This is a genomic window from Roseateles agri, from assembly GCF_034043675.1.
Lineage (GTDB): Bacteria > Pseudomonadota > Gammaproteobacteria > Burkholderiales > Burkholderiaceae_C > KK5.
On sequence record NZ_JAXCLA010000001.1, the window covers coordinates 337,771 to 390,336 of the forward strand.

The window sequence follows — 52,566 nt, forward strand, 5'->3', positions numbered from 1 at the left end:
GCTTCCCCGAGCACAGCCCCTTCGAGCAACGGATGCAGGAGGCCGAGCTGGCCTACCTGCTCGAATCGGATGCCGGCCGGCGCGTGATTGCGGAGAACTACGTCGGGCTGCCGGTCTAGAAGCCGATCAAGTCGGCGAAGTCCTGCACCCGCTCGCGCGGCATCCGGGCCTGATTCACCGGCGCGTCCGTATCGCCGTAGCCCATCGACATGCCGAAGGCCGTAAGCTGCTCCGGCGGCATCTGCAGGTGCGCGGCGATCAGCTCGTGGAAGGGCGCGAAGGCGACCTGCGGGCAGGTGTCCAGGCCGCGGGCCTTGGCGGCGATCATCACGTTCTGCGCGAACAGGCCGAGGTCGATCCAGCTGTGCGGCTTCAGCCGGCGGTCGATGCTGAAGATCAGGCCCACCGGCGCGCCGAAGAAGGAGAAGTTGCGCTCGGTCTGCCGGGCGCGCGCCGCGGCATCGGTCCGGTCGATGCCAGCCGCGCCGTAGTAGCGCGCGCCGAAGTCCATCAGCCGCGCCTGGAAGACTTCCGGCAGCGGCTGCGGGAAGTGCGCGGGCGGCAGACCAGCATCGGCGCGAAAGGCAGCGACCAGCGCCTCGCCCAGCTCATCCTTGGCCGCGCCGGCCAGCACGTGGACGCCCCAGGGCTGGATGTTGGCGCCGCTCGGCGCGCAGGCGGCGTCGCCCAGGATCTCCTCCACCAGTTCGCGCGGTACCTGGCCCGGCCTGAACGCCCTCACCGAGCGGCGCGATCGCATCACCTGAGAAACAGCTTGCGCATGCATCACGGCCTCACCCCTGCGGCGCTTCGTTGTACGAGATGCGGCCCGAGGGCAGGAAGAACAGCGCGATGACACCGCCGCCCTTCGCCTCGGGGTAGTGCTTGCTGCCCGGCGCCGGCGCGGTCCAGCCGCCGAAGCACCAGCCGTTGGGGCCGTTCAGCGCCGCACCGGGCGTTACCGGCACGACCATGTTGAACTCGCCGTAGGGATGGCCGTGGTACTGGCCGCGGAAGCGCTGGTCGGCGTGGCCCTGGTCGACGCCGTTGCTGTCCATGTAGACGGCCGTGATGCTGAAGTGCAGCGTGTGCGCCGAGGGCTCGGCCAGGCGGCTGCGGCGGTAGTGCGGGCCTTCGATCTCCACATTGGCCGCCCAGCCCTCTTCCACGCCGCGGCGCACCAGCCGAGCGAGCGTCTCGTAGAGCTCGCTGCCGGGCCCGTACTTGTCGTTGAGCCAGCGTTCCACCTCGGTGCCGGTGGTCATGTCCTTCACTTCGTCGAGGAAGGGGATGCAGCGCTCGATCAGCGCTTCGCGTTCATGGATCAGGGTGTCGGTCGCCATTTCGGGTCTCCAGTGAAGGGATGGAGCCGATGATGAGCAAAAGGTGAATTGAATGGAACTGATCGTTTTGCAACTGCAAAATGCATGAGATTCAAGTTCGAGGAAACGCCATGAGCATCGGCCGTACCGACCTGAACCTGCTGAAGGTGTTCGAGGCCGTCTACGAGGAGCGCAACCTGCTACTGGCAGGCAAGCGGCTGAACCTCACGCAATCGGCCGTCAGCCATGCGCTGCGCCGGCTGCGCGAGCTGGTGGGCGACGAGCTTTTCATGCGCACCGGCAAGGGCATGGTGCCGACCGGCCGCGCCACGGCGATGGCGCCGATGCTGCGTGATTCGCTGCGCCGCATCGAGGACGCGCTGGGCGTGGAGCCCTTCGCGCCCGAGCAGTCCGAGCGGCGCTTCGTCATCGCGGCGAACGACCACGTCACCGCGGTGATCATCGCGCCGCTGTCGCGCGAGCTGCAGCAGCTCGCGCCGCGCGTGGACCTGGTCATCCGCCCCTCCACGCGGCTGGACCTGGCCGAACAGATCGACCTGGGCCGCATCGACCTGGCGCTGGGCATCTTCTCGCAGGTGCCGCCGCGCCTGAACTCGCGCACGCTGCTGACGCAGGGCGAGGCCATCCTGATGCGCAAGGGCCATCCCGCCTCGCGGCGCAAGCTGGTGCTGGACGACCTGATCAAGTACCCGCTCGTCACCCTCTCGGTCGGCGGCCAGGAGGAAGGCGCGGTGGACGGCTTCATCATGGAACGCGGCCTGGCCCGCCAGTCGGAGATGTTCGACCGCAACGCGCTGGAGGAGGCGCTGCGCGGCGCCCCCACGCCGCCGCGCCTGCGCATGACCGTGCCGCACTCGCTGGCCATCCCCACGCTGCTGCGTGACACGCAGATGCTCTCCATCGTGCCGGCCTCGCTGGCCGTGGCGCTGACAGCCGGCGGCGAGCTGGTGCGCCGCCAGCCGCCGTACGCGGCCGGCACATCGGTAATGCGCGCCGTCTGGCACGGGCGCGACGAGCACGAGCCCGGCCATCTGTGGCTGCGCGAGCGGGTGGCCGCCGCGGCCCGGCTCGCCGAAGCGGCGCTCGCCTAGCCTCGCCTGGAAATGCTGGAAAATCCAACCCTCTCAGACACCGCTCAAATAACAAGTCAGCACCATGACCGACGCCGCCAACAGCAAGCCCGCCATCCCCGACCACCTCTCGGTCGACCCGCGCAGCCCCTTCCACGACGCCGAGGTGTTCCAGCACGACATCGGCATCCGCTTCAACGACAAGGAGCGCTTCGACGTCGAGGAGTACTGCATCAGCGAAGGCTGGATCAAGGTGCCTGCCGGCAAGACGCGCGACCGCAAGGGCAACATCCTGACGATCAAGCTGAAGGGCCGCGTGGAGGCCTTCTACAAGTGAAGACCAGCATCATCTTCGGTTGCATCCTGGCCAGCAGCGCCATCGGCGCCTGGACGGCCGACAGCAAGGTGAAGAACGTGTTCCTGCTGGTCTCGGCCGGGCTGTCGATCTACGGCCTGGCGCGCATCTTCGGCTGACGACGATGTCGATCCGGGCGGCGCCCGTTCGTCGTGGCTGACAACCCACCCGAGGAGATGCCGCCATGGCGAAGATGAAGCTCTACTACCACCCGTTCTCGTCGTACAGCCAGAAGGCGCTGATTGCGCTGTACGAGACGGGCACCGACTTCGAGCCGCTGAACGTGGACGGGCCGCCCGACAACCCGGTGATGCAGGAGCTCGGCCGCATCTGGCCGATGAGGCGCTTCCCGGTGCTGGTGGACGGTGAGCGCACGGTGCTGGAAGCCAGCTGCATCGTCGAGTACATCGCCCCGCACATGATCCCCGCCGACCCGCAGGCCGCGCTGGAAGTGCGGATGCTGGACCGCTTCTTCGACAACTACGTTTCGACGCCGCAGCAGAAACTGGTCTTCGACTCGATCCGCCCGAGCGAGGCCGACCGCGATGCCTACGGCTGCGCCGAGGCGCGCCGGATGCTGGAGACGTCCTACGCCTGGCTGGAACAGAAGCTGGCCGACGGCCGCGAATGGGCCACCGGCACGGCCTTCACGATGGCCGACTGCGCCGCCGCCCCCTTCCTGTTCTACGCCGACTGGACGCACCGCATCGACGCCGCGCAGTTCCCGAAGGTGCTGGCCTACCGCGCCCGCCTGCTCGCGCGGCCCTCATTCGCCCGCGCGGTGGACGAGGCGCGCAAGTACCGTCACTACTTCCCGCTCGGCGCGCCGGACCGGGATTGAGCGCCTCGATGCAGGTTTGGCTGGGGCCGTTTACAGTCGGCCGCTCCAGTCATTCCTCCATGAAGGGAACACGATGAACAAGACGCTCCTCTCTGCTTCGGCGCTGGCTCTGGCACTCGCCTTCTCGCCACTGGCCACCGCTCCCGCGCTGGCCGCCGCACCGATGGCCAAGACCCAGGCGCCGGGCTTCTACCGCATCATGCTCGGCGGCTTCGAAGTCACCGCGCTGAACGACGGCTTCTTCGACCTGCCGGTGGACAAGTTGCTGAAGCAGCCCGCCGAGAAGACAGATGCGGCGCTGGCCAAGTACTTCCAGAAGGTGCCGGTCGAGACCTCGGTGAACGCCTTCCTGATCAACACCGGCAGCAAGCTCGTGCTGGTGGACACCGGCACCGGCGGCAAGGCCGCCGCCTCGGCCGGCGTGCTGCTGGCCAACCTCGCGGCCGCCGGCTACAAGCCCGAGCAGATCGACGAGATCTGCATCACGCACAACCACGGCGACCACCTGGGCGGCCTGACGACCAAGGACGGCACCGCCGTGTTCCCGAACGCCACCGTGCACCTCGGCAAGGCGGATGCCGATGCCGACAGCGCCAAGGCCACGCTGGCTCCTTACGTGGCCGCGAAGAAGGTCGCGCCGATCGAGGCCGACGGCGAGGTCGTGCCGGGCATCCGCTCCTGGGCCACGCACGGCCACACGGCCGGCCACACGAGCTACGTGGTCGAGAGCCAGGGCCAGAAGCTGATCATCACCGGCGACCTGATCCACGTGGCCGCCGTGCAGATGGACGACCCGAGCGTGACGATCAGCTTCGACGCCGACTCCAGCGCCGCCGCCGCGCAGCGCGACAAGGTCTTCAAGGCCGCCGCGGCCGACGGCACGATCATCGCCGCCGCCCACCTGCAGTTCCCCGGCATGGGTCGCCTGCGAGCCAATGGCTCGGGCTGGACCTACGTGCCGGTGAACTACACGCGGATGCGCTGATCGTCAGCGCAGCGCCAGGTCCAGCAGCCGCAACGCCTCGTCGATCTCCGCCTCGCTGATCGTCAGCGCCGGCATCAGGCGCAGCAGGTTCGGCCGTGGCGCATTCAGCAGCAGGCCCGTGGGTTCGAGCCCGCGGGCGGCTTCGACGACCTGCGCGGCGCGGTCGTCCGGCAGCACCAGCGCGCGCAGCAAGCCGACACCGCGCTCGCCGATGAGGCCGTGCTCGCGCACCAGCGACTGCATGCCCTCGGCCAGCCGCTGCGCGCGCTGCCGGACGGTGGCGAGGAAGCCGTCGCGGCAGACCTCGTTCACCACCGCGAGCCCCACGGCCGCCATCAGCGGATTGCCGCAGTAGGTGCCGCCCTGGTCGCCGGGCTCGAAGCAGTTGAAGCGCTCCTTGCACAGCAGGGCGGCCAGCGGGACGCCGCCGCCGATGCCCTTGGCCAGGGTCATCACGTCGGGCTCCACGTCGTACAGCTCGTGGGCGAAAGCGTGGCCGCAGCGGCCAATGCCGGTCTGCACCTCATCGGCGATCAGCAGCACTTGCCGCTCGGTCGTCAGCGCGCTCAGCTCGCGCACGAAGCCCGGGTCGGCGATGTTCACCCCCGCCTCGCCCTGCACCAGCTCGATCATCACGGCCGCCGTGTCTGGCCCGATCGCGCGCTCCACCGAACCGATGTCGTTGAGCCTGGCTTTCTTCGAGAAGCCGGCCGGCATCGGCGGATAGATCTCGCTCCAGCCTGGCTTGCCCGAAGCGCTCATCATCGCCATCGTCCGGCCATGGAAGCTGTGTTCGAAGCTGACGACCTCGTGCGCGCCGCCGCGCCTCTTGCTGCCCCAGCGCCGCGCCAGCTTCACCGCGCCTTCATTGGCCTCGGCGCCGGAGCTGCAGAGGAACACGCGGTCGAAGCAGCTCAGCTCGGTGAGCCGCGCGGCCAGGTCGAGCATCGGGCGGTTGTAGTACGCCGGGCCCGGGTTCAGCAGGCGCGCGGCCTGCGCCTGCAGCGCCTCGGCGATCAGCGCCGGGCTGTGGCCCAGGCTGTTGACGGCCCAGCCCTGGACCAGGTCCAGGTAGCGCTTGCCGTCTTCGTCGACCAGCCATGAGCCCTGCCCTTCGACGAACACCGGGTCGGGCCGGCTCGTGATCGTGATGAGGTTCCGGTCCGCGTTCATGCCGCCTCCGTCCAGTCGAATTCCATCTGCCGCGCGGTGCGCAGCGCCAGCTCGCGGCCATGCAGCCGCGCTACCAGATGCAGGCTCATGTCGATGCCCGCGGAGATGCCGGCTGAGGTGACGATGCGGCCGCTGTCCACCCAGCGCACGCCTTCGCGGACGCGCAGGCCAGGGCGGAGCGCCCGCAGCGCCTCGATGTCCTCCCAGTGCGTCGTCGCCTCCAGGCCGTCCAGCAAGCCGGCCTCCGCCAGCAGCAGCGCGCCGGTGCAGACGGAGGCGAGGATGCGCGCGGACTTCGCCTGCGCGGCGATCCACGCCAGCAGCTCGGCATGGCCCAGCTCGGCGTCGACCACGCCGCCCGGCACGATCGCGCAGTCCAGCGGCGGGTGCTCGCGCAGCGAGCAGTCCGGCGTCACGCGCAGGCCGGCCCGCGCACGGACCGGCGCCGTGCCGTCGCCGAGCGCGAACACGCGGAACAGCGGCGGCGCATCGGCCGGCTGGCTGCGCCCGTGCACGCGCGCTGCGGTGGTGAAGACCTCGTACGGCCCGGCCATGTCCAGCAGCTCCATCTCGTCGAAAACCACGATGCCCACGTTCATCGGCGATGCCTCCTGTTGAAGAGCTTCGCACTTTGCAGCGACTGGTCCGAGGCCGCCATGACGCAGTTCCCACCTTTTCTGCCACACGCATCGCCCGCCCGTTCGGCCAGAATGGCGCATGGCCTGCCGCATCAACTTCGTCCTGTTCCCCGGCTTCCAGCAGCTCGACCTGGCCGGACCGATGGCCGTGTTCGAGGTCGCGCGGCTGGCGCAGCCGGCCAGCTACCGCTGGCGCCTGGTGGCGAGCCAGCCGCGCAGCGCGCGCAGCTCCGCGGGCGTCGACTGGCCGGTGCAGGCGCTGCCGCGGCAACTCGGTGCGGACGATCTCGTGATGGTGATCGGCGGCGATGGCGTGGACGCCGCCTGCCGCGATGCGCGGCTGGTCGCCTGGCTGGCGCGCGCCAGCCGCTCAGGCGCGCGGATCGCCAGCATCTGCAGCGGCAGCCTGGTGCTCGCGGCGGCAGGCCTGCTGGATCACCGGACGGCGACGACGCACTGGTCGCGCAGCCGCCAGTTCGCGAGCGATTTCCCTGCCGTGCAGCTGCAGCCGGACCGCATCTACGTGCGCGAGCCCGCGGCCCGGCGCGGCGCCAGCCGCCTGCCCGAGCTCTGGACCAGCGCGGGCATGACGGCGGGCATCGACCTGTGCCTGGCCCTGGTCGCACGCGACTGCGGCGAAGAGGTGGCGGGCGAGGCGGCGCGCCAGCTGGTGGTTGAGCGCCGCCGGCCGGGCGGGCAGTCGCAGTTCTCACCGCTGCTCGACATGCAGCGGCCGGAGGGCCGCTTCGGCGCGCTGCTCGATCAGGTCCGGCGTGATCTGGCCAGGGACCATCGCGTGGACGAGCTGGCGGCGCTCGCCTGCATGAGCCCGCGTCACTTCGCGCGTTGCTTCCGCGAGGAGACCGGCGTCACGCCGGCTCACGCGATCGAGCGGCTGCGCGTGGAGGCGGCGCGTGGCGCGCTGGAGGGCGGCCAGCCCTCGGTGCAGCGCATCGCCGAGGACTGCGGCTTCGGCAGCACCGAGCGGATGCGCCGCTCGTTCCAGCGCCTGCTGGGAAGGCCGCCGGCGGCCTTCCGGAAGGCGCGCGCCTAGAAGTGCTCGATCGCCCGCGCCGCGCCGAACAGCGCCGGGCTCTGCTTGGCCAGGATCACCAGGGCCGGCATCGCCGCCAGGTAGTCCTTGAAGCGGCCCTTGTTCTCCATCCGCTCGCGGAACGGCGAGGCATCGAAGCGTGCGCCCAGGCGCGGCACGATGCCGCCGCCGATGTAGACGCCGCCGTGCGCGCCCAGCGTCAGCGCCAGGTTGCCGGCCGCGGTGCCGAGGAAGGCGCAGAACAGGTCGATGGTCTCGCTGCAGCGGGGCTCGTCGCGCTCCAGCGCGCCGGCGGTGATCGCAGCGGCTTCCAGCGGCGTGGGTGTCGCCACGCCATCGAGCTGCTGCAGCGCGAGGTGGATGTCCACCAGGCCCTGGCCGCAGCAGGCGCGCTCGGCCGACATGTGGCCGTAGCGGGCGCCGATGATGTCCAGCACGGCCTGCTCGCGCGGCGTGCAGCCGGCCAGGGTGATGTGGCCGCCCTCGCCTTCCAGCGGCACCCAGCCGCCGTGTCCGTTGGGCAGAAGGCCCGAAACGCCCAGGCCCGTGCCGGCGCCGATCAGCGCGATCGGCGCATGCGGCCGCGCCGCGCCGCCGCCGACCTGGCGCAGTTCCTCCGCCTTCAGGTCCGGCAGCGCCAGCGCCAGCGCGGTGAAATCGTTCAGCATGCGCAGCAGCTCGAAGCCGAAATTCGCCTTCAGCGCCGAGATCGAGAAGCTCCAGTGGTGGTTGGTCATCTTGACCTGGTCGCCGACGATCGGATTGGCGATCGCGATCGCGCAGGCCGGCGGCGCGCTGCGGCCGATGCGCTGCAGGTAGGCTGCGATGGCGTCGGCGATCGAGGCGTAGTCGGCGCAGGGCAGGATCTGCACATCGGTGATCGCCGCGCCGCGGCTGGCTTGCCAGGCGAAGCGGGCGTTGGTGCCGCCGACGTCGGCGAGGAGGCGCGCGGCGCCGCTGTTGCTGCTGGAGTTCGTGCTCATGGCGCGCATTCTGCTGCAAGCGATTCGCGCCGGGTTACATCGGCGGATCAATCGCGCCGCACTGAATCTCCTACTCGCCGGCCCGCCACAGCACCAGCAAGGCCGCCATTCCCGCCATCAGCACCAGCGCCGTCAGCCACAAGGTGCCGGCGTAGCTGCCGCTGGCGTGCACCATGTAGCCGGCCAGCGCCGGCGCGCTGATCTGCGCCAGGCCGTAGCCCAGGGTCAGCCGCGCCATCGCCTTGCCGGGGTTGGCCGGGGAGCGGCGGCCCACTAGCGCCAGGGTCAGGCTGACGATGCCGATCGAGGTGGCGCCATAGATCAGGGCCCCGGCCAGCGCGGCGGCCAGCCCGCCCGACAGCACCTGCAGCAGCACGCCGATGATCTGCAGCCCGAAGGCCAGCAGCAGGGTCGGCAGGCCGCCCAGCCGGCGCGCGACACGGTCCCACAGGAACACCGCGGGCGTGGCCGCCAGCCCGACCAGCAGCCAGCTCAGCGGCCCCTGGCCGGCCAGCAGCGGCTGGCGCTCGACGATGGCGGCGATGAAGGTGCCGTCGATCACGAAGCCCCAACCGGCGCAGAAGTAGCTGAACATCATCAGCACCATCCAGCGGCGGCTCGGGGCGGAGGCCGATGCGGCAGGCGCTGCCGGATCCGCGACAGGCAGCGGCGGTGGCACCGGCGGCCGCCAGGCCCAGGCCGGCGCCAGGAACAGCAGCAGGCCGAGGAAGGCGAAGCCCTGCCACTGCCGGGCCCAGTCCAACCCCAGCCGCGTCATGCCCATCGCGCCCAGCGCCGAGACGACAATGCCCAGGCCGATGCCGGAGAAATACTTGCCCAGCTCGGGCGGCCGGCCGTGGCGCATCAGCCAGTTCAGCACCAGGCCGGATCCCAGCAGCATGCCGGCCGCACCGCACAGCCCGCCCAGGTAGCGCGACAGCGCCCAGGCCGCCGGCCACACGCCCATGCCCATCAGCATCGTCACCAGCAGGCTCAGCCAGATGCCGATGCCGTAGAGGCGATGCCGCAGCGCCGGCCCGTCGAGCCAGGACGCCAGCAGCGCGCCGCTCATGTAGCCGGCGTAGTTGACCGCGGCCATCCAGCCGCCTGCCGTGTCGCTGAGGCCGGCCTGCTGCTGCATCAGCGGCAGCAGCGGCGTGTAGGCGAAGCGGCCGAGGCCCAGCGTCAGCACCAGGGCGCAGACGCCGCCGGTGATGACCTGCCAGGGCTGCAGGGGTCGGGTCTCAGTCTGGGCGCTTGCAATCATCCCGCGAGCGTACGCGAAGGGCTTGTCATTTGCTGGCGCGCACCCAACTACGCCCGATGAACACCGCCCTGATCACCATGCTCGTCGTCGCTGCCCTGTCCACGGCGATCGTGGCGGGGCTGATGTCGCAGCCGATGCGCGCACGGCGCCGGCGTGCCCGCATCGCCGCCCAGCCCTTCCCGCAGGCCTGGCGCCGCATCCTGCGCCGCCGCGTGCCGCAGGCGGCGCGCTTGCCGGCCGACCTGCAGCTGCGGCTGAAATCGCTGATCCAGGTCTTCCTGGCCGAGAAGCCCATCATCGGCTGCGCCGGCCTGGAGGTCACCGACGAGATGCGCGTCACCATCGCCGCCCAGGCTTGCCTGCCGCTGCTGGGCGCGGCGCGCGGTTTCTACCCGGAGCTGAAGCAGGTGCTGGTGTACCCCGGCGCCTTCGTCGTCGACCGCCCCGCGCCGGGCCCCGGCGGCGTGCAGATGGACCAGCGCCGCGCGCTGGCCGGCGAGAGCTGGGTGCAGGGCCAGGTCTTGCTGTCCTGGCACGACGTCGTCGCCGGCGCCGCCGACCCGGACGACGGCCACAACGTCGTCATCCACGAGTTCGCCCACCAGCTCGACCAGGCCAAGGGCTTCGCCAACGGCGCGCCGCCGCTGAAGGACAAGGCCAGCTATCGCGCCTGGTCGCTGGTGATGCAGCGCGAGTACGACGCGCTGCGCCAGCGCGCTGCCATCGGCGAGCCAGGCCTGCTGGACCCCTACGGCGCCACCGACCCGGCGGAGTTCTTCGCCGTCGCCAGCGAGGTGTTCTTCGAGCGCGGCGCCGAGATGGCCTGGCAGCACCCGGCCCTGTACGAGCAGCTGAAGCGCTACTACCGCGTCGACCCGGTCAGTTGGACTTGACGGGCGCCGGGCCGCTGGCCGGCGCGGAGCTGGAAATGGGCGCGAGCTTCGGTTCGCTTGCCGTCACTTCGTTCGTGACCGGGCGGATGGCCTTGTAGGCCGAGCGCTCCACCGATTCGACCAGCTTGCCGATCAGCGCCGCGCCCGACATCTGGCTGCCGACGTCCAGCGCCGTGGAGTCCGGGTCGGCGTACTTGGTGTTGTCGAAATGGCGCTCGCGCTTGAGCAGCGCCATCGACTTGGCGTCGTAGGTCAGGCGCTCAAAGTACATATAGGACGCCACATAGGTGGCGGAATGCGCCGTCTCGCCCGTGCGCGGATTGACGGTCTTGTAGTCGCCCTCGGTCTCGGTCGAGATGACGGCGTTGGCGGCCGAGCCGTCGGCAATGCCGTCCATGTCGAACTCCTGCGGCGCGTTCGGCTGCAGATAGATGCCGATGCCGCTGAGCTTGGTGCCGACGCCCTGCATCTCCGCGTCGCTGTAGGCCGGCACGATCACCTCGATGCGGTCCCAGCCCTGCCGCTCCGGCAGGCTGCGCAGATGCTCGGTCAGCGACGCGAGCACGATGTCCTGGCGCTCGCGTCCGCGCGCCTTCGCCATCTTGGCGGCCACGTCGGCAGGCATGTCCCACTGCAGCAGCACGTGCTGGGCGGCGGGGTCTTCGTCCGTCAGCGCTTTGTCGAGTCCGCGCAGCACCGCGTAGTTGAGCGCCTGGTTGGACACCTGCACCGTCTCGCGCTTGTAGGGCTCGGCACGGCTGCTGGAGAGCTTGAGCTGGCGCACGTACTCGACGCGGTCCCCGACCGCGGCGAGCAGGGCCACGGTTTGCGGCGTCGTCGGCGGCGCGTCCGGCGCGGCGGCAGCGGCGAGCGGCAAGGTCAGGGCAAGAAGGGCAAGCGATCTCATCGGCGCGCGTCGGCAAGTGTGGAGGTGCGCGGATGCTAGGGGCGGTATGTGTGGCGCTTGTGAAGCGGCCGGCGCGAAGCGATCGCGCGAGCCGAGCCTGTCGGATCTGTACGACGCCACCGTCAACGGGGCTCCTCGCCAGAGATGGCAAGGCAGTCAAAGCCCGATGGGCAATGCCCTACAACGGTCGCTCGGAGTTGCGTTGGCCGTCGGTGCGGTCGACCGGCAGCGGGCCAAACAGCACTCTGAATTCGGCACCCGTGCCGCTGGAGTTGTCCTGATAACCCAGGCTCCAGCCGTGCGCGGTCGCGATCTGTCGGCAGATGGAGAGGCCCAGCCCGGCCCCCTGATAGGGCGCACGCCCGCCGCGCCAGAAGCGGGTGAACAGGCGTGGCACGTCCTGCTCGGCCACGCCGGGGCCTTCGTCGCTGACCGACAGGCAGGTTTGTGAGAGGCGGATCGTGATAACACCGCCCGCCGGCGAATGATGGATGGCGTTCTCGACCAGGTTCTTCACCAGCGTCAACAAGGCCCCTCGATCGGCCTCGATCGGTGAGGGGGCAGCGCCCTGCGCGAGCGAGAGATAGACGTTCTGGCTTTCAGCCGAACGTGCCAGGTAAGCCATGGCCTCTTCGACGACTTCTCGAACGCTCAAGAGTTCGAACTGGAAATTCTGGATCTCGCTGACCTCGGCAAGCTGGAGCAGTTGCTGGACGTGGATCGCCATCAGGTCGATGTCTTTCAACAGCAAGTCGCCGTTGATGACGTTGCCCAGTTCGATCTCTGCGCGCATCAGAGTCAGCGGCGTCTTCAGCTCGTGGGCGGCCGCGGCCAGGAAGTCCTGCTGCACGCGGTAGCCCTGTTCCAGCCGCCCCAGCGCGCTGTTGAAGGCCTCGACCAGGGGCGCCACCTCGCTCGGCAGGTTGCGGCTTTCCACCCGCTGGGTGAGATTGCCGGGCCGGATCGCGGCCGCCGCCTCGGAGGCCTCCTCCAACGGTTGCAAGGCTCGCCGTCCTGTCCACCAGGCGATCGTCGAGAAGATCAGGATGGCGAGCAGGCTGGTGAAGACGGCCGTGCCATAGAAGAGCGCACCGCCATGCGTGCGGATGCCGATGGCCAGCCGTTCGCTGCGCGCGTTTCGAACCAGATAGCGGCCACCACCGCGCTCGACGATGGATGTCATCACCTGCAGCGCGACCGCACCGTTGGCGATGCGGGTTACGCCCCGCGAACCCTCGACCGGCATCCTGCGCAGCACCTCCAGCGCCGAGCCCTCCGGGGAAGCAAAGACCTCTCGCCCAGCGCTGTCCAGCACCTGGTAGGCAATGTCCTTGGTCAGCGCGTCCAGCGCGCTCCTTGCATCGGCCGAGCTGTCGATGGCGATCAGGCGTCCGCCGGCATCGAAGCGCATCGCCTGTTCCAGGTGGTCCTCCTGCTTGCTGGCGCCTTCCCAGGAAAAGGGCTCGGTCTGCACCCTGAGCAAAACCACCACGGCAGCGCCCAGCAGCAGCATCAGACCGAGCAGCGCACCGATCGACGCCAGCAGCAACCGGCCCAGCAGGCTGCGCGGCAGCCTAAGGAATCTGTCGAAGGGCAAAGCCATGGCCTCGGATGTTCACGATCTGGAGTTCACTGCCGATGCCCTGCAACTTGCGCCGCAGCCGGTGCAGGGCAACGTCGAGCGCGTTGGGCGTCACCGGTTCGCCGATGCCCCAGGCCGCGTCTTCGAGCTTGGAGCGCTTGAGTGTCTGGCCGCCGGCACGTACCAGCGCGACCATGATCTGCAGCTCGGAGGTGGCCAGCGTGATCGACTCGTCGGCCCAGGTCATGCAGCCCGCCTCCGGCCGCACCTGCAGGCCGGCGAACTCGGGGTCGAGGCTCTGCAGGTTCTGGGTGCGCCGCGTGAGCGCCCTGACGCGAGCCACCATCTCCTGCATCGCAAAGGGCTTGGAAAGGTAGTCGTCGGCGCCCGCTTCCAGGCCGTCCACGCGATCGTGGATCGAATCGCGCGCCGTCAACAGCAGGCAGGGAATCGTGCTGCCGGACCGGCGCAGGCGTCGCACGAGATCGATGCCGTCGCCGTCGGGCAGGCCCCGGTCGATGACGGCCGTGGCGTACTTCTTCTGCACGATGGAAGCGAACGCCGACTCGATCCGCGAGAACACATCGACCTCGATGCCCGCAGTGGTCAAGGCCTGCGCGATCAGCGCGGCCAGGCGGTCGTGGTCCTCGACCAGCGCGATCCTGTTCATCGCCGCATCATCGCCCCGCCCGTTCAGAAGCGATGCACATAGCCCAGGAGAAAGACCGGCGTCGTCTTCCTGTCGACGAGCGAACTGTCCGTGATGCCCTTGCCTAGCGACTTGACGCCCACGTCGGCGAAGATGGAATTCGCCGTGTCGATCATGAAGCCCGCGCGCAAGCCCGCCTCGAGGTTGACCGTCGAGCGCCCCGTGTAGGCCGTGCGATTCGCCGTGGCTTCGTCTGCCGTCACGCCGTAGTAGTAGTCCACGTACTTCTTGTCAACGAACTCCGCAGCGAGGTGGGGCGTGAGCAGGAAGGAGCCGGCGCGGAAATCGTGCTCGGCACCAAGCTTGAGCTGCAGACCCTTGCTCTTGCCAAGCGCGTCCGCCGCGAGATCGAGCGAGATCCTGCCGAGATCGCCCTTCCAGCGCACGGACGGGCCCAGCCAGAGGCTGCCCTGGCGGGAGTCCATGCCGTTCAGGATCGGTGCATCGCTGGCCTTGTAACCATCGCCCAGGGCGTACTTGAGACGCAGCGCGAAACTGAACGGGCCGGTCGAGCCGAGCTTCAGGTCCGCGCCCAGGCCGGCGATCCGGACGTAGTCGTTCTCATAGGACACGTTGGGGAACGCCACCGTCTTGTTGTCGGCGCCCGCATAGGGTCGCGCCATGCTCGCGACGCCAATGCCGACGCGCCATGGCGTGGCGTCGGAGCCTGGCTCTTCGGCGGATGAAACGTTTGGCAGTAGCAGGGCCAGCAGCGAAGCCGAAAGTACGGCCTGCAATCGACGGGTGTTGAGCAAGAGAACTCCTGAGGGCGGGGGTTGATTCCGGCCGCTATCGTCAGGGAAAGTCTCTTACCGAATCCTTTCCGACCCGCGGCCCTGCTTGCGCCTCGTGCAGCGGAGCAGTCAGCCGCGTTAGCCCTCACTCACCCCTCGGTGTAGTCGGAAGCGGTCAGCCCCTCAACGATGCCATGTCGATGGAGAAGCGGTATTTGACGTCCCCGCGCAGCAGGCGCTCGTAGGCGGTATTGATCTCCGACGCCTTGATCACCTCGACATCGGCGGTGATGTTGTGCTGGCCGCAGAAGTCCAGCATCTCCTGCGTCTGGTCAATGCCGCCGATGGCGGACCCCGAGAAGGACTTGTTGCCGAAGATCAGCGCGAACGCTGCCACGGGCAAGGGCTTCTCCGGCGCCCCGACCAAGGTCAGGTTGCCGTCGAGCTTCAGCAGGTTGAGGTAGGCGTTGATGTCGTGCTCGGCGGACACGCAGTCAAGAATCATGTCGAACGATCCGGCGTGAGCCGCCATCTCGTCGGCGTTCTTCGAGATCACGACCTCGTCGGCGCCCAGGCGCAAGGCATCGTCGCGCTTTCCCGGCGAGGTGCTGAAGACGACGACGTGCGCGCCCATCGCGTGAGCCAGCTTGACGCCCATGTGTCCCAGGCCTCCGAGGCCAACGATGCCCACTTTCTTGCCCGGGCCGACGCCACGCCGCTTGAGCGGCGAATAGGTGGTGATGCCGGCGCAAAGCAGCGGCGCGGCTCCCGCGAGGTCCAGGTTCGGCGGAATGCGCAGCACCATGCCCTCTTCGACGACGATGCGCTCGGAGTAGCCGCCGTAGGTCACCGGCGCGGTACCGTGCTTGTCGGGGCTGTTGTAGGTGAAGGTGACGTTCGAGCAGAACTGCTCCATGCCGCCCTTGCATGCGGGGCAGCTGTGGTCAGAACCCACCAGACAGCCAACGCCCACCGTGTCGCCCAGCTTGAAGCGCGTCACGCCGGGTCCCACGGCGCTGACGCGCCCGATGATCTCGTGGCCGGGAACGCAGGGATACACCGTCGGCATGAACTCCGACCACTCGTCGCGCACCTGGTGCAGGTCGGAGTGGCAGACGCCGCAGAACAGGATGTCGATCTGCACGTCGCGATCGGTCACGTCGCGACGCGGGATCGTGGTGCTGGACATCGGGGAGGATTTGCTGATGGCCGCGAGGGCCTTTGCGTCGAACATCGGGGCGCTCCTAAAAGGTCAGCCCCCATTGTTTTCAGGCGATCGGCGACCGGGTAGCCCGATCCTGTTCGATCATTGCCCGATCCTCCTGCGACGGCAAGGAATGAGCATCCGCCCGCGCAGCGCGCGCTATTCTTTCTTCTCGACGACACACGAGCTCATGGCGATGACCCCGCACAGCGACCAGTTCATCCAAGACATCGCACGCTGGACCGAGGGGCGAGAGCAGTTCGACGCACCGATCGACGGGTTGCACCTGTTTCGCCAGGAGCAGCTGTCCGAACATATGGTCTGCATGGTGGAGCCGAGCATCGGGCTGGTCGTCCAGGGCGCCAAAGCCGTCGAGCTGGGTGACCGGACGTTCCGATACGACCCGCAGCATCTGCTGGTCACGTCGCTCGACGTTCCGGCGCGCATGCAGGTGCTGCAGGCCAGCAGGCAGCGCCCCTACCTGGGGCTGGCTTTGAAGCTGGACCTGCGCGTTCTCGGTGAACTGATGCTTCAGTGCAAGCCCTCTCCGGTCGAACCGGTCGCGGGCGCAGGAATCTCCGTCACCCCGGTGACCAGGCCGCTGACCGACGCGCTGCAGCGGCTCGTGTCGCTGCTGGATGAGCCGGACGCACGCGACGTGCTCGCGCCGCTGGCCTTGCGAGAAGTCTATTTCCGGATCTTGACCGGCGGGCAGGGCGCCCGATTGCGTCAGATCGTCTCGACCGGCAGCCAGGGCTTTCGCATCGCGCGCGCCATCGACTGGCTCAAGGATCACTTCAGACAGCCCATGCAGGTGGAGCAGTTGGCCGATCTCGCAAAAATGAGCCCGTCGGCCTTCCATCATCACTTCAAGCAGCTCACCGCGATGAGCCCGCTCCAGTACCAGAAGCGGCTGCGTCTGCACGAAGCGCGCAGGCTGATGCTGTCGGAGGATCAGGATGCCGCCGCGGCCGCCTTCCAGGTCGGCTACGAAAGCCCGACGCAGTTCAGTCGGGAGTACGCCAGGCTGTTCGGAGCCCCGCCGCGACGCGACGTCGAGCGCCTGCGCGTCCCAGCGCCAGCGCCCCGACCACTCAGGGCAACACCTTCACCCTGATGTTCCGGAAGTGCGTCTCGCTGCCCGGGTCATGCCCCTGCAGCGCGAAGGTGCCGCTGGACAGGTAGCGCTTCTCCAGGCCCTCCTGGCGGACCAGCGGGGACTCCTCGGTGTAGTCGGCCGTCTTCTCGTTGTTGACGAAGGTGGTGACGTGCTTGCCTTCGACGCGCACGGTCATCGTGAACCACTGCTGGTCGGGGGACACGACCTTCATGTAGTCCTGCACGCCCCACAGGCCGCCGGTGCGGCTGGGGTCGCTGTGGGAGTTGTTGACTTGCACCTCGTAGCCCCGCTCGGGCCAGCCGGCTTCCTGCCACTGGGTGTGGAAGTAGACGCCGGAGTTGGCGTGCGGAAAGGTCATGACCTCGACCTTCAGCTCGAAGTTCTTGAAGTCGTGCTGCTGCACCGGGCCGGTGTAGTACAGGTGCGAGCGCGGGCCGTGGACGACGATGGCGCCGTCCTTCACGCTGAAGGTGCCAGGCTTGTCGCTGGCGCGCCAGTTGTCCAGGCTCTTGCCGTCGAACAGCAGTTGCCAGCCGGCGGCGGATTCCTCGGCCGTGAGGGTGTTGGCCGCGTCAGCGGCGTGAGCCGCGGTGGCGAACGAAGCAACGACAAGGGCGGCAGCGGCCGCAAGGGAAGCGATGCGCATCAGGCAACTCCAACGATTTGCAGGACTTTGAGGGGTGGGCCGTCGAAGGTGACGGAGGGGGTGTTGCCGACGAAGCCGACGTCCTTCATGCCTTCCGGCGTCGTGTAGAAACCACCGGCGGTGAGGTCGCGGAAGCGCTGGAAGAACTTGGCGGCCGCGGCGAATTCGGGCTTGGCCGTCTCGGTCCAGCAGATGTCGTCGGCGATCTGCGATTGCTGGGCTACATCGAGCTGGTCGAAGCGCTTGCCGCCGAAGCGCTTCGCGCTCTCGGCCTCCAGCCAGGCCAGGCCGTCGATGATGACGGGCCGGTCCTGGGCCTGGTCGGGGTACGGCGCGCTGACCCATTCGTCGATGAAGCGGTGCACCTGCAATTGCGCGGCGCTGGGCGACTGCGCGTCGGCCGGGATGATCAGGCCGCACAGCGCCTGGGCGGTGCGGTTCTGCGCGGCATTGAAGGTCAGCGGCCACAGCTCGCCGCTCTTGTAGCTCTGGGTGAGCTTGGGGTCGGTACCGTAGCCGGTGGGCTTGGCGCCCTTGCGCGTGGCGGGCGTGGCGCCGGCCGACACCGGCACGCCCAGCGCCGCGCTGGCGGCCAGCATCCATTGCAGGGTGGTTCTGCGGTCCATGCTCAGAGCTCCTTGCGGCGGAAGCGGTCGACGATGTGGTCGGCCTGGCGCCAGGCCAGCGCCATGATGGTCAGCGTGGGGTTCTTGTCGGCGTTCGACGCGAAGGGTGCGCCGTCGGACAGGAACAGGTTGGGCACGTCCCAGGTCTGGCCCCAGCGGTTGGTGACGGAGGTGTTCGCGTCCGCGCCCATGATGGCGCCGCCCACCTCGTGGATGATGGAACCGCCCGGGGCGATGGCCTTCCTGCCGTCCAGCTCCGGCCCGCCGTCCAGCACCTTTCCGCCCATGGCTCCGACGATGTCGGCGAAGGTCTTCTGCATGTGGGCGGCCTGGCGGGTCTCGTGCTCGGCCCACTGCCAGTGGAAGCGCAGCACGGGGATGCCGAAGCGGTCCTGCGTCGTCGGGTCGATCTCGCAGAACGAGTCGTCGTTGGGGATCATCTCGCCGCGACCGGAGAGGTAGACGAAGGAGCCGAAGGTGCGGCGCACATCCTGCTTGAACTTCGCCCCGTAGCTGCCTTGAGTGAATCCCTCCAGGCCCGCGCCGGTGCCGGCAGTGGGCATGCGGCGGCCGGTGCCCAGCTCAATGTGATAGCCGCGCGGGAAGCCCAGGCCTTTCTCGGCCCAGCCCGCGCCCTGCTTGCCGTACAGCCACCAGGGTGCGTACATGTGCGAGCCGCCAGCGCCGTCCTCATTGTGCGGCGGCAGGTTTTCCAGCAGCGGCACCTGGCCGGACAGGTCGCTGCCCACGGTGTCCATCACGTACTTGCCAACCTTGCCGCTGCTGTTGGCCAGGCCCTGCGGATACGCGCTGGTCCGGCTGTTCAGCAGGATGCGCACCGACTCGCAGGCGCTGGCGGACAGCACCACCGCACGGCCCTTGACCTCGATGTGCTTGCCGGTCTTGCGGTCGACGAAGCGCACGCCGCTGGCCTTGCCGTCCTTCGTCGTCACTTCGTAGACCATCGCGTCGCAGAGCACGTCGAGATTGCCGCTGGCCAGCGCCGGCGGCAGGTGCACGGCGGGGCTCTGGTAGGTCGCGCCGATCGCGCAGCCGCGCGAACAGGGCGTGGCCCAGAAGCAGGCGGCCCGATCGCGCATGGCCTGCGCGACCAGCGCCTGCGCGCGCGCGTTGCCGGGATGCAGCAGCGCGGGGATCCGCTTGTCGTCGAGCTTGGCCGTCAACACCGCACGGTGGATGGGCACCACCGGGATGCCCAGCTTGCCGGCGCGCTGTGCGATGAGGCGCTCGCCCACGCGCGCGGCGGGTGCGGGCAGCAGGCAGCCGTCGGGCGAGTCGGGCGTGTTCTCCAGGCCCTCGTTGCTGCCATAGATGCCCACCAGCATCTCGACCTTGTCGTAGTACGGCGCCAGATCGTCGTAGCCGATGGGCCAGTCGAAGCCCAGGCCGTCGCGGCTGTGCGGCTTGAAGTCGTAGGGGCCGTTGCGCAGCGAGATGCGGCCCCAGTGGTTGGTGCGGCCGCCCAGCATGCGGGCGCGCCACCAGTCGAAGCGCTGCTCCTCATTGGTGGACGCCTGCGTGTACGGCTCACCCGGCACCTGCCAGCCGCCGTCCACCGTCGCGTCGTAGAAGCCGAAGGGCTTGTCCGGCGTGCTGGTGCCGCGCAGCGGGGCATCGTGCGAGGCCTGGAACATCGGCGTCTCGGTGCGGAAATCGTAGTGCCGGCCGGCTTCCAGCATCAGCACCTTCACGCCTTCCAGCGCCAGCGTGTAGGCCGTCTGGCCGCCACCGGCACCGGAGCCGACGACGATCACGTCATAGTCACGCGCCAGCTCGCGCGTCGTCACAAATCCCATGAGCCCTCCTCAACGAGGCGGGCAGTGTAGCCAGCGCGGGAGGGGCAGTCGTTGGTAACGGCGGGCCTGAAAACCCTCAGCCGTGCGATGCGTGGCGGCTCGTCGCTCGGTGCGCCAGCACGATGATCAGCGGCAGCAGCAGCTCCGGGATCAGGTAGCCAAGCCACAGAGCCGCCGGCTCGGGAAGACCGACCTGGCTGATCGACACGAGCCGCCCGGTGCCCGCCAGCAACACACCCAGCGCGAGCAGGTACACCAGCGTTCCCTGCTGGCGGATGGTCCGGGCGGCCCAGAAGCTGATGAAGCCGGTGGAGAGGTAGACGCCCGCCATGAAGCGATGGACGTTGTCCAGCCGGGGCGAGACCTGCGGCTCACCCAGGTACATCTGCAGCGAGCCGCCGAGCACCGAAATCGCAGCGATCAGGAACAGGCAGACTTGCACGACACGCTGGCTGAGCAGCATCGGGGAAGCGGTGGGCATGGGGATGTCTCCTTTGGAGCGGCCTGATGATGGATCTCATCAGTTGTCCGCGGGCCGGAGTATTGACCCGATGTCTGAGCGGGAACAGCCCCATCTTGTGGAACCGTCAGCCGGCCAGCACCACCCTCACCCTCAGTCCCCGCCCGCCATCGGGCCGATCCTCCAAGGTCACGCGGGCACCGCAGGCGCGTGCCGCCTCGCGCACGATGGCGAGGCCCAGGCCCGTGCCTTCGGTACCCGGCGCGGCGCGGAAGAAGCGCTCGAACACCTGCTCGCGCAGCGCCGCGGCGATGCCGGGGCCGTTGTCGTCGACGGTCAGCTGAACTTCGCCGTTATCGAGCTTCGCCAGGCCCACGGTGACGCGGCCGCCTTCGTCGGTGTAGCGCAGCGCGTTGTCGACGAGGTTGGCGACCAGCGCGTCGAGCAGCGCGGGCTGGGCGCGGACGACGAGCGGGCCGTCCGGCGCCTCCAGCCCCAGGTCGATGTTGCGCCGGTCGGCCAGCGCCGCCAGTTGCTCCAGCACGTGCAGCGCCAGCGCTGCCAGGTCGACCGGCTCCGGCGCCACCGCGGCATCGGGCTGCTCGGCCTGGGCGAGCAGCAGCAGCTTGTTGGTCACGGCCACCAGGCGGCGGTTGCTGGCCTGCATCTCGCGCCACATCGCATCCATGTCGGCGCGGCGGCTGGTCCAGTCCTCGTCCTTGCGGTGCGCGCGCGTGTAGCGCGCGAACTCGATCTGGCTGGCCTGCATCGCCAGCGGTGTGCGGAGCTGATGCGCGGCATCGGCGATGAAGCGGCGCTGCGCTTCGGAGTGAGCCCGCAGTTGCTCGGTGAAGGCGTTGAGCGTGTCGGCCACCGGGCGCAGCTCGCGGTGCAGGCCGTCCGTGTCGATCGCCATGTCCAGGTGCAGCGGATCCTTGCGGCGCAGCTGGCGCGACAGACGCATCAGCGGCCGCAGCTCCAGGGTCAGCGCCAGGGTGGCGATGGCGCCGGCCAGCAGCAGCGCGACCAGCAGGTAGACGACGCTGGGCCACCAGAGCTTGAGCCGCATCGCATCGTGGCTGCCGGTGGTCTTGCCGACGGCGATGTCCACCATCTGCGCGCTGCCCAGCTCGTACATCGAGCGCTGGGTGAACACGACGCGCAGCGGTCGGCCCTGGAACTCGGTGTCGTACCACTGCGGCTCGCCGCTGGCGGTCGACTTGGGCGGGCGCGGAAAGTCGGCTGAGCCGGCCAGCAGCCGGCCGTCCTCGTGCGCGCTGACGCTGAGGAAGACCTGGTCGCGCTCGGGCGAAGCGAACAGGCTCAGCGCCGAGGGCGGCACCGTGGCGGCGATGTTGTCGCCCTCCCAGATCAGCCGGTCGGACAGCACCTGGGCGGAGGACAGCAGGTCGTGGTCCTGCACGTAGTCCGCCAGGGCGGTGGCATTGCGCCAGCTGAGCGCCGCGCAGATGCCGACGAACAGCGACATCGGCAGCAGCAGCCAGAGCAGCAGCCGCCAGCGGAGGCTAGGCTTCGTCGTCTTCACGGGTTCTCAGCAGGAAGCCGACGCCGCGCAGCGTGATGATGGTCGCCTGGCTGGCCTCCAGCTTCTTGCGCAGGCGGTGCAGGTAGAGGTCGACCGCGTCGGCGCTGGCCTCTTCGTCGAGGCTGAAGATGGCGTCCTGCAGGGCCTGGCGGGACACGGTGCGGCCGGCCTTCAGCATCAGCGCCTCCAGCAGCGAGCGCTCGCGCGGCGGCAGGGGCAAGTCCTGACCCCTCAAGCCGAACTGGCGCGTGCGCAGGTCGTAGGCGAGGTCGCCGCATACCAGCGTGTTGGCCTTGCCGGGCATCTGGCGCCGCACCATCGCCTGGATGCGTGCCACCAGCTCGCGGATCTCGACCGGCTTGACGAGGTAATCATCCGCGCCGATCTCCAGGCATTGCACCTTCTGATCCAGCGAGGCGCTGGCCGTCAGCACCAGCACCGGCACCGCGTCGCCGCGCTCGCGCAGCCGGCGCAGCACGCCCTTGCCGCTGAGCGCGCCGGGCAGGTTCAGGTCCAGCAGCACCACGTCGTAGGCATGGCCGCGCAGCAGCGCATCGGCCGCCTCACCGTCGGCCACCGGGTCGACGACGAAGCCCTGCTCGCGCAGCAGTTGCGCGAGCCAGCGGGAGAGTTCGGGGCTGTCCTCGATCAGCAGGACTTTCATAGGGATAACCAGTAGATTCTGCGATGCCTGGCGAAAGCCGTTCGAAAGGCGGCGCTCCGTAAGCTGGGCGAGCCTACAACAACATGGAGACACGCTCGATGCGCTTCCCTGCCTATTTCCCTGGCTCATCACGCACGCTGTTCGCTGCCGCCGCGCTCGCCCTGTGCGCTGCCTCCTCTCAGGCCGCCGAGCCGATCATCATCATGGTCGGCGGCATCAACAAGATCATCTACCTGCCCGCCAAGCTGACCGAGGCGCTGGGCTACTTCAAGGAAGAAGGCCTCAACGTCGAGTTGCAGTCGCAGCCGGCTGGCGTGGACGCCGAGAACCAACTGATCGCCGGTGCGGTGCAGGGCGTGGTCGGCTTCTACGACCACACGATCGACCTGCAGAGCAAGGGCAAGGAGATCGAGGCGATCGCAGTGTTCTGCAAGGTGCCGGGCGAGGCCGAGATCGTCTCCACCAAGGCCGCGGCTGCCGGTTTCAAGAGCTTCGCCGATGCCAAGGGCAAGAACTACACGCTGGGCGTGACCGGCCTGGGCTCGTCCACCGACTTCCTGACCCGCTACCTCGCCGAGCGCTCGGGCGTGCCGAGCAAGGACTACACCTTGCTGCCGGTGGGTGCCGGTAACACCTTCATCGCCGCGATCAAGCAGGACCGCATCCAGGCCGGCATGACCACCGAGCCGACGATCTCCGAGGTGCTCAAGAGCGGCGACGGCAAGGTGATGGTGGACCTGCGCAACGAAAAGGACACGATCGCAGCGCTGGGCGGCATCTACCCGGCCGCCAGTCTCTACGTTCAGAACGCGTGGGCCGATGCCCACAAGGCCGAGGCCACCAAGCTGGCCCGCGCCTTCGCCCGCACGATGAAGTGGATCAGCACGCACAGCGCCGCCGAGATCGCCGACAAGATGCCCAAGGACTACTACGGCAACGACAAGGCGCTGTACGTGCAGGCGCTGCAGGCCTCGCTGCCGATGTACACGAACGACGGCCGCATGCCCGCGGGCGGCCCGGAGTCGGTGCTGAAGGTGCTGGCCGCCACCAAGCCGCTGATCAAGGGCAAGAACATCGACTTGTCGAAGACCTACACGAACGCCTTCATCCCGGGAGACATCAAGTGAGCGAGGTCGCCAACAAACCAGCCATCGAATTCGACGACGTCTCCCTGCGCTTCATCTCGCAGGACGGCAACGCCACCGTGGCGCTGCGCAATTTCAGCATGGCCGCGGCCAAGGGCGAATTCATCGCCATCGTCGGCCCCACCGGCTGCGGCAAGAGCACGACGCTGAACATGATCACGGGCCTGCTAAAGCCCACCGTCGGCCAGGTCAGGGTGATGGGCGGCACGGTCGCCGGCATCGACCCGCGCATCGGCTTTGTGTTCCAGGCGGACGCGGTCTTCCCCTGGCGCAGCGTGCTGGACAACGTGGCCGCCGGCCCGATGTTCCGCGGCATGGCCAAGGCGCAGGCGCACGAGCTGGCGCGCGACTGGATCGCCCGCGTGGGCCTGGGCAAGTTCGGCCAGCACTACCCGCACCAGCTCTCCGGCGGCATGCGCAAGCGCGTCGCGCTGGCCCAGACCTTCATCAACAAGCCCGAGATCCTGCTGATGGACGAGCCCTTCTCGGCGCTCGACATGCAGACCCGCACCTTGATGCAGGACGAGCTGCTGAGCCTGTGGGGCCAGAGCGGCGGCTCGGTCGTGTTCGTCACGCACGACATCGAGGAAGCGATCGCGCTGGCGGACCGCGTCTTCGTGCTGTCGGCCCGCCCCGCGCGGCTCAAGCAGGTCTACCAGATCGACCTGCCGCGCCCGCGCGTGATGGCCGAGGTCCGCTACGACCCGCGCTTCATCGAGCTCTCCAAGCAGATCTGGAACGACCTGCGCGACGAAGCCGTTCTGCACTGAACACAACGGAGACAACAACATGACCGACATGGCATTGCCCGCCGTCCTCAGCGACGAAGCGCTGGCGAAAGAATCCGAGGCGGCGCAGGCGAAGATCCGCGGCCGCCGCTACATGATCATCGGCCTGCGCTTCGCGGTGCTGATCATTGCGCTGGGCCTGTGGGAGCTGGCCGCGAACAAGAAGTGGATCGATCCCTTCTTCTACGCCCAGCCCTCCACCATCTGGGCGCAGATCGTCGACTGGGTGCAGAACGGCACCTCGCAGGGCTCGCTGTGGCGCCAGGTGGAGGTGACGCTGGAAGAGACGGTGATCGGCTTCCTGATCGGCTCGGTGGCCGGCGTGTTCTGCGGCATCGTGCTGGGCCGCAACAAGCTGCTGTCCGACGTGTTCAGCCTCTACATCCAGATCGCCAACTCGATCCCGCGCGTGGTGCTGGGCTCGGTCTTCGTGATCGCACTGGGCCTGGGCATGGCGTCGAAGGTGGCACTGGCCGTCGTGATGGTGTTCTTCGTCGTCTTCAACAACGCCTTCCAGGGCGTGCGCGAGGCCGACAAGTACCTGATCGCCAACGCGCAGATCCTCGGCGCCTCGCCGCGCCAGCTGACCACGGCCGTAGTCATCCCGTCGGCGATGTCCTGGATCCTGGCCAGCCTGCACGTGAGCTTCGGCTTCGCGCTGGTGGGCGCGGTGGTGGGCGAGTTCCTCGGCGCCAAGGAAGGCATCGGCCTGCTGATCGCCACGGCGCAGGGTGCGTTCAACGCGGCCGGCGTGTTCGCCGCGATGATCGTGCTCGCCATCGTCGCGCTGGGCGCGGACTTTTTGCTGACGCGACTGGAGAAGCGGCTGCTGAAGTGGCGGCCGGCGAGCTTCTGATCAGAAGCCGAAATTAGAAACCCAGTGACGCCAGCAGGTCGTCCACGTCGTCCTGCTGCAGCGCCTTATCAGGCGTCTGCACGCCTTCCAGCGATTGGTCCTGTTCCACGGCCGCTTCGGCGGCCATCGTCGCGGCCATCGCGTTGGGCAGGCCAGCCAGCACTTCGACCAGCGGCTGCTCGCTGCGCTCCAGCAGCTTGACGACCTTGTTGATCACCTGGCCCGACAGGTCCTGGAAGCCCTGGGCCATCATCAGCTCGGTGTGCAGCGACCGCTCGCGTTCCGCGAAGCCGGCGGCGGTGGCCGCATAGGCGGCACACAGCTTCAGCATCGAGCGGGCGCGCTCCAGCGTCAGCTCCTGCGACAGTGCCTGGCGGCCCAGCATCTCGGACAGGTCGGCGCCCTGGCGGCGCACCTGCTCGGCATCGTCCTGCGCCCGCTCGACCAACTCGAGCACCGTGGTCGCGGCCTGCTCGGTCATCTTGCGGACGTAGGCCAGGCGCTCGCAGGCGTCGGGCAATTCGTGCACAAGCTGCTGCAGGACGGCGGGCGCAGCGGCGCCCTCAAGATGGGATGGCGAGGCGGACATGGGTGTTGCTCCGGCGGCGCGAGGGTCGCCTGGGTTCTTTGCAGGCATCTTATTGGCGTCCGCGAGGGGCCGCGAGCCTGCGCCGCGGCGAAAGGCCAGCTATTTCACAGCGAGGTCAAATTTCGCTCAACCAGCCTGGATTGCCGTGCGGACCTCGGTCAATATCCCGGCGGCCGTATGTTCGACGCGGTTGCGGCCGCCCTCCTTGGCCCGGTACATCGCGGCATCGGCCGCGGCGACGAGGCTCTCGCGCGTGTCGGCGCCACCGACCCGGCCGCCGCGCACGCCGACGCTGATCGTCACGGCGATGTGGTGCGCGCCCCAAGGCGCGGGCGTGCGCTCCACGTCCCCGCGTAGCGCCTCGGCCAGCACCAGCGCGCCCTCCAGCCCGGTGTCAGGCAGCACGACGAGGAACTCCTCGCCGCCGAAGCGCCCAACCAAGTCCTGCGCCCGCAAGCGCTCCCGCAGCGCCTGCGCCACCGAGCGCAGCACGGCATCGCCGGCCGGGTGGCCGTAGTCGTCGTTGACGCGCTTGAAGTGGTCGATGTCGATCAGCAGCACGCTCAGCAGCGCGCCATGCCTCTGCGCGCGCGCCACCGCGTGCGCGAGGTCTTCGCTGATCGCGCGGCGGTTGGCCAGGCCGGTCAGCATGTCCTTCATCGCCATCTCGTAGTTCAGCCGCTCGGCCCGCTCCATCGTCATGTAGACGAAGCCCAGCGCGATGCTCAGCACCGCGCACATCGCCAGCACGAACACCAGCGCCAGCCAGCGCGCGCCGCCGGCCGCCGTGCCAACGCCGATCAGGCCCGAGTACACCGCATAGGCGCGCAGCAGCAGCACGCCGGTCATGCCGCTGTAGGTGCTGAACAGGATGATGCGGCCGCGGCCCTCGATCGGGTAGCGGCGGTCGTACAGAGCGCTCAGCAGCAGGACCATCTGCCCCGCGCACAGTATGTTGATCGAGACCGAGCTGGCTTCCTCGCTGGGCATCAGCGGGCTCAGCAGCACGAACACCAGCACGATCGGCAGCGTCACCTGCCAGCGCCCGACCGGGCCGCGTTGGAAGCGCCGGATGGCCACCAGCATCAGCGAGAGCGAGCCTGAGTACGCGAGGTTGCCAGCGGCCACGGCGACGATCTCGGGCAACAGTTGCCGCAGCGAGAACAGGACGTTGCTGGACGCATAGGCCACCAGCGACAGCGCCAGCGGCCACAGTTCGTGCCCGCGCGGTTGTCCCCAGGCCATCAGGCAGATCCAGAAGCTCATCAGCAGCGTGACGGCAGTCACGACAACGAAGAGGGTGGGAACGTCCAGGGTCATGGTCAGCGCCGCCCGGCCACCCGAAGGCGCTGACGCCCCCCCTCGGGGGACAGCGAACGAAGTGAGCGTGGGGGCCGCATGCCCCATTTTAGGGAACCCGTGTGACTTGTAAGTTAGGCGCCCGTAAGCGCGACGGCGCACTAAGTCACGCCGCAAGCAGGCGTGCGAGCACCGCACGCGTGTCCGCTGGGTCGATCACCGCGTCGATTTCCAGCATCTCGGCCATGCGGACCGCGCGGCCGTCGTCGACCTGGCGCGCCAGCAACTGGTCGAACAGGGCCTGCCGCTGCGGCCCCTCGGGCAGCGCCGCCAGCTCCTTGCGGTAGCCCAGGCGCACCGCGCCTTCGAGCCCCATCGCGCCGAATTCGGCACCCGGCCAGGCCAGGCTCGCCAGCGGCGCATGCAGGCTGCCACCCGCCAGCGCCATCGCGCCCAGCCCGTAGGCGCGGCGCAGCACGACGGCGACGATCGGCTGCGTCATGCGCGCCGCGGCGCGGAACAGGCCGCCGCTGGCGCGCACCTGGCCGAGCGCCTCCGCCTCGGGGCCCACCATGAAGCCGGGCGTATCGACCAGGCTGACGAGCGGCAGGCCCATGGCCTCACAACGCGCCATCCAGTCGGCCGCCTTGGTGGCGGCCGCGGCATCGATGGCGCCGCCGTTGACCGCGCAATTGCTGGCGAGCAGGGCCACCGGCCGGCCCTCGATGCGGGCCAGGAAGGTGAGCACCGCCGCGCCCCACGCGGTCCGCAGTTCCAGCAGCGAGCCCTCGTCGACGAGCCGCGCCACCAGCGGCCGGATTTCGTAGGCACGCAGGCGGTTCGCGGGGATCGCATCGCGCAGCGGCGGCTGGTCGGCCGCCTGCCATCCGGCGACCGTCACCTTCATGCCGAGGAACTGCTGCACCGCACGCACCGCCGCCGCCTCGTCCTCCACCAGCAGGTCGACGACGCCGTTGCCCGCCTGCACCTCGGCCGGGCCGATGGCCTCGGGCGGGTACACGCCCAGGCCGCCGCCCTCCACCATCGCCGGGCCGCCCATGCCGATATTGCTGCCGCGCGTGGCGACGATCAGGTCGCAGCAGGCCAGCAGCGCCGCGTTGCCGGCGAAGCAGCGGCCGGCGGCGATGCCCACCAGCGGCACCTGGCCGGCCAGGCGCGCGAAGCTGGCGAAGGTGGGCACGTGCAGGCCGGCGACGATGGGCATGTCCGTGTCGCCGGGCCGCCCGCCGCCGCCCTCGGCGAACAACACCACCGGCAGGCGGCGCCGCAGCGCGATCTCCAGCATTCGGTCGGTCTTCTGGTGGTTGCGAAAGCCCTGCGTGCCGGCCAGCACCGTGGCGTCATAGGCCAGCACGACCGTCTCCGACCCGCCGACGCGGCCGATGCCGCAGACCATGCCGTCCGCCGGCGTCTGGGCGCGCAGCTCGTCGGCATCTCGGCGGCGCGTCTGCGCGGCGAAGGCCAGGGCGCCGTACTCGACGAAGCTGCCGGGGTCGCACAGGTCCTCGACGTTCTCGCGCGCGCTGCGCAGGCCCAGCGCGTGGCGCTTGGCGATCGCCTCCGGGCGGGCCGTATCCAGCGTCAGGGCCTGGCGGGCACGCCACGCGGCAAGTTCAACTCGTTCGGCCTCGGCTTGCTGCAGCACCGCGGCCGCCGGGCCGGGTTCAAGCGCGGCACCCGGCCGCAGGCGCAACAGCACCTCGCCCTCGCGCACCGACTCGCCGGCGGCGAAGAGCAGCTCGGCAACGACGCCGTCCGCCGGCGCCACCAGCTCGTGCTCCATCTTCATCGCCTCCAGCACCAGCAGCGGCTCGCCACGGCGCAGCGCTTGGCCGGGCTGCACGACGATCTGGACGAGCTGGGCGCTCATCGGGGCCTTGATGTCGAGCATGGGCGGGGTCTCCTCATTCGGTGTCAGCGGCCACTTTAGAGTTGCCAAGCTCACAAGACTGCCGCCGAGATGACAGCGCGCATGGGTAGACTGGGCTCTCCACAAGGGGAGATCCGACGATGAAGTGCAAGTTGCTGCTGGTTCTGCTGGCCCTCGGCGCGGGTGCGCTGGCGCGGGCCGAGTCCGTCGGCGAGGTGGACACCGTGTTCAAGCTGATCGGGCCGGACCACAAGATCGTCGTCGACGCCTACGACGACCCGAAGGTGCAGGGCGTGGCCTGCTATGTGTCGCGCGCCAAGACCGGCGGCATCAAGGGCGCACTGGGCCTGGCGGAGGACAAGTCGGATGCGTCGATCGCCTGCCGCCAGGTCGGGCCGATCAGCATCCCGAAGGCGCTGCCGCAGCAGGAGGAGGTGTTCAACGAGCGCATCTCGCTGGTCTTCAAGCGGCTGCGCATCGTGCGCATGGTCGATGCCAAGCGCAACGCGCTGGTCTACCTCACCTACTCCGACCGCGTGATCGAGGGCTCGCCGAAGAACAGCGTCACCGCCGTGGCGGTGGACCGCGCCACCCCCATCCCCGTCAAGTAGGACGCCCATGCACAGTCCCAGCTATTTCGCGCCGACGCGCTTCGACGACGCCGAGGCCGCGCTGGCCCGCGTGCAGGAGATCTACAACGCCGGCGTCGCTCACCTGCGCGAGGCGCTGCAGCGCTTCGTGGCCGGCGATGACATCGGACCGGTGCGCGCTTGCTATCCCTTCGTGCGCGTCCATACCGACACCGTGCAGCGCGCCGCAGAGTCCAGGCTGGCCTACGGATTCGTCGCCGGCCCGGGCAGCTACGAGACGACGCTGACCGCGCCCCAGCTGTTCGCCGGCTACTACCTGAACCAGTTCCGCCTGCTGCTGGAGAACCACGGCGTGCCGCTGGAGGTGGGCACCAGCCACCAGCCGATCCCGCTGCATTTCGCGCTGGGCGAGCGCGAGCACGTCGAGGGCTCGCTGCCGCCGGCGCGGCGCCAGCTGATGCGCGACATCTTCGACCTGCCCGACCTGGCGGCGATGGACGACGGCATCGCCAACGGCACGCACGAGCCGGGCCCCGGCGCCGCGCAGCCGCTGTCGCTGTTCACCGCGCCGCGCGTCGACTACTCGCTGCAGCGGCTGCGCCACTACACGGGCACCTCGACGGCGCACTTCCAGAACTTCGTGCTGTTCACGAACTACCAGTTCTACATCGACGAGTTCGTGCGCCTGGGCCACGCACTGATGGCGCGCTTGCCCGATCCGGCCAACCCGAGCGAGCTGGACGACTGCATCGCCTTCGTCGAGCCGGGCAATGTGGTGACGCGGCGCGTGGGCAGCGCGGCCGAGCCCGACGACGCGCTGGGCGCCCCGCCGCCGCGCCTGCCGCAGATGCCGGCCTACCACCTGATGCGGCGCGACCGCAGCGGCATCACGATGGTGAACATCGGCGTCGGCCCGGCCAACGCGAAGACGATGAGTGACCACATCGCCGTGCTGCGCCCGCATGCCTGGCTGATGCTGGGCCACTGCGCGGGCCTGCGCAACAAGCAGTCGCTGGGCGACTACGTGCTCGCCCACGCCTACGTGCGCGAGGATCACGTGCTCGACGAGGAACTGCCGCTGTGGGTGCCGATCCCGCCGCTGGCCGAGATCCAGCTGGCGCTGGAGCAGGCCGTGGCGGACGTGACCCAGCTCAGCGGCTTCGAGCTGAAGAAGATCCTGCGCACCGGCACCGTGGCCTCCACCGACAACCGCAACTGGGAGCTGTTGCCGGCCACCGTCGGGGGCGGCCCGCAGCGCCGCTTCAGCCAGAGCCGCGCGATCGCGCTGGACATGGAGAGCGCGACCATCGCCGCCAACGGCTTCCGCTTCCGCGTGCCCTACGGCACCCTGCTGTGCGTCAGCGACAAGCCGCTGCACGGCGAGATCAAGCTGCCCGGCATGGCCGACCAGTTCTACCGCGCCCGCGTGGACCAGCACCTGCAGATCGGCCTGCGCGCCGTCGAGCTGCTGCGCACCGGGCCGATGAGCCAGTTGCACAGCCGCAAGCTGCGCAGCTTCGCCGAGGTGGCGTTCCAGTAGCGGGATCGAGGCGTCATGCATATTGACAATGCCACCCTATTCAGCCTGCTGCTGATCCAGTCGCTGATGGCGGCGGTGGTACTGACCTTGCTGATGGGCGCGCACGCCAGCAAGGCCGCGCGCTGGGGCCAGGCCTCGCTGCTACTGCAGGCGCTGGGCTGGCTGGCGCTGGCGGACGCCGGCGGCGGCTCGGCGCGGCTGTTGCTGAGCCTTGCGATGCTGGCGCTGTCGGCCTCGCTGTCCTGCCTGTGGCGGGCGCTGGCCTTGTGGCTTCAGCCGCGGCCGGGCCAGGTGCTGATGACGGCGGCGCCGGTGCTGATGCCGGCCGTCTACGCCCTGCAGTTCGGCGACACGGCGTTCCGCGTCGGCTGGGCGCACTACTGGCTTGCCTTCCAGCTGCTGATGCTGGCGATCAGCCTGGCCTGGCCCAAGCGGCCCGAGCCCGGCGCGCCGGCCAGCCACCTGCCCGCTGCCGACAACCGGCGCTGGCGCGCGCTGCTGCTGCTGGCGGTGGTGCCGTTGCTCGTGATCTGTCTGCTGCGCGGCAGTCTGGGCCTCGTTGGCCATGCCGCGAGCAGCCCGCTGGACGAACAGCTCGTCAACACCGTGCTGGGCCTGCTGTGCCAGTGGGCGCTGATGCTGATGCTGCTGGCCCTGGTGCTGGCCTGGCGCGGCGAGATCGAGAGCGGCCTGGCGCGACTGGCGCAGACCGACGGCCTGACCGGCCTGGCCGACCGGCGGGCCTTCGTCGGCCGCGCGGCGGACATGATCTCGATGGCGCGGCGCCATGAAGAGCCACTGGCGCTGATGGTGCTGGACATCGACCACCTGAAGGCCCTGAACGCCGCGCACACCCGCGAGGCCGGCGACCGCGCGCTGGCGCTGTTCGGCAGTTGCGTGCAACAGCAGATGCGGCTCGGCGACCTGGCGGGCCGCATCGGCGGCGAGGAGTTCGCCGTGCTGATGGCGCGCGCCGACGCCCAGGGCCCGACGGCGATGGACCGGCGCATGCGCGACGCGCTGGCCACGCGCGCGCCGGCCGAACTGGGCTTCGGCCTGGAGTTCAGCGCCGGCTGGGCGCGGCTGCGCCCCGGCGACCGCAGTGTCGACGACCTGCTGCGCCGGGCCGAGACCGCGCTGTACGAGGCGAAGAAGTCAGGCCGCGCGAAGCTGGTGGCGGAACCCGGGGTCGAGCACGGCTGAGCAACGTTGTGTCTGGTCTGTGCCAGGTTGGCACGGGGATTGCGTAATGCCTTCTGTCCTCGGCTTGCGATCCTCCACGCTCATGTTCAGATCCTCCGTTGCTGCAGTATTCCGCCGCCCCGCCCCCGCCCCCATTCCGGCCACCGTTACCGCTCCCGCCAGCGTCATCGAGATCCACCGCTCCCGCGTGCAGGTGCGCCAGGTCCGCGCCGAGGATCGCCGCTGGCTGCCGGAGCTGGCCGACCTGCTGGTGGACGGCGTCCACCACGGCGCCAGCCTTGGCTTCCTCGCCCCGATGTCGCGCCATGCGGCGCTGGACTACTGGGAGCAGGTGTATGCCAGCCTGGGCCCGAAGCAGGCGCTGTGGATCGCGCTGGAGAGCGACGACGGCCCGCTGCAAGGCTGCCTGCAGTTCACCGGCTGCGCGCAGGCGCACCATCGCGGCGAACTCCGGCAACTGATGGTGCACAGCCGCAGCCGCGGCCGGGGCATCGCCACCCAGTTGCTGAACCGCGCGGAGTGCACGGTACGGGACCTGGGCCGCACGCTGCTGGTGCTGGAAACGCCCGCCGATTCGCAGGCCGAAGCGGTATTCGCCCATCTGGACTGGCAGCGCGCCGGCGAGATCCCCGACTTTAGCGCCTGCGCCGAAGGCCGGCTGCACGCCAGCGCGATGTACTACAAGCGGCTGGAACTGGCGTCGAGCTAACGAGTTATTTCAGCGTCATCAGGCGATCAGCAGGATCTTGCCGACGGTGCCGCGCGCCTCGATCAGCGCATGCGCGGCAGCACCTTCCGACAGCGGGAAGCGCGCGGCCACCGGCACGCGCAAGCGGCCGGACTCGATCAAGCCGAACAGCTCGGCCGCACGGCGCCGGCGCTCCTCGGCACCGGTGAGCACATTCCACAGGTCGCCACCGACGAGTCGCTTGGAGCCATCCATCAAGATGCTTGGCGGCACCGGCGGCGGCGTGCCGCCGGCCATGCCGTAGAAGACCACCGTGCCGCCCGTACGCACCTGGGTCAGCGAATCGAGCACGGTCATGCCGGTGGAGTCGTAGACCACGTCCAGCGGCGGCAGTCCCGTGAGGTCCGGCGCGGCGCCGGGCGGGCTGACGAGCACCTCGGCCGCCTGCCCGCGCAAGACCGCCGCCTTGGCTTCGCTGGAGGTCAGGCCGATCATCCGCGCACCGCGGGCCGCGCCCCACTGCATCAGCAAGCCGCCGACGCCGCCGGCCGCGGCGTGCACCAGCGCCGTTTCGCCGGCCGCCAGCGGATGGCTGTCGCTGGCGAGGAACTGCGCGGTGAGACCCTGCAGCAGCGCCGCGGCGGCCGTCTCCGCATTGATCGTGGCGGGCAGCGGGATCAGGCGCTCGCAGTCGACCGCGGCCAGTTCGGCGTTGGCGAAAGGCGCATCGGCGAAGCCGACCCGGTCACCGGGCGCGAAGCCGCTGCCGGGCGGCGCACTGACGACGACGCCCGCACCCTCGTAGCCGGCGATGTAGGGCGGCGCGCCGCGCAGGTGATAGCGCCCCTGGCGGCGGTAGACGTCGGCGAAGTTCAGGCCGATCGCCTGCAGGCGCACCAGCGCCTGGCCGGGCCCGGGCACCGGGTCGGGCAGTTCGGTCCAGCGCAGGACGTCGGGACCGCCGAATTCAGAGAAGGTCAGTGCTTTCATGGCCCGCATGCTACGGCGGGCGAGTCCCTGGCATCCGATTTGCCTCAGCCAAGCATCCGTTCCCCGGCGTATCCCGACGGCAGAAATCGGCGGTTTAGCGTGAAAGTTAGCAAACACTCTTCGCTGAAGCCCTATGAATTCTTGCTATCACCGCGATACCCCCTCTTGTTTAGCACTCATCTTGGCGGAGTGCTAATATCAACGCCGTGGAACCCAAAAGGTTCGGTTTGCCAAGGAAAGCGAAGCTGACGATGTCTACTTCTTCTACTGCTGCACTGACGGTTCGCGACCCCTGGGCGCTGGTGCCCTCTCTCGGTAACCTGGACGCCTACATCTCGGCCGTGAATCGCCTGCCGCTGCTGACTGCCGAGGAAGAAAACGCCTCGGCCCGCAAGCTGCGCGAATCCGGCGACCTGGAAGCCGCCGGTCGGCTGGTGCTCTCGCACCTGCGTCTGGTCGTGTCCATCTCCCGCCAATACCTGGGCTACGGCCTGCCGCAGGGCGACCTGATCCAGGAAGGCAACGTCGGCCTGATGAAGGCCGTCAAGCGCTTCGACCCGGACCAGGGCGTGCGCCTGGTCAGCTATGCGATGCACTGGATCAAGGCCGAGATCCACGAGTACATCCTGAAGAACTGGCGCATGGTCAAGGTCGCGACGACCAAGGCCCAGCGCAAGCTGTTCTTCAACCTGCGCTCGATGAAGCACAGCATGAAGGAAGGCGTGGCTGACGACCAGACGCACCGGATGAGCCTCACCGAGGCCCAGCTGGAGCAGGTCGCGACGACGCTGAACGTCAAGCGCGAGGAAGTGCTGGAGATGGAAACGCGCCTGTCCGGCGGCGACGTGGCCCTGGAGCCGCAGACCGACGACGACGGCGAGAGCTATGCCCCGATCGCCTACCTGGCCGACGAGACGCAGGAACCGACCCGCGTGCTGGAAGCCCAGGCCCGCGATGCGCTGGCCGGCGACGGCATCACGCGTGCGCTCGATGCACTGGATCCGCGCAGCCGCCGCATCGTGGAAGAGCGCTGGCTGAAGGTCAACGACGATTCCTCGGGCGGCATGACGCTGCACGAGCTGGCCGCCGAGTACGGTGTTTCCGCCGAGCGGATACGCCAGATCGAGGTGGCCGCGATGAAGAAGATGCGCAAGGCGCTGACGCCGGCCTGAGGCGTCGCCAGCAAAGCAGAAGCCCCGCTCAGCGGGGCTTTTTTCATTTCTCGTTCAACAGCGTCTTGACGTCGTCCGCCAGCGCCTGCGCGCCGGAGCCGTAGCGGGTGAACACACGCACCCGGCCCTGCGGATCGAAGATGAAGCTGGCGGCCGTGTGGTCCATCGTGTAGCTGCCCTCGGTCTTGCCGGGCACCTTGGCGTAATAGACCTTGAACTCCTTGGCTGCGGCCTTGGTCTGCTCGTCGCTGCCGCGCAGCGCGACGAAGCTCTTGTCGAAGTTGGCCACATAGGCCTTCAGCAGGTCGGGCGTGTCGCGCTCGGGGTCGATGCTGACGAACACGCCCTGCAGCTTGTCGCCGTCGGCGCCCAGCGAGCGCTTGACCTCGGACAGCTCGGCCATCGTCGTCGGGCAGACGTCGGGGCACTGCGTGTAGCCGAAGAAGACCACGACGACCTTGCCCTTGAAGTCGGCGAGGCTGCGCATGTGGCCGTCGGCATCGGGCAGGCTCAGCGTGCGGGCGTACTCGGCACCGGTCAGGTCCACGCCCTTGAAGGTGGGGGCGGACGAGCTGCCGCCGAACTTGTCGCAGGCGGCCAGGGTCAGGCCAAGTCCAAGGCTCAGCGCGAGGGTCAGGAAGAGTCGTTTCTTGATCATCATGCGATGTAGTGGTCGATCAGCAGCGCCGCGAACAGCAGCGCCAGGTACCAGATCGAGAACCAGAAAGTCTTGCGCGCCAGCATGTCTGAATAGTTTCGCCACAGGCGGATCGCGTAGACGCAGAAAGCCAGGCCCAGCACCACGGCGCTGACCAGGTAGAGCCAGCCGCTCATGCCGGTCAGGAAGGGCAGCAGCGTGGCGGCCAGCAGCACCCAGGTGTAGAGCACGATCTGCAGCTTGGTGTAGTCGGCGCCGTGGGTCACCGGCAGCATCGGCAGGCCGGACTTGCGGTAGTCCTCGGTGCGGTACAGCGCCAGCGCCCAGAAGTGCGGCGGCGTCCACAGGAAGATGATCAGGCACAGCAGCAGCGCCTCGAAGCCGACATCACCGCGCACCGCGGCCCAGCCGAGCACCGGCGGCATCGCGCCGGAGGCGCCGCCGATGACGATGTTCTGCGGCGTCATCGGCTTCAGGATCACCGTGTAGATCACCGCATAGCCGATGAAGGTGGCGAAGGTGAGCCACATCGTCAGCGGGTTGACCGCAAACCAGAGCAAGGCCGAGCCGAGCGCGCAGAGGATGGCCGAGAAGCTCAGCGTCTGCGCATGGCTCAGCTCGCCCTTGGCCGTGGCCCGCCAGGCGGTGCGCTTCATGCGCGCGTCGATCTTCTCCTCGACCAGGCAGTTGAAGGCCGCGGCCGCGCCGGCCACCAGCCAGATGCCGACGGTGGCGGCCAGGATCACACCCCACTCATGGCCCTGCGGCAGGCCGGGAATCGCCAGCGCCATGCCGATGACGGCACAGAAGACGATCAGCTGCACGACGCGCGGCTTGGTCAGTTGGTAGAACTGCTGCCAGCGCGAACTCAGCGGCGCGTGGGTGGCGGGGGAAGTCGAAGACATATCAGGACAGGGTATCGGTATTCAGCGTGCCTGATGCAGGCGCGCCAGTAAAAAGCTCAGCAAGGTCAGCAGCATGGCCGCGCCGCCGGTGTGCGCCAGGGCGGCGACGATGGGCCAATCCAACACGACGTTAGAAACGCCGGAGGCGAGCTGCCAGGCGGCGACCAGCAGCAGGCGGACGGCCCAGCGCTGCGCCTCGGGTCCGGCGCGCCACAACCGCCAGGCGAACAGCAGCAGCGCGGTGAAGACGAGGGCAGCACCGGCGCGGTGGGCCAGGTGGATCGCCGTCAGCGCCGCGAAGGGCAGCCAGCCGCCGTCGGCACCGGTGCCCAGCGGCCGCCACGGCGTAAAGCCCTGGGCGAAGTCGGCCGCCGGCCACCACTGGCCGGCCTGGCAGCTCGGGAACTCGCTGCACGCCAGCACCGCGTAGTTGGTGCTGACCCAGCCGCCGAGCGCCACTTGCAGCAGCGCCAGCGCGAAGACGATCCAGGCGCCGCGGCGCAGGCCAGCCGACAGCGCCAGCGGCTTGGGCTCGTAGGCCTGCGCCTGCCAGGCCAGCAGCATCAGCAGGCCCAGCGCCAAGAGCAGGTGCAGGGTGACGATAGCCGGGAACAGCTTCATCGTCACCGTCCAGGCACCGAAGGCACCCTGCAGGCAGACCCAGGCGAGCGTCAGCGTCGACCACCAGGGCGAGATCGCGCCCTGGTCCCGGTGCTTCCAGCTCAGCGCGCTGAGCACCAGGATCAGGAAGCCCACCGCGCCGGCCAGGTAGCGGTGGACCATCTCGACCCAGGCCTTGTGGTGCGTGACCGGGCCGGTGGGCATCGCGGTCTGCGCGGCGTGGATCTCGTCGTGCGCGGCCAGCGGGTTCGATTGCGCATAGCAGCCGGGCCAGTCGGGGCAGCCGAGGCCGGAGTCGGTCAGGCGCGTGAACGCACCGAACAGCACGAGGTCGAAGGTCAGGAACAGCGTCAGCACCGTCAACGCGCGCAGGCGCCCGGCGGGCGTGGCCGCGCGCGAGCGCTGGCGCCACCACAGCAGCGGGCCGGCGGCGATCAGCGTCGCGAAGGCCAGCAACTGGCCCAGCGGCGCGAGATCGTAGGCTGCGGTGCTTCCCATCACGGTCGCCCCGGTTGGTCCCAGCCCGCGTTGGCCTTCAGCAGCTTGTCGAGGTCCTTCTTGACGTCGAGGGGCGCGGGGCTCGGCGGCGAGCGCAGCATCCAGCGGCCCATCGGGTCGATGACGAAGAAGTGCTCGGCCAGGCCATGGCCGGGCGCCGGCTTCAGCCAGGCCTCGATCTGCGCGCGCGGCGCGCGCAAGACCGTTACCGGCACGCCTTCGGTGACGGCCTTGCGAAGCTCGGGGCGCACGGCGCCGTCGTCGGGGATCAGCCAGAGCTTGTCGATCTTGTCGCGGTCCTTGCCAAACATCTCGCGCAACTGGCGCTGGGCGAACAAGGTCTTCTCGCACGCGGCATCGCAGGCAGCGTCCTGCACCACCGTCAGCAGCCACTGGCCCTTCAGCGATTCGGCCTTGACCGGATGGCCGTCGAGGTCGTGCAGGTCGATCGCTGCGGGCAGGTCCACCGTCGGCATGATGAGGTCGCCGATCGCCCGGCCATGCAGCTTCAGCACGTAGAAGCTGAAGTAGGAGGCGACCACCGGCGCCGCACAGACCAGCACCACCATCAGCATGCCCAGGCGGCCCCGGCGCTTCTGCGCGGAGGCGGTGGCCGGGTCGGGCAGGCTGTGGATGGTCAGCTCGACCGGATCGTCATGGCTGTTGCTGCCGATGTTTCTGCTGCCTGCGGCGGGGTTGGATGAGTTGGAACCAGACATAGAGACCCAGGAACAGCGCGCTCAGCGCAAACCATTGAAATGCGTAGCCGTAGTGTTTTTGCAGGCCCAGATCGGGCGCGGGCCAGTCGCGCGGCAGCGCGGCGGCATCCTCGGCGTCCAGCGGCTGCGTCTGGAAGACGGTCAGCGGCATCAGCGCGAGGCCCGTCTCCTGCGCAAACGCGGCGGACGCCAGATTCTGCCGGATCGAGCCGCCACCCGACGGCGTGAACTCGAACAACCTCGTCGGCGCCACTTCGAGCCGGCCGGTCAGCTCGATTTGGCCGTTAGCGCTCGGCACCGGCGGCAGCTTCGTGCGGTCCTGCATGTCGCGCGGCACCCAGCCGCGCTGCACCAGGATGGCTTCGCGTCGCCCTTCCAGCTGCAGTGGCGTCACGACGTAGAAGCCGACGCGCTCGTGCATCGGCCGGTTCTCGAGGAAGACAGTGCGCTCGGCCAGCCAGCGGCCGCGCAGGCGCACGCCGCGATGGAGCTGGCGCTCCGCATCGACCGTGTCCAGATCGGCATTGCCCAGCGGCGCGAGCTTGGCGCTGCTGTCGATCGCAGCCTGCATCGCGAGCTTCTGCGCTGCGCGGTCGAGCTGCCAGACACCCAGCCGCGCGGTGAGCCCAACGGCGCAGACGGCCGCCAGGAGCACGATCGCCGCATGCCGCCTCACCGCGGCACGCGCGGATAATCCGCGGCCATGAAAGCCATCGTCGTCATCGCCCTCGTCTGCATCCTCGCCGCACTCGCCTCGGCCGGCTTCTTCATGCTGCGCAACAAGACCGGCAAGCGCCAGATGGCGCGCGCGCTGACGGTGCGGATCGGCGTCTCGGTGGCCTTGTTCCTGTTCATCCTGTTGAGCTGGAAGATGGGCTGGATCGAGCCGCACGGGCTCGAGCTGCAGCAACGCTAAGCGTCATCATCGGAAATGCAAAGGGCGCCGCGAGGGCGCCCTGCGAAGTCACGGTGCAGTGACTTACATCCAGTAGACGACGATGTAGAGGCCCAGCCAGACCACGTCCACGAAGTGCCAGTACCAGGCGGCACCTTCGAAACCGAAGTGGTGATCCGGCGTGAAGTGGCCCTTCATCAGGCGGAAGGTCATCACCAGCAGCATCAGCATGCCGACGAACACGTGGAAGCCGTGGAAGCCGGTCAGCATGAAGAAGGTGGAGCCGAAGATGCCGGAGCTGAGCTTCAGGTTCAGCTCGGTGTAGGCATGGTGGTACTCGACGCCCTGGCAGATCAGGAAGGCGATGCCCAGCAGCACGGTGATCCACATGAAGCCGATCGTCTTGCTGCGGTTGTTGTCCAGCAGCGCGTGGTGGGCGATCGTCAGCGTCACGCCGGAGGTCAGCAGCAGCGCGGTGTTCAGCGTCGGCAGCGGCCAGGGGCCGACCGTCGAGAAGGGCTCGGTGACACCGGCCGGCGAGGCCGTGATGCCGGGCGCCATGCTGGGCCACAGGGCCTTGAAGTCAGGCCACAGCAGCTGGTTCTCGAGGCTGCCGAGGTTGGGCACCGAGTGCACCCGGGCCCAGTACAGCGCACCGAAGAAGGCGCCGAAGAACATCACCTCCGAGAAGATGAACCAACCCATGCTCCAGCGGTAGGAGACATCGATGCGCTGGCTGTACTGGCCGCCTTCGCTCTCGGAGATCGCGTCGCCGAACCACTGCTTCAGCACGAACAGCCACCACAGCAGGCCGAACAGCAACGAGTACGCGCCCCAGCCTGCACCGTTCACCCACTGGCTGGCGCCGAGGATCACGAAGAACAGGCCGATCGCGGCCATCACCGGATGCCGCGAGGGCGCCGGGACGAAGTAGTAAGGGGCGTGGCCCGTGTGGGTCGATGACGACATCGTTGTCTACTCCTCGAACTTGCTTGCTTGTTTAGTCAGTTGTCTTGTTGAACAGCAACATTCAGCTTCCAGCCACGCCGCTGCCGATCACCCACTGGACCAGCAGGACCAGCAGCAGCACGAACAGCGCCGCGCCGATCACCCCGGCGATGATCACGTGGACCGGATTGAGCCGCGCCACGTCCTTCTCGTAGTCCGCGCCGCGGCGCACGCCGAAGAAGGACCAGGCCACCGCACGCGCCGTCTGCAGGAACGAACCCGGTCGCGCCACGGCTTCCTTCAGGTCGTCGCCGGCCTTGATGTCGTCGCCGCTCATAGCTTCTTCGGTGCCAGCACCACGGCACCGGCCTGCTTCTGATCGCCCTTGCCAGCCACCTCGAAGAAGGTGTACGACAGGGTGATCGTCTTCACGTCCTTGGGCAGCTTCGGGTCGACGAAGAACACGACCGGCCACTGCTTGGATTCGCCCGGTTGCAGCGTGTATTCGTTGAAGCAGAAGCACTCCAGCTTGGTGAAGTGCGCCTGCGCCTGCGACGGGGCATAGCTCGGAATGGCCTGCGCGGACATCACGCGGTTCTGCACGTTCTTGAACTCGTACATCACCGTGGTGAGCTGGCCCGGATGCACCGTCAGGTGCCGCACGGCTGGATGGAACTCCCAGGGGCCGCGGCTGTTGGCATCGAACTCGATGTCGACGTTGCGGCTCGTGTCCACCTGCGTGTTCTTCACCGGCGAGGACTCGCTCGCGTTCTGCAGTTCGGACAGCGACAGCACATTGATGCCCAGAGCGCTGCACACCGACTTGTACAGCGGCACCATCGCATAGCCGAAGCCGCCCATCAGCACCACGACGACCAGCAGCTTGGCGGTCATCGTCAGGTTGTCGCGGCGCAGCGCGCGGGAGAGACTGAGGCGGGCGGTGCTCATGCAGCGGGCCTCAGAAACCGAACGCCGCGATCTTGGCGACGAAACCGACGCCGAAGATCACTGCCACCGACGCCAGGATCAGCGCCAGGCGCAGGTTCTTTCGGCGTTGCTCGGGTGTCGGGCGCATCGTGTATCAGCCGATGATGCGGGTCGCGGTGCGATCCAGCTTCGGCGGAGTTTCGAAGGTATGGAACGGTGCCGGCGACGGGATTTCCCACTCCAGGCCTTCGGCGGCTTCCCAGGGCTTCTGCGGAGCCTTCTCACCCTTGCCGCGCATCATCGGCACGACGACGAACAGGAAGAAGTACACCTGCATCAGGCCGAAACCGAAGGCGCCGACCGAGGCGATCTCGTTGAAGTTGGTGAACTGCATCGGGTAGTCGGCATAGCGACGCGGCATGCCGGCCAGACCCAGGAAGTGCATCGGGAAGAAGGTCACGTTGAAGAAGATCAGCGAACCCCAGAAGTGGATCTTGCCGCGGGTCTCCGAATACATCGTGCCGGTCCACTTCGGGCCCCAGTAGTAGACGCCGGCGAACATCGAGAACAGCGAGCCGGCCACCAGCACGTAGTGGAAGTGGGCGACGACGTAGTAGGTGTCCTGCAGCTGGATGTCCACCGGTGCCATCGCGAGGATCAGGCCGGTGAAGCCGCCCATCGTGAACACGAAGATGAAGCCGACGGCGAACAGCATCGGCGTCTCGAAGGTCATCGAGCCGCGCCACATCGTGGCCAGCCAGTTGAAGATCTTCACGCCGGTCGGCACCGCGATCAGCATCGTCGCGTACATGAAGAACAGCTGGCCCGTCACCGGCATGCCGGTGGCGAACATGTGGTGCGCCCAGACGATGAAGGACAGGATCGCGATCGAGGCCGTGGCGTAGACCATCGAGGCATAGCCGAACAGGCGCTTGCGAGCGAAGGCCGGCACGATGGCGCTGATGATGCCGAAGGCCGGCAAGATCATGATGTAGACCTCGGGGTGGCCGAAGAACCAGAAGATGTGCTGGTACATCACCGGGTCACCGCCGCCGGCGGGGTTGAAGAAGCTGGTGCCGAAGTGGCGGTCGGTCAGCGTCATCGTGATGGCGCCGGCGAGCACCGGCATCACAGCGATCAGCAGGTAGGCGGTGATCAGCCAGGTCCAGGCGAACATCGGCATCTTCATCAAGGTCATGCCCGGAGCGCGCATGTTCAGGATGGTGACGATGATGTTGATCGAGCCCATGATCGACGAGGCGCCGAGGATGTGCATCGCGAAGATGCCGCCGTCCATCGACGGGCCCATCTGCAGGGTCAGCGGCGCGTACAGCGTCCAGCCCGCGGCGGGGGCGCCGCCGGGCATGAAGAAGGAGCTGACCAGCATGATCGCGGCGGGGATCATCAGCCAGAAGCTGAAGTTGTTCATCCGCGCGAAGGCCATGTCGGACGCACCGATCTGCAGCGGGATCATCCAGTTCGCGAAGCCGACGAAGGCCGGCATGATCGCGCCGAACACCATGATCAGGCCGTGCATCGTGGTGAACTGGTTGAACAGTTCGGGATTGAAGAACTGCAGACCCGGATGGAACAACTCGGCGCGGATGCACAGCGCCAGCACACCGCCGATCATCAGCATCGTGAACGAGAACAGCAGGTACAGCGTCCCGATGTCCTTGTGATTGGTGGCGAAGACCCAACGGCGCCAGCCTGTCGGCGCGTGGTGATCGTCGTGATGGTGGTCGTGGACGTCGTCGTGACCCAGCACTGCACTCATGTCGATTCCTTAGCGTGTTTCGTCACTGACGGGTTACTTGCTGCGCTCGGCCAGCACTTCGGCCGGCTGCACCAGTTGGCCCGTCTTGTTGGACCAGCTGTTCTTCGTGTAGGTGATCACGGCGGCGAGGTCGGTGTCGCTGAGCGCCTTCCACGAGGGCATGCCCTTGTCCATGCGGCCGTGCAGCACGACGTCGATCTGGTCGAGGTGCTTGTCGGACAGCACGACCGGCGAGGCGTCAAGCGGCTTCACCGGGCCAGCGCCCTTGCCGTTGGGCTGGTGGCACACCGCGCAGTTGGCGGCGTAGACCTTCTCGCCGCGCGCCATCAGCGGCGACAACTCCCAGACCTTGCTCGGATCATCGGCCTTGGCCGCGATTTCCTTCATCTTGCCAGCCACCCAGGCGCTGTAGTCCGCAGCGGACAGCACCTTCACGTGGATCGGCATGTAGGCGTGTTCCTTGCCGCAGAGCTCCACGCACTGGCCGTAGTAGTCACCGACCTTCTCGGCCTTGAACCAGGTGTCGCGCACGAAGCCCGGCACCGCATCCTGCTTGACGCCGAAGGCCGGCACGCCCCAGGAGTGGATGACGTCGTTGGCGGTCGTGATGATGCGGACCTTCTTGTCCACCGGCACGACCAGCGGGTTGTCCACCTTCAGCAGGTAGTTGTCGACCGGCTCGGGCTTGCCGCTATTGGAGGACTCGCGCTGCCCGACGTCCAGCGTGGACAGGAAGCCGATGCCCTCGCCCTCGCCCTTCAGGTAGTCGTAGCCCCACTTCCACTGGTAGCCGGTGGTCTTGATGGTGAGGTCGGCGTTGGTCGTGTCCTTCATCGCGACGACGACCTTGGTCGCCGGCAGCGCCATCAGGATCACGATGACGAAGGGAACGACGGTCCAGGCGATCTCGACGGCCACGCTTTCATGGAAGGTCGCCGACACCGCACCCTTGCTCTTGCGATGCTTGAAGATCGAATAGAACATCACGCCGAACACGGCGAGGAAGATCACCAGGCAGATGATGAGCATGAAGTTGTGCAGCCACATCTGATCGTGCGCGATCCGGGTGACCGGCTCCTGCAGATTCAGCTGGTCGACTCCCGGGCCGCCCTTCAGGTCGTTGACTGCCAGCGCCGATTGGGCCGCCAGCATGGCGCCCAGTGCCCCGGCCAGTTGTCCCCATTTGCGCCCGGCCCGATGCACTCGTGCGTTCATCATCGTCATGGTCGTCACTTCTGTTTCAAATTCAAGCCACGAACAATGCGGCAGGAACCTGGATTCACTGCCGCACCGTTCTTCGAATTCCATCGATCGCGCCCCGATTCTTCGTCGGGATCGACCCTCGCATGAGAACAACTTATGCAGGGTAACGAAGGCCCCGCGTGAGGCCGCCGTTTTTCGATCGACCACGGAGTTTAGCCCAGGGCAGCGACGCACCGGACTCCGGTCGCCGACTTTGCACCTCGGGTGTTCACTGACTTGCCTGACGGACCATTTCGCGCATTTGGTCCAGGGAAACGTGAGTCTCGGGCTGCACCTTGAGCTTGGGCGCGGCCTTGAACGCGTGGCCGTACACCACTTCCAGCGACAGGCGCAGGCGCCCGTCCGCGCCGCGCAGGCCCTCCAGTGCGGCCAGCAGTTCGCGCCGCCAGCCGCGCCCGCGCAAGCCCGGGAAGCGGTCCGGCGCGACATTGCCGCCGAGCGCGCGCAGGTCTTTCAGCAAGGCCTCCGGCTCGCCCCAGGTCAGCATGATCCGCTCCTGGTCCATCACCGGATCGGCGAAGCCGGCGCCGACGACCAGGTCGCCGATGTCGTGCATATCCCACCAATCGGGAGCGATGCGGCCCCAGCCGCGCGCGGCGAACAGCGGGCGCAGCTCGACGAAGCTGTCAGGACCGAGGCAGGAAAACATCACGAAGCCGTTCACCGCCAACGCGGCCTGCCACTGCGCGAGCAGGCCCGGCAGATCGGCGTGGGCATGCAAGGTCATGTTTGCCCACACCAACTGGGCCTGGCCCGGCGCCACGCCGTCCGGCGCACTGACGTCGACCTTCGGTGCACCCTTCAAACGCTGTAGCCAGCCGCGCTTCGCGGCCGTCGCGCTGCGTTCCAGCAGCTCCGGCGTCGGCTCTACCCACAGTTGCTCGGCGCCCTTGTAGACCTGGGCCAGCGCCTCGCCGCCCGCGCCGAGGAAGGCCGACCACTGCAGCCAGCGCTGCGGCTGCAGCTTGATGATGGCCAGCCGCTCGGCCATGCGCTGCGCCACCTCGGCATGCAGCCACGGCCCCGCGGGCGCCGCCGCCAGGCGACGGGCATGGCGCAGCAAAGCCACTCGATCCAGGCGCTGCGGCCGTGGGCTGCGCTCATCTGCAGCAATGATGCTTTCCGACATGGGGCGGCAGTATATTGAGCCATGTCTGGCCGCGCCCTGAGCACCGCCAAACCCGCCCTGGTCGAGCGGGTCTTGATGCGTTGCCCGGGCCAGTGCTCGGTCTGCCGCAACTGGTCGAACCAGCGCGTCTGTGCCGATTGCCTGATGCGCTATGCCCGACCGGCGCCGCGCTGCTGGACCTGTGGCGCACGGCTGCCGATGGAGCGCATCGGCCACCGCGAACCCAAGTGCGGCGCCTGCCTGCGCAGCCCACCGCCGCTGGACCGCACGATCGCCGCGCTGGACTACGCCTTCCCCTGGGACGGCCTGCTGCAGCACTACAAGTTCCACCAGGCGATCGACCTGCGCGAGACGCTGCTGGAGCGGCTGAACCAGTCGCTGTCGATCGCCGAGGCCGAGGCGCCCGACTGGCTGCTGCCGGTGCCGATGGCCGTGCAGCGCCAGCGCGAGCGCGGCTACAACCAGAGCTGGGAGCTGGTGCGGGCGCTGGCGCGGCGGCGCAAGCTGCGCTGCGACGGTGAGCTGCTGCTGCGCGTGCGCGATACTTCGCAGCAGTCCCAATTGCCGCTGAAAGAGCGGGCGAAGAACGTCAAGGGCGCCTTCGCCGTCGATCCGGCGCGGCTGCGCGAAGTGCGCGGCTGCCACGTCGCCCTGCTGGACGACGTGATGACCAGCGGCGCCACCTTGTTCGAGATCGCCCGCGTGCTGCGCCAGGCCGGCGCCGTCAACGTGCAGGCCTGGGTGGTGGCACGGACGCCCGAATAGCTACTGATAGACCGCATGTTCCACATCGTTCTGGTTCAGCCAGAAATCCCGCCGAACACCGGCAACGTCATCCGCCTCGCCGCCAACACCGGCTGCACGCTTCACCTGATCGAGCCCCTGGGCTTCTCGATGGAAGACAAGCTGCTGCAGCGCGCCGGCCTGGACTATCACGAGTACGCAGCCGTCAAGCGCCATGCGGACTGGGCCGCCTTCCTGGTCGACGCAAGCCCCGACCCCGCACGGATGTTCGCGTTCACGACCAAGGGCAGCCGCCCGTTCGCCGAGCCCGCCTATCGGCCTGGCGACTTCTTCGTGTTCGGCTCCGAGACAGCCGGCCTCGCGCCCGCATTGCGCGAGAGCTTCCCGCCGGAGCAGCGCGTGCGCCTGCCGATGCGGCCGGGCCAGCGCAGCCTCAACCTCAGCAACAGCGTGGCCATCGCGGTGTTCGAGGCCTGGCGCCAGAACGACTACGCCGGCGGGGCCTGACTCTCCGCCTTGGCCTCGCGGCCCATCAGCAGGTCGACCGCATTGGCCGCGGACAAGCGCCCGTCCAGCACCGCGACGACGGCCTCGGTGATCGGCATCTCGACACCGCGCGCCCTCGCCCGCGCCAGCACCGTCGGCGCGCTGTAGACGCCCTCGGCCACATGGCCCAGTTCGGCCAGGATCTGCGGCAGCGGCTTGCCTTCGGCCAGCAGCAGGCCGACGCGGCGATTGCGTGAGAGATCCCCGGTCGCGGTAAGCACTAGGTCGCCCATGCCCGAAAGGCCCATGAAGGTCTCGGTGCGCGCCCCCAGCGACAGGCCCAGACGCAGCATCTCCGCCAGGCCGCGGGTGATCAGCGCGGCGCGGGCGTTGAGGCCGGCGCGCAGGCCGTCGGACGCGCCGACGGCAATCGCCATCACGTTCTTGACCGCGCCGCCGACCTCGACGCCGATCGGATCCAGTGAGGTATAGACGCGCAGCCGCTCGCTGTGGAAGGCCGCAACGGCCGCCTGCGTCAGCGCCTCGTCCTCGCTGGCCGCGACCAGCGCCGTCGGCTGGCCGGCCGCCACTTCCTGCGCGAAGCTCGGGCCAGACAGAATGCCGGCGCGCAGCCGCGGCTGCACCTCGCGTGCGATCTCGTGGCCCAGCAGGCCGGTGCCTGCCTCGAAGCCCTTGCACAGCCACAGCACCGAAGCCCCGTCTGGCAGCCGCGCCAGCGTCGTGCGCAAGGCTGCCATCGGCGTGGCGACGACGATCAGGCCCTCACGACCATGCGCGATGGTCGCATCCAGGTCGGCGCTCACCGCCAGGTTCGGCGGCAAGGCCGCATCGGGCAGGTAGCGCGCGTTGCGGCGCGTGGCCGCCATCTCCTGCACGGCGGCCGCATCGCGCGCCCACAGCACCACCTCATGCCTTGCCGCGGCCTGCACCGCCAACGCCGTGCCCCAGGCCCCGGCGCCCAATATGCTGATCTTCATCGTCTGTCCGTGGCGAAAACAAAAACGCCTCGCTGCAAGTGTGCAGCGAGGCGCATTGTGAGCGAAGACTCGCTTAGTTGACCGCCGTGCTGCCGCCGGACTGGGCTTCGAGCTGCGCCTGGCGCGCCTCGAACATGGCCTGGAAGTTCACTTCCGTCAGGATCACCGGCGGGAAGCCGGCGCGGGTGCAGACGTCCGACACGATGGCGCGCAGGTACGGGTAGATCATCTGCGGGCAGACGATCGACAGGATGCCCTCGGTCTGCTCGGCCGGCACGTTGCGGATCTCGAAGATGCCAGCTTGCTTGGCCTCGATCAAAAACAGCGTCTTGTCGCCGACGGTGGTCGTGACGGTGGCAGTGACCGTGACTTCGAACATGCCGTCAGCCACCGGCTCGGCGCCCAGTGCCAGGTTGATGTCGACCTTCGGCTGGGTCTGTTCCAGCAGGATCTGCGGAGCGTTCGGCTGCTCCAGCGACAGATCCTTCAGGTACATGCGCTGGATCTGGAATACGGGGGTGTTGTTTTCGTCAGCCATGGCGGAAATCTCGGGTGTCCAAAATGAAACGCCCGCCAGCGATGCTCGCTGACGGGCGGCTTGGCGGCGATTATGGCGCAGCGCTTATGACAGCTTCGTGGGGACTTGCCCGCCCTTGAATTGGGTGGTTCAGCCCGCAAGAAGGGGCTGCAAGCCGCCACGCTGGTCCAGCGCGATCAGTTCGTCGCAGCCGCCCACATGGGTATCGCCGATGAAGATCTGCGGCACGGTGCGGCGGCCGGTCAGCGCGATCATCGTGTCGCGCTCCGCGGGATTCTGATCTACGCGGACCTCGTGGATCTGTTCAACGCCACGCTGCTTCAACAGGCTCTTGGCCCGGACGCAGTAGGGGCAGACCAGCGTCGTGTACATCTTGACGGCTTGCATTTGAAATGGATCTCAGCTCTTCGTGACAGGCAAATTCGCCTCGCGCCAGGCTTTCAACCCGCCGGCCAGGGACTGGATGTTTTCGTAACCCAGCTTGCGAAGGATGCCAGCAGCGCGGCCGGCGCGTGCGCCGCTCTGGCACACCAGCACGACGGGCAGGGTTTTGTTCGAGGGCAGCGACTTGTGGCCGTCCAGAGCTGCTAGCGGGATGTTGCGCGAGCCGGCGACATGGCCCGTGGCGTATTCCTCGGCCTCGCGCACGTCGATCAGCACGGCCTTCTCGCGGTTCATCAGGCGCACCGCCTCGGTCGTGTCCACCTGCGAGCCGCGCGCGCCCTGCGTCAGTGCCGGCCACAGCAGCATGCCGCCGGAGATCAGCGCCGCCACGAGCGGAATCCAGTTTTCGATCAGGAAATTCAAGTGCAGCTTCCGTAGGTGAAAGCCGAAGATTATAGAAAGGCCGCCCGATAGAATCGCTCGCAGCCCATCCCCGGGCGGCTCCCGCACCCCGATTACCCATGTACAAGCTCGTGCTCATTCGCCACGGCGAATCGACCTGGAACCTCGAAAACCGCTTCACCGGCTGGACCGATGTGGACCTGACCCCGACCGGAGTCGAGCAGGCCAAGCAGGCTGGCCGCCTGCTGAAGGAAAGCGGTCTGGACTTCGACGTCGCCTACACCTCGGTGCTCAAGCGCGCCGTCTGGACCCTGTGGCACTGTCTCGACCAGATGGACCGCACCTGGCTGCCGGTCGTCCACCACTGGCGCCTGAACGAGCGCCACTACGGCGCGCTGCAGGGCCTGAGCAAGGTCGACATGGCCAAGAAGTTCGGCGACGAGCAGGTGCTGGTCTGGCGCCGCAGCTACGACACCCCGCCGCCGGCGCTGGAGCCGGGCGACCCGCGCAGCGAACGCAGCGACCCGCGCTACGCCAAGCTGAACCCGGCCGACATCCCGCTGACCGAGTGCCTGAAGGACACCGTGGCCCGCGTGCTGCCGTTCTGGAACGACTCGATCGCGCCGGCCATCAAGCATGGCAAGCGCATCGTCATCGCCGCCCACGGCAACAGCATCCGCGCGCTGGTCAAGTACCTGGACAACATCGGTGACGACGACATCGTCGGCGTCAACATCCCGAACGGCATCCCGCTGGTCTACGAACTGGACGCCGACCTGAAGCCGATCAAGAGCTACTACCTCGGCGACGCCGAAGCCGCCGCCAAGGCCGCGGCAGCGGTGGCGAACCAAGGCAAGGCCTGACCCGATGCCCCGCTTTGCCGCGAACCTGAGCTTGCTCTACAACGAGCATGAGTTTCTCGACAGGTTCGCGGCCGCGGCGGCCGATGGCTTCGATGCCGTCGAGTTCCTGTTTCCCTACGAACACCCGCCCGAGGCGATCGCGGAACGGCTGCGGGCCCATGGCCAGAAGCTGGTGCTTCTGAACGCGCCGCCGGGCGACTGGGATGCTGCCGAGCGCGGCCTCGCCTGCCTGCCCGGGCGCGAGGACGAGTTCCGCGCCAGCGTGGACACCGCCATCCGCTACGCCACGGCCCTGGGTTCGCCGCGCATCCACGTGATGTCAGGCGTGCTGCCGCCTGGTGCCGAGCGCGCCGACCTCGCGCCGCTGTGGCTGACGAACCTGCGCTGGGCCTGCGAGCAGGCCGCCGCCGCGGGCCTGCGCCTGTGCATCGAGCCGCTAAACCATCGCGACATGCCCGGCTACTTCCTGCACCGGCACCAGCAGGCGCTGGCGCTGATCCACGCGGTGGGCGCAAGCAACCTGGGCCTGCAGATGGACTGGTACCACTACCAGATCTCCGAAGGCGACCTGGCGATGAAGCTGCGCCGCGTCATCGCCGACGGCGTGCTGGAGCACATCCAGCTCGCCGGCGTGCCGGATCGCCATGAGCCCGACGAGGGCGAGCTGCGCGTCGACTACCTGCTGAGCCTGCTCGACGAGCTGGGCTACGCCGGCCACGTCGGCTGCGAGTACCGGCCGCGGGCCGGCACATCGGCCGGCCTGGGCTGGTTGGACGCCTGGCGCTGAGGAGACTGTCTCAGCGACGCGCGTTGCGGCGGCGCGATGCCACGCCCATGCCCGCCATCGCGAGGCCGACCAGCGCCAGCGAGGCCGGCTCCGGCACCGTCGCCGCCTGCGGCAAGGGGACGGCGCCCAAAGCGTTGGCGCCATAGTTCGCCGTGCCGCCGGCCACGCTGTAGCCGAAGCTCTGGGACAGCGTCATCACGATGCCGTCGGGCGTCTGGCCGGCGGGCACGCCGGTGAAGCCGGCCACGCCCAGCGCGTTCTGCGTGAAGACGGACAGGTCGATCGCCACCTCGATCACATCGGGATCGGCCGACGTGCCGGTGAACACCGCCGTCTGGATCAAGTTGGCCGCAGTGTCGTACACCGAAGCGCCGGTGTTCGGATAGAAGGCCTTGTCATTGGTCGTCTCGAAGCCGATCGACGAGTAGCTGCCGCTGCCGCCGTAGTACAGACGGAAGTACAGGTTCGCAAACACCAGTGAGTCGTTGACGGCCGGGCCCGTCGTCTTCACGGCGGCGTACAGGTACTGCGAATCGGCTCGCATGTAGATGTCGTAGGCGACGTTGTCGCTGAGGTTGGTCGGCGCCCCGAAGTTCGTATTCGGCGCGGTGGCGTCGTACAGCACGTGGGCGGGGGTCACGCCCGCCCAGTCGCTGCCGATGACGCCGTCGAGACCGACCGGGCCGGCCATCGCGGCGATCGGAGCAGCAGCCAGGAACAGGGAAAGCAGTCGACTTGCTTGCATCGGGAATCCTCGTACAACGTTTCGAAAAGATATCAAACGTTAGCAAATGATGGGCCCGACCCCAGAAATCCTTTGCCGGACAAGCAGTTGCAAGTTTCGCGGCGAGCATCGAGCTCGCCGAACGTAAGAAAAGCCGACTCCGAGCTTACCCCGCAACCGGCGTCAGCACGGTCGCGATCTGCTCACGCATCGTCTCAGCCAACGCACGCCGGTCGGACTGCGCCGTCACCGGCACCAAGGGCAGCAAGGTCAGCTCGATCGCCAAGCCCTTCGCCGTCAGGATGCGCCCGACGCTCTGCAGCAAGGTCGTCTCGCCGACAAACTCGGTCGAGGTGCTGAACCATTGCCCCGGCTCGTGCCAGCGCAGCACCAGCGGCTGCACCGGCTGCTGCGCGGCGATCGCGGCCTGCAGCAGGTTGCCGTGGAAGGGCAGCAGCGGCGTGCCGGGGCCGACCGTGCCCTCGGGGAAGAAGGCCACCGTGTCGCCCGCCTTCAGCGCATCGGCGGTCTGGTGGACGACTCTCAGCGCATCGCGCTTGCTGCCGCGTTCCAGATAGATCGTGCCGGCGCCGTCGACCAGCTTGCCGAGCACCGGCCAGTCGCGGATCGCTGCCTTGGAGACGAAGCGCGCCTCGGGCATCAGTGCGTGGACGGCCGAGATGTCCAGCCACGAGGCGTGGTTGGCGACGATCAGTTTCGCGCCCGGCTGCGCCGTGCCGTGCACCGTCATGCCGATGCCCAGCACGCGCAGCAGCCCGGCGGACCACTGCTGGATGTGGCGCTGGCGGCCCGCCGCATCCAGCGCGCCGAAGCGCAGGTGGACGATGGCCAGGCCGCGCAGCACATGCAGCAGCAGCCGCGCCAGACGGCCGGCGGCGACCAGGCCTCTGGGCATCACTCGTCGGCCGTGT

62 protein-coding genes (2 of these 62 cut by a window edge) are annotated in these 52,566 nt (G+C 68.4%); 22 read left to right on the top strand and 40 right to left on the bottom strand.

What is annotated here, in order from left to right; translation table 11 throughout:
* A protein-coding gene (pobA, locus tag SNE35_RS01550) for a 4-hydroxybenzoate 3-monooxygenase (protein ID WP_320421013.1) crosses the window boundary here: on the top strand, positions 1-119 show its 3' portion. 1,051 nt of this gene lie to the left of the window's left edge; 119 of the gene's 1,170 nt are visible here — the last part of the coding sequence; the start codon falls outside the window, past its left edge; its stop codon occupies positions 117-119.
* Here pobA and SNE35_RS01555 read toward each other — a convergent pair.
* Both SNE35_RS01555 and SNE35_RS01560 read right to left on the bottom strand, forming a co-directional pair.
* Positions 116-787: a nitroreductase gene (locus SNE35_RS01555; RefSeq protein WP_320421014.1), complete on the bottom strand. Its 672-nt coding sequence runs from the start codon at positions 785-787 to the stop codon at positions 116-118. The genes pobA and SNE35_RS01555 overlap by 4 nt on opposite strands.
* A 7-nt stretch (positions 788-794) precedes the next feature.
* Positions 795-1,343 carry a 4-hydroxylaminobenzoate lyase gene (locus SNE35_RS01560; RefSeq protein ID WP_320421015.1) on the bottom strand — a complete coding sequence of 183 codons (549 nt, stop codon included), beginning with the start codon at positions 1,341-1,343 and terminating at the stop codon, positions 795-797.
* A gap of 110 nt (positions 1,344-1,453) precedes the next feature.
* On the opposite strand from SNE35_RS01560, the gene SNE35_RS01565 reads away from it, so the two are divergent.
* From SNE35_RS01565 to SNE35_RS01585, 5 genes are all read left to right on the top strand, one after another.
* Entirely contained in the window at positions 1,454-2,434 is a 981-nt protein-coding gene (locus tag SNE35_RS01565) for a LysR substrate-binding domain-containing protein (protein WP_320421016.1), read from the top strand.
* A gap of 64 nt (positions 2,435-2,498) precedes the next feature.
* On the top strand, positions 2,499-2,750 hold the full coding sequence (locus SNE35_RS01570; protein WP_320421017.1) for a DUF3297 family protein: 252 nt from the start codon (positions 2,499-2,501) through the stop codon (positions 2,748-2,750).
* A complete protein-coding gene (locus tag SNE35_RS01575) occupies positions 2,747-2,887 on the top strand; it encodes a hypothetical protein (RefSeq protein WP_320421018.1) in 141 nt (46 codons plus the stop codon). The genes SNE35_RS01570 and SNE35_RS01575 overlap by 4 nt, the downstream gene beginning before the upstream one ends.
* A 65-nt stretch (positions 2,888-2,952) precedes the next feature.
* Positions 2,953-3,609 carry a glutathione S-transferase family protein gene (locus SNE35_RS01580; protein ID WP_320421020.1) on the top strand — a complete coding sequence of 219 codons (657 nt, stop codon included), beginning with the start codon at positions 2,953-2,955 and terminating at the stop codon, positions 3,607-3,609.
* 73 nt (positions 3,610-3,682) lie between these two features.
* Complete coding sequence (locus SNE35_RS01585; protein WP_320421022.1) at positions 3,683-4,594, top strand: MBL fold metallo-hydrolase; 912 nt, start codon at positions 3,683-3,685, stop codon at positions 4,592-4,594.
* Positions 4,595-4,597: 3 nt separating this feature from the next.
* Here the strand turns inward: SNE35_RS01585 and SNE35_RS01590 are convergent, their stop codons facing one another.
* Positions 4,598-5,767 (bottom strand): acetylornithine transaminase, encoded by a 1,170-nt coding sequence (locus tag SNE35_RS01590; RefSeq protein WP_320421023.1) that lies wholly within the window; start codon positions 5,765-5,767, stop codon positions 4,598-4,600.
* A complete protein-coding gene (locus SNE35_RS01595; protein WP_320421025.1) occupies positions 5,764-6,366 on the bottom strand; it encodes a DJ-1/PfpI family protein in 603 nt (200 codons plus the stop codon). Before SNE35_RS01595 ends, SNE35_RS01590 begins: the two co-directional genes overlap by 4 nt.
* Positions 6,367-6,484: 118 nt before the next feature.
* Here SNE35_RS01595 and SNE35_RS01600 point away from each other — a divergent pair, with 118 nt between their 5' ends.
* On the top strand, positions 6,485-7,459 hold the full coding sequence (locus SNE35_RS01600; protein ID WP_320421027.1) for a GlxA family transcriptional regulator: 975 nt from the start codon (positions 6,485-6,487) through the stop codon (positions 7,457-7,459).
* Here SNE35_RS01600 and SNE35_RS01605 read toward each other — a convergent pair.
* Together SNE35_RS01605 and SNE35_RS01610 are read right to left on the bottom strand one after the other, a co-directional pair.
* On the bottom strand, positions 7,456-8,442 hold the full coding sequence (locus SNE35_RS01605) for a glucokinase (protein WP_320421028.1): 987 nt from the start codon (positions 8,440-8,442) through the stop codon (positions 7,456-7,458). The genes SNE35_RS01600 and SNE35_RS01605 overlap by 4 nt on opposite strands.
* A gap of 70 nt (positions 8,443-8,512) precedes the next feature.
* Positions 8,513-9,709, bottom strand: a complete 1,197-nt coding sequence (locus tag SNE35_RS01610; protein ID WP_320421029.1) for a YbfB/YjiJ family MFS transporter — start codon at positions 9,707-9,709, stop codon at positions 8,513-8,515.
* 56 nt (positions 9,710-9,765) lie between these two features.
* Here SNE35_RS01610 and SNE35_RS01615 point away from each other — a divergent pair, with 56 nt between their 5' ends.
* The gene (locus SNE35_RS01615; RefSeq protein ID WP_320421030.1) at positions 9,766-10,602 is read left to right on the top strand and encodes a M90 family metallopeptidase; all 837 of its coding nucleotides are present in this window, start codon (positions 9,766-9,768) and stop codon (positions 10,600-10,602) included.
* Here the strand turns inward: SNE35_RS01615 and SNE35_RS01620 are convergent.
* The 5 genes from SNE35_RS01620 to SNE35_RS01640 all read right to left on the bottom strand — a co-directional run bounded on the left by SNE35_RS01620 (position 10,589) and on the right by SNE35_RS01640 (position 15,768).
* A complete protein-coding gene (locus SNE35_RS01620; RefSeq protein WP_320421031.1) occupies positions 10,589-11,509 on the bottom strand; it encodes a hypothetical protein in 921 nt (306 codons plus the stop codon). The genes SNE35_RS01615 and SNE35_RS01620 overlap by 14 nt on opposite strands.
* A 178-nt stretch (positions 11,510-11,687) precedes the next feature.
* Positions 11,688-13,112, bottom strand: coding sequence for a sensor histidine kinase (locus SNE35_RS01625; protein WP_320421033.1), 1,425 nt, complete (start codon positions 13,110-13,112; stop codon positions 11,688-11,690).
* Positions 13,084-13,761, bottom strand: coding sequence for a response regulator transcription factor (locus tag SNE35_RS01630; RefSeq protein ID WP_320421034.1), 678 nt, complete (start codon positions 13,759-13,761; stop codon positions 13,084-13,086). The genes SNE35_RS01625 and SNE35_RS01630 overlap by 29 nt, the downstream gene beginning before the upstream one ends.
* A gap of 23 nt (positions 13,762-13,784) precedes the next feature.
* Positions 13,785-14,555, bottom strand: a complete 771-nt coding sequence (locus tag SNE35_RS01635; protein ID WP_320421035.1) for a MipA/OmpV family protein — start codon at positions 14,553-14,555, stop codon at positions 13,785-13,787.
* 154 nt (positions 14,556-14,709) lie between these two features.
* Complete coding sequence (locus SNE35_RS01640; protein ID WP_431312695.1) at positions 14,710-15,768, bottom strand: NAD(P)-dependent alcohol dehydrogenase; 1,059 nt, start codon at positions 15,766-15,768, stop codon at positions 14,710-14,712.
* Here SNE35_RS01640 and SNE35_RS01645 point away from each other — a divergent pair.
* A complete protein-coding gene (locus SNE35_RS01645) occupies positions 15,710-16,855 on the top strand; it encodes an AraC family transcriptional regulator (protein WP_320421039.1) in 1,146 nt (381 codons plus the stop codon). The two genes, SNE35_RS01640 and SNE35_RS01645, sit on opposite strands and share 59 nt — an antisense overlap.
* On the opposite strand, the gene SNE35_RS01650 is transcribed toward SNE35_RS01645, so the two are convergent.
* The 6 genes from SNE35_RS01650 to SNE35_RS01675 all read right to left on the bottom strand — a co-directional run bounded on the left by SNE35_RS01650 (position 16,833) and on the right by SNE35_RS01675 (position 22,617).
* The gene (locus SNE35_RS01650; RefSeq protein WP_320421040.1) at positions 16,833-17,504 is read right to left on the bottom strand and encodes a 3-keto-disaccharide hydrolase; all 672 of its coding nucleotides are present in this window, start codon (positions 17,502-17,504) and stop codon (positions 16,833-16,835) included. The two genes, SNE35_RS01645 and SNE35_RS01650, sit on opposite strands and share 23 nt — an antisense overlap.
* The gene (locus SNE35_RS01655; RefSeq protein WP_320421041.1) at positions 17,504-18,130 is read right to left on the bottom strand and encodes a gluconate 2-dehydrogenase subunit 3 family protein; all 627 of its coding nucleotides are present in this window, start codon (positions 18,128-18,130) and stop codon (positions 17,504-17,506) included. Before SNE35_RS01655 ends, SNE35_RS01650 begins: the two co-directional genes overlap by 1 nt.
* A 2-nt stretch (positions 18,131-18,132) precedes the next feature.
* A complete protein-coding gene (locus tag SNE35_RS01660; RefSeq protein ID WP_320421043.1) occupies positions 18,133-19,947 on the bottom strand; it encodes a GMC family oxidoreductase in 1,815 nt (604 codons plus the stop codon).
* A gap of 76 nt (positions 19,948-20,023) precedes the next feature.
* Positions 20,024-20,428 carry a DUF4345 family protein gene (locus SNE35_RS01665; protein ID WP_320421044.1) on the bottom strand — a complete coding sequence of 135 codons (405 nt, stop codon included), beginning with the start codon at positions 20,426-20,428 and terminating at the stop codon, positions 20,024-20,026.
* Positions 20,429-20,534: 106 nt separating this feature from the next.
* Positions 20,535-21,953 carry a sensor histidine kinase gene (locus tag SNE35_RS01670; RefSeq protein ID WP_320421045.1) on the bottom strand — a complete coding sequence of 473 codons (1,419 nt, stop codon included), beginning with the start codon at positions 21,951-21,953 and terminating at the stop codon, positions 20,535-20,537.
* Positions 21,934-22,617: a response regulator transcription factor gene (locus SNE35_RS01675; RefSeq protein ID WP_320421046.1), complete on the bottom strand. Its 684-nt coding sequence runs from the start codon at positions 22,615-22,617 to the stop codon at positions 21,934-21,936. The genes SNE35_RS01670 and SNE35_RS01675 overlap by 20 nt, the downstream gene beginning before the upstream one ends.
* 98 nt (positions 22,618-22,715) lie before the next feature.
* Between SNE35_RS01675 and SNE35_RS01680 the strand changes: the two genes are divergently transcribed.
* From SNE35_RS01680 to SNE35_RS01690, 3 genes are read left to right on the top strand one after another with little or no spacing between them, the layout of a single operon-like run.
* Positions 22,716-23,744 carry an ABC transporter substrate-binding protein gene (locus SNE35_RS01680; RefSeq protein ID WP_320421047.1) on the top strand — a complete coding sequence of 343 codons (1,029 nt, stop codon included), beginning with the start codon at positions 22,716-22,718 and terminating at the stop codon, positions 23,742-23,744.
* A complete protein-coding gene (locus tag SNE35_RS01685) occupies positions 23,741-24,532 on the top strand; it encodes an ABC transporter ATP-binding protein (protein WP_320421048.1) in 792 nt (263 codons plus the stop codon). The genes SNE35_RS01680 and SNE35_RS01685 overlap by 4 nt, the downstream gene beginning before the upstream one ends.
* 19 nt (positions 24,533-24,551) lie before the next feature.
* On the top strand, positions 24,552-25,406 hold the full coding sequence (locus tag SNE35_RS01690; RefSeq protein WP_431312696.1) for an ABC transporter permease: 855 nt from the start codon (positions 24,552-24,554) through the stop codon (positions 25,404-25,406).
* Between the two features lie 13 nt (positions 25,407-25,419).
* On the opposite strand, the gene SNE35_RS01695 is transcribed toward SNE35_RS01690, so the two are convergent.
* From SNE35_RS01695 to SNE35_RS01705, 3 genes are all read right to left on the bottom strand, one after another.
* Positions 25,420-25,995 carry a protein phosphatase CheZ gene (locus tag SNE35_RS01695; protein WP_320421049.1) on the bottom strand — a complete coding sequence of 192 codons (576 nt, stop codon included), beginning with the start codon at positions 25,993-25,995 and terminating at the stop codon, positions 25,420-25,422.
* A 126-nt stretch (positions 25,996-26,121) separates the two neighbouring features.
* Complete coding sequence (locus SNE35_RS01700; protein WP_320421050.1) at positions 26,122-27,315, bottom strand: GGDEF domain-containing protein; 1,194 nt, start codon at positions 27,313-27,315, stop codon at positions 26,122-26,124.
* Positions 27,316-27,460: 145 nt separating this feature from the next.
* Positions 27,461-29,197, bottom strand: a complete 1,737-nt coding sequence (locus tag SNE35_RS01705) for a carboxyl transferase domain-containing protein (protein WP_320421597.1) — start codon at positions 29,195-29,197, stop codon at positions 27,461-27,463.
* 128 nt (positions 29,198-29,325) lie between these two features.
* On the opposite strand from SNE35_RS01705, the gene SNE35_RS01710 reads away from it, so the two are divergent.
* From SNE35_RS01710 to SNE35_RS01725, 4 genes are all read left to right on the top strand, one after another.
* A complete protein-coding gene (locus SNE35_RS01710) occupies positions 29,326-29,796 on the top strand; it encodes a CreA family protein (protein WP_320421051.1) in 471 nt (156 codons plus the stop codon).
* 7 nt (positions 29,797-29,803) lie between these two features.
* On the top strand, positions 29,804-31,315 hold the full coding sequence (locus tag SNE35_RS01715) for an AMP nucleosidase (protein WP_320421052.1): 1,512 nt from the start codon (positions 29,804-29,806) through the stop codon (positions 31,313-31,315).
* 15 nt (positions 31,316-31,330) lie between these two features.
* A complete protein-coding gene (locus tag SNE35_RS01720; protein WP_320421053.1) occupies positions 31,331-32,518 on the top strand; it encodes a GGDEF domain-containing protein in 1,188 nt (395 codons plus the stop codon).
* Positions 32,519-32,600: 82 nt separating this feature from the next.
* Positions 32,601-33,227 (top strand): GNAT family N-acetyltransferase, encoded by a 627-nt coding sequence (locus SNE35_RS01725; protein ID WP_320421054.1) that lies wholly within the window; start codon positions 32,601-32,603, stop codon positions 33,225-33,227.
* Between the two features lie 18 nt (positions 33,228-33,245).
* Here SNE35_RS01725 and SNE35_RS01730 read toward each other — a convergent pair whose 3' ends face one another.
* On the bottom strand, positions 33,246-34,196 hold the full coding sequence (locus SNE35_RS01730) for a quinone oxidoreductase family protein (protein WP_320421055.1): 951 nt from the start codon (positions 34,194-34,196) through the stop codon (positions 33,246-33,248).
* A 251-nt stretch (positions 34,197-34,447) separates the two neighbouring features.
* On the opposite strand from SNE35_RS01730, the gene rpoH reads away from it, so the two are divergent.
* Complete coding sequence (gene rpoH, locus SNE35_RS01735) at positions 34,448-35,368, top strand: RNA polymerase sigma factor RpoH (RefSeq protein WP_320421056.1); 921 nt, start codon at positions 34,448-34,450, stop codon at positions 35,366-35,368.
* A 43-nt stretch (positions 35,369-35,411) separates the two neighbouring features.
* Here the strand turns inward: rpoH and SNE35_RS01740 are convergent, their stop codons facing one another.
* Genes SNE35_RS01740 through SNE35_RS01760 form a run of 5 tightly spaced genes read right to left on the bottom strand, consistent with a single transcriptional unit; the run spans position 35,412 to position 39,424 of the window.
* Positions 35,412-36,029, bottom strand: coding sequence for an SCO family protein (locus SNE35_RS01740; RefSeq protein ID WP_320421057.1), 618 nt, complete (start codon positions 36,027-36,029; stop codon positions 35,412-35,414).
* Complete coding sequence (gene cyoE / locus SNE35_RS01745) at positions 36,026-36,931, bottom strand: heme o synthase (protein ID WP_320421058.1); 906 nt, start codon at positions 36,929-36,931, stop codon at positions 36,026-36,028. Before cyoE ends, SNE35_RS01740 begins: the two co-directional genes overlap by 4 nt.
* Before the next feature lie 21 nt (positions 36,932-36,952).
* Positions 36,953-38,050, bottom strand: a complete 1,098-nt coding sequence (locus SNE35_RS01750) for a COX15/CtaA family protein (RefSeq protein WP_320421059.1) — start codon at positions 38,048-38,050, stop codon at positions 36,953-36,955.
* Entirely contained in the window at positions 38,050-38,769 is a 720-nt protein-coding gene (locus SNE35_RS01755) for an SCO family protein (protein ID WP_320421060.1), read from the bottom strand. The genes SNE35_RS01750 and SNE35_RS01755 overlap by 1 nt, the downstream gene beginning before the upstream one ends.
* Positions 38,705-39,424: an SURF1 family protein gene (locus tag SNE35_RS01760; RefSeq protein WP_320421061.1), complete on the bottom strand. Its 720-nt coding sequence runs from the start codon at positions 39,422-39,424 to the stop codon at positions 38,705-38,707. Before SNE35_RS01760 ends, SNE35_RS01755 begins: the two co-directional genes overlap by 65 nt.
* Before the next feature lie 48 nt (positions 39,425-39,472).
* On the opposite strand from SNE35_RS01760, the gene SNE35_RS01765 reads away from it, so the two are divergent.
* Complete coding sequence (locus SNE35_RS01765) at positions 39,473-39,685, top strand: DUF2909 domain-containing protein (protein WP_320421062.1); 213 nt, start codon at positions 39,473-39,475, stop codon at positions 39,683-39,685.
* Positions 39,686-39,748: 63 nt separating this feature from the next.
* On the opposite strand, the gene SNE35_RS01770 is transcribed toward SNE35_RS01765, so the two are convergent.
* The 7 genes from SNE35_RS01770 to SNE35_RS01800 form a co-directional block, all read right to left on the bottom strand.
* Positions 39,749-40,633 (bottom strand): cytochrome c oxidase subunit 3, encoded by an 885-nt coding sequence (locus SNE35_RS01770; protein ID WP_320421063.1) that lies wholly within the window; start codon positions 40,631-40,633, stop codon positions 39,749-39,751.
* A gap of 61 nt (positions 40,634-40,694) precedes the next feature.
* Positions 40,695-40,949 (bottom strand): DUF2970 domain-containing protein, encoded by a 255-nt coding sequence (locus SNE35_RS01775; protein ID WP_320421064.1) that lies wholly within the window; start codon positions 40,947-40,949, stop codon positions 40,695-40,697.
* A complete protein-coding gene (locus SNE35_RS01780; protein WP_320421065.1) occupies positions 40,946-41,560 on the bottom strand; it encodes a cytochrome c oxidase assembly protein in 615 nt (204 codons plus the stop codon). Before SNE35_RS01780 ends, SNE35_RS01775 begins: the two co-directional genes overlap by 4 nt.
* 10 nt (positions 41,561-41,570) lie before the next feature.
* Positions 41,571-41,687, bottom strand: a complete 117-nt coding sequence (locus SNE35_RS01785) for a cytochrome oxidase small assembly protein (RefSeq protein ID WP_320421066.1) — start codon at positions 41,685-41,687, stop codon at positions 41,571-41,573.
* 6 nt (positions 41,688-41,693) lie between these two features.
* Complete coding sequence (gene ctaD / locus SNE35_RS01790) at positions 41,694-43,316, bottom strand: cytochrome c oxidase subunit I (protein WP_320421067.1); 1,623 nt, start codon at positions 43,314-43,316, stop codon at positions 41,694-41,696.
* Between the two features lie 33 nt (positions 43,317-43,349).
* Entirely contained in the window at positions 43,350-44,540 is a 1,191-nt protein-coding gene (gene coxB, locus SNE35_RS01795) for a cytochrome c oxidase subunit II (protein WP_431312697.1), read from the bottom strand.
* Between the two features lie 247 nt (positions 44,541-44,787).
* Positions 44,788-45,708 (bottom strand): class I SAM-dependent methyltransferase, encoded by a 921-nt coding sequence (locus tag SNE35_RS01800; RefSeq protein ID WP_320421068.1) that lies wholly within the window; start codon positions 45,706-45,708, stop codon positions 44,788-44,790.
* Between the two features lie 21 nt (positions 45,709-45,729).
* Here SNE35_RS01800 and SNE35_RS01805 point away from each other — a divergent pair, with 21 nt between their 5' ends.
* Together SNE35_RS01805 and SNE35_RS01810 are read left to right on the top strand one after the other, a co-directional pair.
* Positions 45,730-46,473: a ComF family protein gene (locus SNE35_RS01805; protein WP_320421069.1), complete on the top strand. Its 744-nt coding sequence runs from the start codon at positions 45,730-45,732 to the stop codon at positions 46,471-46,473.
* 15 nt (positions 46,474-46,488) lie between these two features.
* The gene (locus SNE35_RS01810; protein ID WP_320421070.1) at positions 46,489-46,959 is read left to right on the top strand and encodes a tRNA (cytidine(34)-2'-O)-methyltransferase; all 471 of its coding nucleotides are present in this window, start codon (positions 46,489-46,491) and stop codon (positions 46,957-46,959) included.
* Here SNE35_RS01810 and SNE35_RS01815 read toward each other — a convergent pair.
* The 4 genes from SNE35_RS01815 to SNE35_RS01830 form a co-directional block, all read right to left on the bottom strand.
* Positions 46,941-47,936 (bottom strand): NAD(P)H-dependent glycerol-3-phosphate dehydrogenase, encoded by a 996-nt coding sequence (locus SNE35_RS01815; protein ID WP_320421071.1) that lies wholly within the window; start codon positions 47,934-47,936, stop codon positions 46,941-46,943. The genes SNE35_RS01810 and SNE35_RS01815 overlap by 19 nt on opposite strands.
* A 73-nt stretch (positions 47,937-48,009) precedes the next feature.
* Complete coding sequence (gene secB / locus SNE35_RS01820; protein ID WP_320421072.1) at positions 48,010-48,474, bottom strand: protein-export chaperone SecB; 465 nt, start codon at positions 48,472-48,474, stop codon at positions 48,010-48,012.
* Positions 48,475-48,603: 129 nt separating this feature from the next.
* Positions 48,604-48,861 carry a glutaredoxin 3 gene (grxC, locus tag SNE35_RS01825; protein WP_320421073.1) on the bottom strand — a complete coding sequence of 86 codons (258 nt, stop codon included), beginning with the start codon at positions 48,859-48,861 and terminating at the stop codon, positions 48,604-48,606.
* 12 nt (positions 48,862-48,873) lie between these two features.
* On the bottom strand, positions 48,874-49,281 hold the full coding sequence (locus SNE35_RS01830; RefSeq protein WP_320421074.1) for a rhodanese-like domain-containing protein: 408 nt from the start codon (positions 49,279-49,281) through the stop codon (positions 48,874-48,876).
* A 98-nt stretch (positions 49,282-49,379) separates the two neighbouring features.
* Here SNE35_RS01830 and gpmA point away from each other — a divergent pair, with 98 nt between their 5' ends.
* Together gpmA and otnI are read left to right on the top strand one after the other, a co-directional pair.
* On the top strand, positions 49,380-50,123 hold the full coding sequence (gene gpmA / locus SNE35_RS01835; RefSeq protein ID WP_320421075.1) for a 2,3-diphosphoglycerate-dependent phosphoglycerate mutase: 744 nt from the start codon (positions 49,380-49,382) through the stop codon (positions 50,121-50,123).
* Positions 50,124-50,127: 4 nt separating this feature from the next.
* Entirely contained in the window at positions 50,128-50,910 is a 783-nt protein-coding gene (gene otnI / locus SNE35_RS01840) for a 2-oxo-tetronate isomerase (protein ID WP_320421076.1), read from the top strand.
* 10 nt (positions 50,911-50,920) lie between these two features.
* On the opposite strand, the gene SNE35_RS01845 is transcribed toward otnI, so the two are convergent.
* The 3 genes from SNE35_RS01845 to SNE35_RS01855 form a co-directional block, all read right to left on the bottom strand.
* Positions 50,921-51,655, bottom strand: a complete 735-nt coding sequence (locus tag SNE35_RS01845) for a PEP-CTERM sorting domain-containing protein (protein ID WP_320421078.1) — start codon at positions 51,653-51,655, stop codon at positions 50,921-50,923.
* A 145-nt stretch (positions 51,656-51,800) separates the two neighbouring features.
* Positions 51,801-52,550: a lysophospholipid acyltransferase family protein gene (locus tag SNE35_RS01850; protein WP_320421080.1), complete on the bottom strand. Its 750-nt coding sequence runs from the start codon at positions 52,548-52,550 to the stop codon at positions 51,801-51,803.
* On the bottom strand, positions 52,550-52,566 hold the final stretch of the coding sequence (locus SNE35_RS01855; RefSeq protein WP_320421082.1) for a dihydroorotase. The gene runs 1,291 nt beyond the window's last position; only the last 17 of its 1,308 coding nucleotides appear in the window; its start codon lies off the right edge, out of view — the gene reads right to left on this strand; its stop codon occupies positions 52,550-52,552. The genes SNE35_RS01850 and SNE35_RS01855 overlap by 1 nt, the downstream gene beginning before the upstream one ends.

Excerpts from the sequence above, each read along its gene's own strand:
- SNE35_RS01555 (WP_320421014.1), bottom strand. The coding sequence starts at position 787 with ATGCATGCGCAAGCTGTTTCTCAGGTGATGCGATCGCGCCGCTCGGTG.
- SNE35_RS01560 (WP_320421015.1), bottom strand. The coding sequence starts at position 1,343 with ATGGCGACCGACACCCTGATCCATGAACGCGAAGCGCTGATCGAGCGC.
- SNE35_RS01565 (WP_320421016.1), top strand. The coding sequence starts at position 1,454 with ATGAGCATCGGCCGTACCGACCTGAACCTGCTGAAGGTGTTCGAGGCC.
- SNE35_RS01570 (WP_320421017.1), top strand. The coding sequence starts at position 2,499 with ATGACCGACGCCGCCAACAGCAAGCCCGCCATCCCCGACCACCTCTCG.
- SNE35_RS01580 (WP_320421020.1), top strand. The coding sequence starts at position 2,953 with ATGGCGAAGATGAAGCTCTACTACCACCCGTTCTCGTCGTACAGCCAG.
- SNE35_RS01585 (WP_320421022.1), top strand. The coding sequence starts at position 3,683 with ATGAACAAGACGCTCCTCTCTGCTTCGGCGCTGGCTCTGGCACTCGCC.
- SNE35_RS01590 (WP_320421023.1), bottom strand. The coding sequence starts at position 5,767 with ATGAACGCGGACCGGAACCTCATCACGATCACGAGCCGGCCCGACCCG.
- SNE35_RS01595 (WP_320421025.1), bottom strand. The coding sequence starts at position 6,366 with ATGAACGTGGGCATCGTGGTTTTCGACGAGATGGAGCTGCTGGACATG.
- SNE35_RS01600 (WP_320421027.1), top strand. The coding sequence starts at position 6,485 with ATGGCCTGCCGCATCAACTTCGTCCTGTTCCCCGGCTTCCAGCAGCTC.
- SNE35_RS01605 (WP_320421028.1), bottom strand. The coding sequence starts at position 8,442 with ATGAGCACGAACTCCAGCAGCAACAGCGGCGCCGCGCGCCTCCTCGCC.
- SNE35_RS01610 (WP_320421029.1), bottom strand. The coding sequence starts at position 9,709 with ATGATTGCAAGCGCCCAGACTGAGACCCGACCCCTGCAGCCCTGGCAG.
- SNE35_RS01615 (WP_320421030.1), top strand. The coding sequence starts at position 9,766 with ATGAACACCGCCCTGATCACCATGCTCGTCGTCGCTGCCCTGTCCACG.
- SNE35_RS01620 (WP_320421031.1), bottom strand. The coding sequence starts at position 11,509 with ATGAGATCGCTTGCCCTTCTTGCCCTGACCTTGCCGCTCGCCGCTGCC.
- SNE35_RS01625 (WP_320421033.1), bottom strand. The coding sequence starts at position 13,112 with ATGGCTTTGCCCTTCGACAGATTCCTTAGGCTGCCGCGCAGCCTGCTG.
- SNE35_RS01630 (WP_320421034.1), bottom strand. The coding sequence starts at position 13,761 with ATGAACAGGATCGCGCTGGTCGAGGACCACGACCGCCTGGCCGCGCTG.
- SNE35_RS01640 (WP_431312695.1), bottom strand. The coding sequence starts at position 15,768 with ATGTTCGACGCAAAGGCCCTCGCGGCCATCAGCAAATCCTCCCCGATG.
- SNE35_RS01650 (WP_320421040.1), bottom strand. The coding sequence starts at position 17,504 with ATGCGCATCGCTTCCCTTGCGGCCGCTGCCGCCCTTGTCGTTGCTTCG.
- SNE35_RS01655 (WP_320421041.1), bottom strand. The coding sequence starts at position 18,130 with ATGGACCGCAGAACCACCCTGCAATGGATGCTGGCCGCCAGCGCGGCG.
- SNE35_RS01660 (WP_320421043.1), bottom strand. The coding sequence starts at position 19,947 with ATGGGATTTGTGACGACGCGCGAGCTGGCGCGTGACTATGACGTGATC.
- SNE35_RS01665 (WP_320421044.1), bottom strand. The coding sequence starts at position 20,428 with ATGCCCACCGCTTCCCCGATGCTGCTCAGCCAGCGTGTCGTGCAAGTC.
- SNE35_RS01675 (WP_320421046.1), bottom strand. The coding sequence starts at position 22,617 with ATGAAAGTCCTGCTGATCGAGGACAGCCCCGAACTCTCCCGCTGGCTC.
- SNE35_RS01680 (WP_320421047.1), top strand. The coding sequence starts at position 22,716 with ATGCGCTTCCCTGCCTATTTCCCTGGCTCATCACGCACGCTGTTCGCT.
- SNE35_RS01690 (WP_431312696.1), top strand. The coding sequence starts at position 24,552 with ATGACCGACATGGCATTGCCCGCCGTCCTCAGCGACGAAGCGCTGGCG.
- SNE35_RS01695 (WP_320421049.1), bottom strand. The coding sequence starts at position 25,995 with ATGTCCGCCTCGCCATCCCATCTTGAGGGCGCCGCTGCGCCCGCCGTC.
- SNE35_RS01700 (WP_320421050.1), bottom strand. The coding sequence starts at position 27,315 with ATGACCCTGGACGTTCCCACCCTCTTCGTTGTCGTGACTGCCGTCACG.
- SNE35_RS01710 (WP_320421051.1), top strand. The coding sequence starts at position 29,326 with ATGAAGTGCAAGTTGCTGCTGGTTCTGCTGGCCCTCGGCGCGGGTGCG.
- SNE35_RS01715 (WP_320421052.1), top strand. The coding sequence starts at position 29,804 with ATGCACAGTCCCAGCTATTTCGCGCCGACGCGCTTCGACGACGCCGAG.
- SNE35_RS01720 (WP_320421053.1), top strand. The coding sequence starts at position 31,331 with ATGCATATTGACAATGCCACCCTATTCAGCCTGCTGCTGATCCAGTCG.
- SNE35_RS01725 (WP_320421054.1), top strand. The coding sequence starts at position 32,601 with ATGTTCAGATCCTCCGTTGCTGCAGTATTCCGCCGCCCCGCCCCCGCC.
- SNE35_RS01730 (WP_320421055.1), bottom strand. The coding sequence starts at position 34,196 with ATGAAAGCACTGACCTTCTCTGAATTCGGCGGTCCCGACGTCCTGCGC.
- rpoH (WP_320421056.1), top strand. The coding sequence starts at position 34,448 with ATGTCTACTTCTTCTACTGCTGCACTGACGGTTCGCGACCCCTGGGCG.
- SNE35_RS01740 (WP_320421057.1), bottom strand. The coding sequence starts at position 36,029 with ATGATGATCAAGAAACGACTCTTCCTGACCCTCGCGCTGAGCCTTGGA.
- cyoE (WP_320421058.1), bottom strand. The coding sequence starts at position 36,931 with ATGTCTTCGACTTCCCCCGCCACCCACGCGCCGCTGAGTTCGCGCTGG.
- SNE35_RS01750 (WP_320421059.1), bottom strand. The coding sequence starts at position 38,050 with ATGGGAAGCACCGCAGCCTACGATCTCGCGCCGCTGGGCCAGTTGCTG.
- SNE35_RS01755 (WP_320421060.1), bottom strand. The coding sequence starts at position 38,769 with ATGTCTGGTTCCAACTCATCCAACCCCGCCGCAGGCAGCAGAAACATC.
- SNE35_RS01765 (WP_320421062.1), top strand. The coding sequence starts at position 39,473 with ATGAAAGCCATCGTCGTCATCGCCCTCGTCTGCATCCTCGCCGCACTC.
- SNE35_RS01770 (WP_320421063.1), bottom strand. The coding sequence starts at position 40,633 with ATGTCGTCATCGACCCACACGGGCCACGCCCCTTACTACTTCGTCCCG.
- SNE35_RS01775 (WP_320421064.1), bottom strand. The coding sequence starts at position 40,949 with ATGAGCGGCGACGACATCAAGGCCGGCGACGACCTGAAGGAAGCCGTG.
- SNE35_RS01780 (WP_320421065.1), bottom strand. The coding sequence starts at position 41,560 with ATGAGCACCGCCCGCCTCAGTCTCTCCCGCGCGCTGCGCCGCGACAAC.
- SNE35_RS01785 (WP_320421066.1), bottom strand. The coding sequence starts at position 41,687 with ATGCGCCCGACACCCGAGCAACGCCGAAAGAACCTGCGCCTGGCGCTG.
- ctaD (WP_320421067.1), bottom strand. The coding sequence starts at position 43,316 with ATGAGTGCAGTGCTGGGTCACGACGACGTCCACGACCACCATCACGAC.
- coxB (WP_431312697.1), bottom strand. The coding sequence starts at position 44,540 with ATGACGATGATGAACGCACGAGTGCATCGGGCCGGGCGCAAATGGGGA.
- SNE35_RS01800 (WP_320421068.1), bottom strand. The coding sequence starts at position 45,708 with ATGTCGGAAAGCATCATTGCTGCAGATGAGCGCAGCCCACGGCCGCAG.
- SNE35_RS01805 (WP_320421069.1), top strand. The coding sequence starts at position 45,730 with ATGTCTGGCCGCGCCCTGAGCACCGCCAAACCCGCCCTGGTCGAGCGG.
- SNE35_RS01810 (WP_320421070.1), top strand. The coding sequence starts at position 46,489 with ATGTTCCACATCGTTCTGGTTCAGCCAGAAATCCCGCCGAACACCGGC.
- SNE35_RS01815 (WP_320421071.1), bottom strand. The coding sequence starts at position 47,936 with ATGAAGATCAGCATATTGGGCGCCGGGGCCTGGGGCACGGCGTTGGCG.
- secB (WP_320421072.1), bottom strand. The coding sequence starts at position 48,474 with ATGGCTGACGAAAACAACACCCCCGTATTCCAGATCCAGCGCATGTAC.
- grxC (WP_320421073.1), bottom strand. The coding sequence starts at position 48,861 with ATGCAAGCCGTCAAGATGTACACGACGCTGGTCTGCCCCTACTGCGTC.
- gpmA (WP_320421075.1), top strand. The coding sequence starts at position 49,380 with ATGTACAAGCTCGTGCTCATTCGCCACGGCGAATCGACCTGGAACCTC.
- otnI (WP_320421076.1), top strand. The coding sequence starts at position 50,128 with ATGCCCCGCTTTGCCGCGAACCTGAGCTTGCTCTACAACGAGCATGAG.
- SNE35_RS01845 (WP_320421078.1), bottom strand. The coding sequence starts at position 51,655 with ATGCAAGCAAGTCGACTGCTTTCCCTGTTCCTGGCTGCTGCTCCGATC.
- SNE35_RS01850 (WP_320421080.1), bottom strand. The coding sequence starts at position 52,550 with ATGCCCAGAGGCCTGGTCGCCGCCGGCCGTCTGGCGCGGCTGCTGCTG.